This window comes from Streptomyces mutabilis (assembly GCF_046628145.1).
Taxonomy (GTDB): domain Bacteria; phylum Actinomycetota; class Actinomycetes; order Streptomycetales; family Streptomycetaceae; genus Streptomyces; species Streptomyces mutabilis.
The window spans coordinates 3,528,051-3,584,363 of sequence record NZ_CP176874.1 but is presented as its reverse complement, the minus strand read 5'-3'; the positions used below and the strand labels follow the sequence as shown (position 1 = coordinate 3,584,363).

Below are 56,313 nucleotides of genomic sequence, written 5' to 3'. Positions count from 1 at the left end.
CAGCGGCTCGTCCATGAGGAACACCTGCGGCTCGCGCACGATCGCGCGGCCCATCGCCACACGCTGGCGCTGACCGCCGGAGAGCGCCTTCGGCTTGCGGTCCAGGTACTCGGTGAGGTCGAGGATCTTCGCGGCCTCCTCGACCTTCTGCCGGATCTCCGCCTTGTTGACGCCGGCGATCTTGAGCGCGAAGCCCATGTTGTCGGCGACCGTCATGTGCGGGTAGAGCGCGTAGTTCTGGAACACCATGGCGATGTCCCGGTCCTTGGGCGGCAGGTGCGTGACGTCGCGGTCACCGATGCGGATGGCGCCGCCGTTCACGTCCTCGAGCCCCGCGAGCATGCGGAGCGAGGTGGACTTCCCACAACCGGACGGGCCGACCAGGACGAGGAACTCGCCGTCCTCGATCGCGATGTCGAGACCGTCGACGGCGGGCTTGGTGGAACCCGGGTAGATACGGGTCGCCTTGTCGAACGTAACAGTGGCCATGGTGATGGGCCCCCTTCTACCGGCAGGAACGTGCCGGACGATCCGTTGTAGGAAGGTGGTGTGGTGTAGTCCACACGGGTGAACTGGCACAGGACGGTACCTGGCGTTCACCTGATCTGTCAGTACCTGTGAGGCTGTGAACTTCGCCGAAATTTTCGAATCACATCGTTCACCGGCTCTGTGTACAGTGGACCAGCCTCCGCGCGCGCCGCCGCGCGAGTGCCTCCTTAGCTCAGATGGCCAGAGCAACGCACTTGTAATGCGTAGGTCGTCGGTTCGAATCCGACAGGGGGCTCCGCACCGGGTGAGGGCCCTGCCGTCGATGGGACGGCAGGGCCCTCACCTGCTTGGGGACCTACTTGCCCTCCGGCAGTGGTTCCGGATCGCAGACCGTGCCGGGCTTCGGGAGCTTGCCGTCGAGCAGGTACGTGTGGACGGCGTCGCGTACGCACGGGTTGCCGCTGTCGAAGGCGCCGTGGCCCTCGCCGCGGTAGGTGAGCTCGTGGCCGACGTCCTCGCCGAGCTGCTCGGCCATGCGGGCGGCGCCCTCGTAGGGGGTGGCGGGGTCGCCGGTGTTGCCGACCAGCAGGATCGGCGGTGCGCCCAGTGCGCTCACCTCGGGGTGCTTCGCCTCGCCTGGCACCGGCCAGCCGGCGCAGGAGAGGGCGCTCCACGCGAGGCCCGGGCCGAACAGGGGTGAGGCCTTGGTGAACTCGGGCATCCTTCGCTCCACGTCGGCCACGGTGTAGCGGTCGCTGGAGTCGTCGCAGGTGATGGCCCGGAAGGCGTCGTTCTCGTTGCTTTCGTCCGTGGGGTCGTCGTCGGTCGTGTCGTCGTCGGGGCCGCCGCCGGAGCCGTGCTGCCCGATGGCCTCCGCCAGGTCCGCCAGGACGTCGCCGTCGCCGCCGGTCACCGCCTCCAGGCCGACCAGGAGCGCGGGCCAGAACGACTCGCTGTAGAGCGAACCGGTGAGGGCGGCGAGCACCTCGTCGCCGTCGAGTTCGCCGCCGTCCGAGGTGGGCAGCGGGGTCTCGTCGAGGTCCGCCTCGAGGTCCACGGCGGCGTCCACGATCGCTTCGACGTCCTCGCCGAGCGTGCAGCGCTGCTCGACGCACCACTGGGCGAAGTGTTCGAAGGCGAGCTGGAATCCGGCGGCCTGGCCGAGGGCCCCCTCCATCATGTCCTGGGTGGGGTCGACGACGCCGTCCAGGACGGCCCGGCCGACGTTCTCGGGGAACAGGTGGGCGTACACGCCGCCGAGTTGGGTTCCGTACGAGATCCCGAAGTAGTGGAGCTTCTCGTCGCCGAGGACCTGTCGCATCAGGTCCAGGTCGCGGGCGGCTTCGGTGGTGCCGACGTACGGGAGGACGTCGCCGGAGTTCTTCTCGCACGCCGCGGCCGTCAGTTCGGTGAGTTCGACCAGCGCGTCGGTCTCGTCGGTGCCGTCGTCGGGGGCCTGGTCCACCTCCTCCTCGGCCTCTTCCGCCTCGTCGGGGTCCAGGCAGCGCACGCCCCGGCTGTTGCCGACGCCGCGCGGGTCGAAGCTCACGAGGTCGTAGCGGGAGCGGAGCTTCTCGTAGTCGGTGGCGAGGGCGGGCAGGGTGGTGACTCCGGAGCCGCCGGGGCCGCCGAAGTTGAAGAGCAGGGAGCCGATCCGGTCGTCGGCGTCGGCGGTGGAGCGGGCCCGGATCAGTTCGATGCCCAGCGTCTTGCCGTTCGGCTTGTCCCAGTCCAGGGGTGCCCGCATGGTGGCGCACTGCCAGCGGGTGCCGTCCGGGAGCGCGTCGGGGGCCTCGCCGCCGCCCTGGACGGGGCTCGGGGCGGGGCAGTCCCGCCAGTTCAGGGTCTGCTGCCGGAAGCGGTTCTCGGGCTGCCGGGCGCTTGTCGCCGTGCCGCCGTCGGCTCCCCGGCCGGCGTCCCGTGCCGTCGGCGCGCAGGCCGCCAGGGAGCAGGAGAGCAGGGTCGCGGTGGACAGCAGGGCAGCGGTGGATATCACGCGTGCTGTGGGGGTGGGCATGGGCTCAGGCTCCGGTCGGCCGGTCGCGGGCGCACGGTACGGCGTCCATTCGGCGCAAGAGGCCCCCGCCCGGTGCCGGGCGGGGGCCTCTCGCTGTGGTGCCGGGCGGGCCGGTCAGGTGCGGTTCGCGCTGGAGGGGCCGAAGAACTCGATCTCCGCGATGGCGACCTGCTTGTTCTCGGAGGCCGCGTGCGCCGACTCGATGGTGAAGCGGACCTTGGTGACCTCGCCGACGCGGAAGGGGCGGCGCTGGCCGCCGGCGCCCTGGTCGAGGGTGAGGTCGCGGGTCGTGGTGCTGCCGTCCTTCTTGGTGATGGTCGCTTCGACGCGGTGCGGGAGGGCCGACTGGTTGAGCTGGTCGGGCTTGGTGGAGGTGCCCGGGGTGATGATCAGGTCCAGCAGCCGGGTCGGCTCGGTGAAGCTGACCTCGACCCACTGGCCCTGGCCGGACTGCGAGATGCCCGGGCCCCACCACGTGTTGCTGCGCTTGTCGATGAGGAGTTCCGGCTTGTGGCCGGTGAAGGAGCGCGAGGCCGTGATGCGGTCGGGGGAGACCGGGGCGCGCTTGGCGAAGTGGTCGCGGGTGGCCTGGACGCCGTCGGGGATGTACACGAAGCCGAGGACCACCAGGGTGATGACGACGGCCAGGGTGATCCAGGTGCCGATGCGGTCGAACACGCGGCGCAGGCGCGGCCGGTCGCCCGCCCAGGGGGTCTCGTTGCGCCGGCCGCCGAAGAGGCGGCGCCACCACGGGGCGGGGCGGGGTTCGCCCTCGCCGGTGCGCTCCAGGGGCATGGCGCAGCGTGCGCAGTAGTGGCGGTCGGGGCGGTTGGGCGTGGAACACCAGGGGCACGGAGGCCCGTTGGCGATGTCCGGCTGGTGGCCGGGGGCGCGCACCTGGGGCCGGTCGGCGTCAGGGCGGCCGGGCAGCACCGGGGCGACCGCGGGGGGCGGGGCGGGGGCGGGCGTCTCCGGGTCCGCGACGGGGACGAGGAGGGAGCGCGCGCGGTGGTTCATGGTGTCGCTGAGCGCGTTCGGGGCGGGAGCGGGCTCGGGGGCGGTGGGCGGGATGGGGGCGGTGGGGGTGGTGTCCTCCGTGTCGCCGGTGGTTGGGGCGGTGGGGGCCGTGGGGGGTTGGCCTTCTGCTCGGGGAGGTGCGGGGGTGGGATGCGTTTCGGCGGGGGCGGGGGGCGGCGTGGCTCCCGGGGTCACCGGGGGCGTGGCGGCGGCGCCGGCCGACCAGGAGGGTGCGGAGGGGGTGGAGGCGGTGGAGGGGGAGCGGGGGCCCGTGGCGTCGGTGTGGGCGGTCCCGGAGGGGTGAGGGGCGGTCGTGGTGCCGGGCTGGGTGGGCCCGGAGGGAGCGGACGCTTCGGCGGAGGCGGTCGGGGTGCTCGGTGCGGTCGGTGCAGGCGGTGCAGGCGGTGCAGTCGTTTCGGCTGGTCCGGTGGGCCAGGTGGTTCCTGAGGCTCCGGTGGGGCCGGTGGGTGCGGCGGTGGTGGCCGTTCCCGTGGTTCCCGCGGCGCCTGCGGCCACTCGCGCGGTCCTGGCGGCCCGTGCGGCCCTCGCCGCGCGTGCGGCGCTGACGGTGTCCGCGCCGGTGGGTGCCGTGGCGCCCGCTGCCGGTGCGGCGGTGCTCGCGGGTGCGCCGGTGGCGAGGGGCTCCGCGCTGTGGTGCGGGGCAGCGCTGTGGTGGGGCTCCGTGGTGCCGGCGGTTCCCGTGCTCGGTGCCGGGGGCGTCTGCGGCACCGTGCCCGGGGTCGTCCCCGCTGTCGGGGTCGTGTCCGGACCGGACACCGTACCCGTGCCGGTGTGCGCGCTCGGGGCGGGTGAGGGGCCGTCGGCGTGCGGCTGTCCGGGGCCGGCGGGTGCGGTCGGCCGTCCGTCCGGGGCGTCGGTGTCCGGGCCGGTGCCGGTGGGGGTCCGGTCCGCGAGGGCGGGTCGGGCCGGGGGCACGCCCGTGCCGCCGGGGCCCGGGCGGTCGAACGCGTCCCAGCCGGGGTTCTGCCCGGACGAGGAGGATGCGGCGGGGCGGCCGGCGCGGGCGGCGCCGGACTGTTCCCAGCGGAGTACGGCGCCGCACGCGTCGCAGAAGGACTGGCCCGGTGCCGCGCGCGTTCCGCACTCGGCGCAGTTCTGCGTGGTCATCTCTCCGGGGTCCTTTCGGAGGCGGTCACTTCGACGGTGTAGGGCATGTGGGCCGGGCGGGCCGCCGCGACGAGGGCGTCCAGGCGGTGCCGGTCGGCCGGGGTCGGGTCGGGCAGCCGGAGGGCGACGTGGAGGTGCGGGCGCGGGGTGCCGGGGAACGGGCCGAGCGGACGGGCGTTCCACGCGGCGCCGCCGCTCTCGGTGATGTCCGGCTCGGCGCCGAACGCGAGCCGTACGGCCTCCGCCAGGCCCTGCCGGGTGCCCCGTACGCGGTGCAGGCGGGCGGCGGCGGCGACGGCGGCGCGCAGCCGGGGCTCGGGTTCGGTGCCCTCGGTCTCGGCGCCGACCCAGGTGCCGAGCCACTGGGCGAAGTCGGCCGGGGTGAGGGCCGGGTCGAAATAGGTGTCCAAGCAGTCGAGGACGTTGAGGATGGGCGCGAGGACGTCGTCGAGGCCGCCGACGAACCGCTGGGCGAGGTCGTCGTCGGCGAAGACGGCGGGCAGCATCGTGCCCAGGGGCAGGGAGGAGCCGAGGCCGTCGACGGAGCCCCGGTAGGGCGTCGTCGTCACGTGCCGTCCCCGATCACGCGGACGCGGTGGTCGAAGGAGAAGACCAGCGAGGGCGGTTGGAGGTCGATGCGGTCGGTGGGGTCGCCGCGCTTGCCGGTGAGGGGGTCGGCGGGGTGCAGGACGACCTCGTCGACGAGTTCGACGCCGGGGACGCGTTGCAGCACCGCGAAGACCTCGCCGGTCTGCACGGGGCGGCCGAAGGGCCAGCCCTTGCCGTCGGCGCCGCCGGTGAGCGGGTCGAGGTGGCGGTAGAGGGCGTCGTGGGCCTGGCGGCGCACCCGGTCGGTGTCGACGCCGCGGAAGGCGTGGACGGTCGCGACGACGGTGACGCCCTGGTAGTAGGGCGGACCGACGGCGAGGCGGGTGCCGATGAGGCGGCGTTCGTCGAGGTGGCGGGTGATGCGGGCCAGGAGGGCGTCGCCGGGGACGAGTTGCTCGAAGCGGAGCCGGCCGCCCGGGTCGGGGACGGCCTGGGGGACGACCAGGACGCGGACCGCGTAGGCGCCGTGCTCGCCCTCCTCGCCCTCCAGGCAGGTGATGCGGGCGGTCTCGGGGGCGGCGCGGCGGGCCAGTTCCTCGTAGTCCCGCAAGGTGACGGCGCGTTCCTGGGCGCGCAGGGTGATCGGCGCCCGGAGCTTGGCCTCCTCGACGGTCTCGCCGTCGACTCCGCCGCGCGCGGCCTCGCGGTTGACGACCTCGGAGACGTACGGGATGGAGGTGCGCAGCACCTGTACGGCGCCGCGCGCCACGTTGCCCGCCCTGCCGCCGCCGGTGCGGTAGCGGCGGGCGCGGATCACGGCGCCCTTGGGGGCGACCGTCCCGTACTGGCGCAGGGTGCCGTCGGGTTCGCGGACGGACGGGCCGAAGGCGATCTCGCCGGTGGCGGCGTCGAGGGTGACGTGGTGGTCGTCGGGGCCGGAGGCCGCGAAGTGCGGGACGACCTGCCAGTCCTGCCAGCCGTCCCCGGCGGCGGTCTGGAGGAGCAGCGGCGGGTCGTCGGCGACGACGGGCGCGTGGGCGAGGCGCAGGCGCTGGCCGGGCAGGCCGGTGGACTCGCCGAGGGCCTCGTCGTGGACGGTCTCGGCGTGCACGGCGCGGGTGGTGCCGCCGATGGTGTACGCCTCGGCTGAGCGGATGGTGGGGGAGGTGGTGTAGAAGGGCTGGCCGGGCAGCGGGTCGGTGACCCGGCAGCGTATCCAGCCCGCCTCGTGGCCGCCGTTGCGGGACAGGACGTGCCCGCCGGGGACGTGGAGGACGATGTCGCCGGGGCGGTTGAGGCCGCCGGTGCCGTCCTGGTCCACCTCGCAGGGCTGCCAGCCGTCCTCCGTCCACGCCTCCCAGACCAGCGGCGGCTGGCGGGGGTCGACGCCGACGCCGTCGACGCGGCTGTCGAGTTCCAGGGCGAGGGCGCAGTCGGGGGTGGCGGCGGTGAGGCCGATGAGCATGCAGTCGCCGGGCTGCGGGGCCTCGGCGAAGCACATGAGGTCCTTGCCCTCGGCGAGGTCCGTGGTGCGGTCGGTGACGGGTTCGCCGCGGTGCTGCACCACCAGGTGGCCGAGCGCGCACGGTACGACGACCAGGTCGCGTTCGGTGGCGAAGACGACGGCGTCGTCCCGCTCGGTGCGCAGGGTGGCGACCTCCGCCCCGGACGGGACCAGGATCGCGTCCTCCTGGGGCGCGGACAGCCAGAACGTGACGTCCGTGCGGGCGGCGGAGGGCGGGAAGAGGGTGATGCCGACCAGGTCGAGGAAGGCCAGGTGGTTCTTCTCGGGGACCCGGTTGAGGCGGTAGACGATCTGGTCGGCCATGTGGGCGACCGTCTCGACGAGGGTGACGCCGGGGTCGGAGACGTTGTGGTCGGTCCACTCCGGGGCGCGCTGCTGGATGTAGCGCTTGGCGTCGTCGACGAACTGCTGGAAGCGGCGGTCGTCGAGGTTAGGGGAGGGCAGGGACATCAGCGGTCGCTTTCGGGAGAGCCCGGGAGGCCGGCGGGGCCGCCGGGACCGGATGTACCGGCCGGTCCGGCGGAGCCGCCGGGGAGGTCCGGCTCGTCGTGGGAGGGGATGACGTAGAACGGGAAGACGAGGCTGCGCGGGTTGTTGGTGCCGCGGATCGAGTAGCGGACGTCGATGTAGAGGACGCTCTGGTCGGTGCCGGTGCTGACGTCGACCTCGTGGACCTCGATGCGCGGCTCCCAGCGGTCGAGGCTGGCGTACACCTCGTGCTGGATGCGGCCCGCGGTCTGCTCGTTGACCGGGGCGAAGACCAGGTCGTGGATGGCGCAGCCGAACTCGGGGCGCATCGGCCGCTCGCCGGGCGCGGTGGCGAGGACGAGCCGGATCGCCTCCTCGACCTCGCGCTCGCCGCTGACCAGGGCGATGCCGCCGGTGGGCCCGATGCGCATGGGGAACGCCCAGCCGGAGCCGACGAACTGTTCGGCCATCAGTGGGCCACCTGCCTTCGTTTTCCTGTACGCGCCGTGGGCCCGGCGGGCCGGTACGGCGGTCGTCGTCCGGTCATGCGGGGAGCGGGTACTTCACGGTGTTGACGAACACGGCACCGAAGAGATCGACCTTGATGCCCTTGATGTTCACGTTGGCCACGGCGTTGACCGACACCATCCCGGTGGCGTTGATCGAGGTCATGCCGCTCGACGACAGGTTCATGGCGCCGCCCATCGCGTTGACGTTGACGGCCCCGCCCAGCGAGGTGAGGCTGACCAGCGCCTTGCCCTTGAGGGTGAGCGGGCCGCCGCTGTCGATCATCACGGAGCTGCGCCCGCGCAGGGTGAGGCTGGTGCCCGCCTCCACCGACACCGAGCGGCTGCCGGTGATGCTGACCGAGCCCTTGCTGTCGACGGTGATCTCGGTCTGGGTACGGTCCAGGTTGATGATCAGCTTGTCGTTGCCGCTGGCGATCCGCACGCCCTGCTTGCGGCCGCCGGTGCGCTGGCTGAGCAGGTCGACGCGGTTGCCCTGGCGGTCGGACAGGGTGTGCCGGGCGGCCTGCTTCTTGAGCCCGTCGTGCAGCGGCACGTCGGAGACCTTGGTCGGCAGGTCCCGCCCGTTGTAGAGGCCGCCGATGACGAACGGGTGGTCCAGCGCGCCCCGGTCGAAGCCGACCAGCACCTCGTCGCCGACGTCCATGGGGAAGACCCCGCCGCCGCCCTTGCCGCCCAGCTGCACGGTGCGCGCCCAGTCGCTGACATAGGTGTCGTCCAGCCACGGGAACTGGAGCTTGACCCTGCCCTGCTTCAGCGGGTCCTGTACGTCGGTGACGATGGCGTTGGCGACGCTGGGCAGCCGGGCCGCGCTCGCGGCGTCCACGCCCCCGCCGCCGCCCGAGGCCAGCCCGTACAGGGAACGCCACTGGCGTCCGCTGACGGTGATCCAGGACTCGTAGTGCTTGCCGTCGCCGAAGACGTGGCGCACCGAGGTGACGGTGTACTTGCCCTCGAAGGGCTTGCCGACGTCGGAGAGGGCCACGGGGACGCCGGGCCTGAGGTCGGGGTTGCCGTAGACGGCGACCTCCAGCTCGGCGAAGGAGGAGGTGACGTCGGCGGCGAGGGCCTGGGCGGCGTGCCGGACCTCGTCCTGCTTGTCGTAGGGGCTGGCGGTCTCGACGAGCTTGGCGGGCTTGAACTTCCCGGCGGCCTGGCCGGGTGTCGAGCCGATGCTGATGCCGGGGTCGGTGGTGGCGGGCGCGACCTCGGTGATCTTCTTCTTCGTCGTGACGTTCCAGCCGCGCGACTCGACCTTGCCGACCTGGTCGGCGGCGGTGACGGCGGCCCGCAGCCGCAGGATGTCGTGGCCGGCCTGGAGGACGAAGGTGCTCTTGTCGCCGTCCGTCTGCGGCGAGGGCGCCCCCGCCGACGGCTTGGGCGTCACGAAGCGGAACTTCCCCTTGGCGTCCAGGGACATGACCATGTTGTTCTCGTCGGCGAGCCGGGACAGGAAGTCCCAGTCGGTGACGTTGGACTGGCTGATGAACCCGTACATGCCCTTCGTCGGCTGGATGCGGCCGATGGACACGCCGTCCATCGCGGCGAGCTTGCGGGCGATGTCGGACGCCTTCTGGTTGCGGTACGCGGCCACCCGGCGCTGGCGCATCATGCGGTGCCCGTAGTCGTACCCGCGGATGACGGTGAAGCTGCCGGTGCCGTCGTAGTCGGCCTCCAGGCCGGTGACCTCGCCGGTCAGCAACGGGTTGCCGATGCCCTGCCCGTCGGCGATCGGCGTGATGACGATCTTGGTGCCGAACTGCACGTTCAGCTTGCCCAGGACCAGACGGTAGGGGTCGCGGAAGGTGAGGCGGAACGCCGCGGGCACGCCGACGCCCTGGTCGACCCAGCCCTCCACGAGCATGGGCGCGATGTCGGACGGCAGTTTCGCGCCGCCGATCTTGACCTCGACGATGCTGGAGAACGCGGGGCGCACCATCAGTGAGGCACCTCCTCGGTGGCGGGCAGCATGAGTTCGGTGCCGGTCGGCAAGCGGGACGGGTCGTCGATGCCGTTGGCCTCGGCGATCGCCCGCCACGCGCTCGCGCTGCCGTACTCGCTCCACGCCAGCGACTGCAGGGAGTCCCCGGCGACGACGCGGTGCACGCGCTGGGCGGTGAGCGCGCCGGACGTCGGGTTCTGGCCCTGGGTCGGGCCGGGGATCTCCACGAGGGACACCTGGCAGGTGGCGCGGATCGGGACACCGGTGGTGCCGAAGAGGCTGTACTGCGCCTCCACGGAGGAGACGTACGCGGTGAACCGGGCCGTGGAGAACGAGCCCCACTCGAAGACCACCCAGGGCGGCGAGGGCTGCTTGGCGGCGATGCTCTTGGCGGTCACCTCGCAGCACAGCAGCAGCGACTCGACCTTCTTCATCACGGTGTTGCCGTTGGGCTTCATCGAGGAGTCCAGGAAGATCTCCAGCGTCATCTCCCGCGGGTCGGCGCCCATGAACTCCGGCTTGGAGCCGTCCCGCACGGCCATGGTCGGCGTCGCCTTCCACTGGGCGCGCTGGGTGAGGGACAGCTGCGCCGGGTTGAACTCGAAGCCGAACCTGCGCATCAGCGCGCCGGGCGTGGTGGTCGTGCCGGTGGGCGGTTCGTGGATGGCGAGGTTGGCGCGTACGAGGCTCTTGCCGGCGCCCTTGCCGCTCTTTGCCATGGTCTCTTCCCTTTCTGTCCCTCTGCTGCGGGGCGCCGTCAGTCCGTGAACCCGTGGTGGGCGATCTCCAGGACCTCCGTGGCCACGGCCGGGCTCGCGGGGTCGAGGCTGGGGCCCTGCCAGCTGACGGGCAGCACCTCGATCAGGCCCCAGCGGGCGACCAGCGAGCCGTCCGCGCGCAGCGCCGATATCTGTGCGGTGGGACGCTTGATGCCGGTCTGCACGGACGAGATCCACTTGGCGACCTTGGCCGTGTCCGGGGTGAGGGGCCGGGTCAGCCGGATGTTGGAGTACGAGACGCGGGTGGGCAGTTGCCACACGAACCCGTTGTTGCCGCCCTCCTGGCGCTGCTCGATCTCCACCTGGGACGACAGCCCTTCGCACCCGTTGAAGTAGCCGAGGCTCTCGCCGTCGATGGTGAGGGTGAACCAGATCGTGGAGCCCGGGTCCTGGCGGGGCATCGGGGGTGGCCTTTCTGTCGGTTGGGCGAGCCGTGGGGCGCGAGGGTCGACCGGTGTCCGGTCAGGCGCGGGGGTCGCGGAGTCTGCCGACGCGTTCGCGGTCCATGCGCAGTTCGGTGCGGACCAGGCGGGTCACGCGGCCGATGATGCGGTGCACCAGCTCGTCGAGCTGGAAGTCGGTGAGCTCGCGCGGGTCGAACCCGCCCGCGGGGACCGCCGTGTACGCGGGCGGCGGGTCCGTCTCCCGGGCGGCCGGGGTGTGGGGCGGGTGGCCGCCGGGCGGGGTCGTGGCCGCGCTGTAGGAGGGGGGCGGTTCGTAGGGCGGCGGTGGGGTGTTCGACGGCGGGTGCGGGGGCGCCTGCGCGGGTGACTGCTGGGACGAGGGCGACCGGAAGTGTCCCAGGGTGGAGGCCACGGTCGCCGACGCGGCGGCGGCGAGGGCGCCGATGGTGCGGCCGGGGGCGCGGACGGGGATGCGCTGGACCGGGTGCGCGGGGGTGGTGGCCGCGGGGGGCGTCACGGAGGCGCCGGTGGGGTGGAGCGGCGGGTGCGGGGCCGCCGGGGGCGGGGTGAGGGGCGCCACGGGCAGCGGGGCGCGGACGGCGGTCGCGTCCGGGGGGCCGGACCGGCGCAGGGGCACGGGCTTGACGGGGGTGCGCTGGACGGGGGTGCGGTGAGTGGGGGGAGTGGGAGCGCTGGGTGTCGGCGCGGGTGCCGGTGCGGGTGCCGGTGTGGTGGGTGCCGGTGCGGGTGTGGGGACGCGTGAGGTGGTGGGGGGTGCCGGCGTCGGTGCGGTGGTCCGCTGGACGGGCGCGGTGTGGGGCGTGGCGGGGCCGGGGGCCGCGGGTGCGGGCCAGGCGGGGGTGGTGGCTCGCTGGACCGGCGGGTGTGTGGGGGCGCTGGGTGCGTGGGGGGCCGGGGCCGGGGCCGGTGGCGTGGGTGCGGGTGCTGCTGTGGTCGGCAGGGGGGTGCGTCCGCCCGGCGGGAGGGTGGGGGCGCCGGGGAGGGACGCCGAGGGCGGGGGCACGGGTGTGGGTGGGGTCGGGGCGGTGGCTCGCTGGACCGGCGTGGTGGTGGTCGGGGCCGGGGTGGCGAGGGGCTTGCTGTCGGCCGGGGCCGTGGTCAGGGGGGCGCCGAGGGGGGAGCGGCGTCGGCCGGTGGGGAGGGAGGCGGGGGCGGGGGCAGAGGCTGGGGCCGGGTGTGTGGGGGTCGCGGGCTCGGGCGACGTGGCCGGGGCCGGGGGCGCGGGTGAGGCCGGGGTCGGACGGGCGTCGGCGGGTTTGGAGGTGGGTGCGCCGAGGCCCGCGCGTGGTGCGGCGGTGCTGCGCTGGATCGGGGGTACGGCGCTGGGGGTGCCGATGCCGGTGCCGATGCCGGGGCGGGGCGTGGCGCTGGGGTGGGGCGGGCGTACGGCGTCGGTGCTGGTGCTGGTGCCGGTGCCGGTGCCGACGGGGTGTCGGGTGGTGGCCGTTTCGGTTCCCGGTCGGGTGAGGGGACGGGAGGTCCCCTCGGTGGCGCTCGGGAACGACGGCCGCGCGGGAGTCGGCGTGGTGCCGGGGGTGGCGGTGCGGTCGGTGGAGCGCTGCACCGGGGGCGCGGCGGACGGGCCGGCGGACGGGTGAGGTGCCGTGGTGCGGGGCGTCGCCGTGTGCCGGGTGTGAGTGGCCTGGCCGGGAGTCGAGGGTCGCGACGCGTCCGGGGGGCGGGTCGCCGACGTGCGTCGCTGGACGGGGGGCGTGGTGTCGGCCGCGTCGAGGGAGCGGTTCGCCGGAGGAGGGGTTGAGGACGGCTGCGGCCCGGTCATGCCGTGGACGGTCTGCGGCGAGGTGGGTGCGGTGGTGCCGGGGCGCCCCTTGGCGGCGGGGGCCGCCGGGGGCAGGCCGGTGGTGGCGGGCGCGGACGGGTCCGGTGCCGGGGTGCCGCGGGACACGGCTCGCTGGACCGGAGGCAGGGGGCGGCCGGGTGCCGCGCCGGTCGCCGCGCCGCCGGTCCCGCGAGGGGGCGCACCGGCGCCGTGATCGTCGTCGCGCGTGCCGGGGGCCGCGGTCGGACGGTCGTTCCCGGGTGTGGACCGCTGTACGGGGGTGCTCGTCGCCGGTGGGCGGGCGGGGGCGGGCGTTGCTCGGCCGGCGGCACCGGAGGGGCGGGTGTGCGGGGACGCCGCTCGTGCGCCCGCGTTTCCGGTGGACGTACCGTCGGCGGCCTGCGTGGGGCCGGAGGCGGGCACCGCCCGCTGGACCGGCGTGGTGGGTGACGCACCGCCAGGGGGGGACGAGGGTGCGCGGGTGACGGGCGTGGGCTGCTGGGCCGGGACGCCGGTCGTGGTGCCGCCGTGGCCGGAGGCGGGTACGGCCCGCTGGACCGGCGTGGCGGGTGTCGGCGTACCGGTGGCCGATGCGGCCGTGCTCCGGACGTCGGGCGCACCTGTGCGAGGGCCGGGCGTCGTTCGCCGTACGGGCGTACCGGCGCTCGGTGCGGTCGGGTTGGGGTCGCCGGTGGCGCTCGTGCGGGAGTCGGGTGTCGCGTGCCGTGTCGGTGTACCGCCGCTCGGTGTGGCCGTGCTCCGGGCGCCGGACGTGCCCGTACGCGAGCCGGGCGTAGCCCGTTGCACCGGGGCGTCGGCGACGGGAGTGCTCGTCGCCCGGTCACCGGCCGCGTCGGTGACCGGTGCCGGGGTGCCGCCGGACACGGGTGTCACGCCCCGCCGGCTCACGACTCGCTGGACCGGCGCGCCGGGCGCCGGGGCACTGTGCCCGGACCCGGACCCGGAGCCGGAGCCGGAGCCGGAGGCGGAGGCGGACTCGGAGCCGGAAGCGGACTCGGATCCGGAACCGGAGGCGGAGCCGCGCCGTGACGCGACGCCAGGCACCGGAGCGCCGCCCGCCGGTCCGCCCGGGGACGCGGCTGCCCCCCGGGGTCCGGCGGTGTCCGTCGGCCGTGCGGGCGAAGGATCGGATGAGCCCGCCGCACGCTGGACGGGCGCCCCGGCCGGCGCGACCGGACGGCCACCGGACGCTCCCGTCCCGGGCACGGAACGGCCGGCAGATGTGACCGGGGCTGAAGAGGTCGCAGGGGCCGGCGGCGTCGGAGAGGACGAAGGGGCATCCGCGGCCGAAGGAGACGCAAGGGCGACCGGGGCTGAAGAGGACGCAGAGGCCGAAGCGGCGCCGGGATCTCCTCGGTCGCCGTCCGGTGACGACGCCCCAGTCCCCGCCCCCGGAGAGCCGGACACGGCACCGGTCGCCCGGCGGCTCGCGGGCAGGGCCCGGCGCTGCACGGCCGCCGGAACGGACGGTGCCTTGGTGAGGGATTCCCGCGCCCGGGACGCGGCGGGCGGCACGGGCGTCGCACGGACGCCGTGGGCACCCCGCGCCACCGCACCCACCGGAGCCGAGGGCGCCGAGGGCACTGCGGGCGCCGACGGCCCCGCGGAGCGCGACCGCTGGACCGGCGGAAGCGGAACCGGGGACGGCACGGGCGTCGCGGCGGCCGACGGGGACTGCCCGCGCCCCACGGGCGCAGTGGTCGCACCCGGTACCGGCGCCGACGACGCGGACGTGGCCGTCCCCGAACCCTCCCCCGGTGGTATCGCCCGCAGCGGCGCGACCGGCATCCGCCGCACCGCCGGTTCACCGCCCGGGGACGCCGACGGCAGGCCCCGCGAGGGGCGTTCGGGGCCCGTGGCGGGCCGTGCAGGTTCGGCGAACGCGCCCGAGAGCAGGCCGTGGCCGGCCGCCGGGTCCAGGACCGCGGGGGACGGTGCCGCGCTGAACGACGGGTTCTGCCACGTCGGCAGCCGCCCGCCGAACCCGGAGTCCGCGACGCCGGTCCGGCCGGCACCCGTCGCCCGCTGGATCGGCGGCAGGGACGTCCACGCGGCGGCGGCCACCGCACCCGACGGACCCGTCCCGCCGGGCACGTCCACCCCGGCCGACGCGCCCGCGCCCCCGGGCCCGGTCGTGCTCGCACCCGCGGCGGGGCCCGCGGAACCCGCCCCGCCGTCACCCTTGCCGGTGCCGCCGTCGCGTCCCCGCAGCCGGTCCAGGAATCCCACCGATCAGCCCTCCGCCGCGCCGCGCGTCACGAGGGACGCGATCTGCTCCGTGTACCGGCGCCGGTCCTGGTGCTCCAGGTCCAGGATCGCGTCCAGGCCCCAGTGGAAGTGGTAGGCGACGTACGCGATCTCCTCGTGCAGCCGGTCGGTCGCGTACGTCACGATTCCCCCAGGCGGCTCCCGCCGAGTTCCACCTCGAAGGGTTCCGAGCAGTGCGGGCACTGCACGGCCGCGCGGGTGTGCCCCTCCGCGTTGATCTGGCGGTAGAAGTCCTGGAGGAACGCCAGGTCGGAGGCGAACATGTTCTCCACGATCCCGTCGTGCACCATCGTCAGCGTGCCCAGCCGGGTGATGACCCGGCCGAGCAGCACCACCGACAGGTACGCGGGGTTCTCCTGCACGCGCACGTCGCGCAGCGGGACCAGTTCGTCCCGTGCCGTCGACAGGCGCATCACACCGTCCCGGTGGACGGTGCCCGACTCGTCGACGTAGCCGCGCGGCAGCTCGAAGGGGAACTCGGTGACCAGTTCCCGGCGGGGCGCCGGGTCGGCCGGCGCCTGAGTCGGCGCGGCGGCGGGAGCCGAACGGGGGAAGTCCGCTCCCGCCGCCGCAGTCTGGGGTGGTGCCGCGGCGGGTGCCTTGGCAGCCGTACGCCGCATTACTCGATGACCAGTTCTTCGAACACGATGGTGACGGTCTCGGTCAGGGCCGCCGCCTCGCCCGCCTTCACCGTGCTCGTGTCGATCTTGCTGCACCAGGCGTTGCGCAGGTTGTACCGCTTCACCGGGTTGTCCTGGAAGTCCATCATGATGATCGACGCGTTCTTCCGGGCCGTGCTCATCTGGCCGCGGATCGAGTCGTTGATCCACTGGGTGAACGACGCCGACTGGGTCATGCCGCGCACGACGGTGCACTGGCCGTTCTTCTGGACGCCCGGCAGCAGCGCCACCTCGGCCCGGCCCTGCGCGCTGTTCTGCTGGTAGGTGATGACGTCCTGTTCGAGGGTGAGGCCGCTGACCTCGGCGAGGTACTCGACCATCACACCGTCGATCTGGAGGCCGAAGTTGTGTGAAGTGAGGGCGTCACCCGGCTGGAGACTCATGTGTTCGCTGTCCTTCTAGGGAGGAGGGGAGGGGACGTACGGGGAGGAGGCGGGCGCGGCGCCTACTCCTCCAGCTCCCCGCTGCCGCTGGAGAACTGGGCCAGCCGGAAGATCACGAACTCGGCGGGCTTGACCGGCGCGATGCCGATCTCGCAGATGACCCGGCCGAGGTCGACGGACTCCGGCGGGTTGGTCTCCTCGTCGCACTTGACGTAGTACGCCTGCTCGGGGCTCTGGCCGAACAGGGCGCCGTTGCGCCACTCGTTGACCAGGAACGCCGAGACGTTGCGGCGGATGCGGGCCCAGAGGTTGTGGTCGTTCGGCTCGAAGACCACCCACTGGGTGCCGATCAGGATCGACTCCTCCAGGTAGTTGAAGTACCGGCGGATGTTCAGGTAGCGCCACGCCGGGTCGGAGGAGAGGGTGCGGGCGCCCCAGACGCGGATGCCGCGGCCCGGGAAGGCGCGGATGCAGTTGACGCCGATCGGGTTGAGCAGGTCCTGCTCGCCGCGGGTGATCTGGAGTTCGAGGTCGACGGCGCCGCGGACGACCTCGTTGGCGGGGGCCTTGTGCACGCCGCGCTCGGAGTCGTTGCGGGCCCAGATGCCGGCGACGTGGCCGCTCGGCGGGATCATCCGGGACTGGCCGGACGCCGGGTCGAAGGTCTTGATCCAGGGGTAGTACAGGGCCGCGTACTTGGAGTCGTAGCCGGCCGTCTCCTGGCGCCAGACGCGTATCTGGCGGGCGTTCAGGCCGGGCGGCGGGTCGATGACGGCGACGCGGTCGCCCATCAGCTCGCAGTGGGCGATCAGACCGAGCTGGACGGCCTTGACGGCCTCCAGGTCGATCGCGCCGCGCTGGTAGGCGGCCATCAGGTCGGGCACCGCGACCATGGACACCTCGTCCACGGCCTCCAGGCCGCCGAAGCCGGTGCGGTCGGCGGAGTCGCCGAGGTACTGCGCGGGGCCGGGGTGCGAGACCTCGGCCGGCGCGGCGGCCGGGGCGGCCTTGTCCACCGGGGCGGCGGGCGGCGCGGGAAGGGCGATGGTCTGGTTCTCCGGGCGGGCCAGCTGCGCGGACGGCGCGGCCTCCGTCACGGTGATGAGCTTGGAGCGCTCCTTGACCTGGGTGACGACGTAGGCGCGGTTGCCCTTCTTGGCGCTCACGTCGAAGGTCTCGACGGGCTTGTCGCCGTCCTTGACGATCAGCTTGAAGCGCTCGGCGGGGCCCTCGCCCTCGGGGTCGGCGACCTCGACGGAGAGCGGGCCGTGCTGGCCGGCGGCGGTGGCCGTCACGGCGAAGGTCCCGAGCTGCGGCTGGGCTCGAGGACGGCGGAAGTGGGGAGGGCGGCGGGGGCGGCCGAGCCCGTGACCGCGGCGGGCGCGGCGGCCGAGCCCTCACCGGCGGCGTCCTCGGCGGAGCCGCCGACCCGGACGACGTACGCGGCACTGCCGCCGTTGTTGAAGAACCCGTAGACGGAGTGCGCGAGGTAGTACCCGTCGGTGAAGTCACCGAACGCCGCGACGTACTGCGTCCAGTTGGTGACCAGCGTGGGCTCGTTCAGCGGGCCGGTCGGCGCGAGCCCGACGAAGGCCGCGACCGAGGTGCCCACCCCCTCGATCGGGCGCGAGCCGCTGGCCACCTCCTCGACGTAGACGCCGGGCGACAGGTAGGACGGCATGCTCTGCTCTCCTCGGGGTACGAGACACGACGCCCCTCACCCTCGCGCGCGCGTTGCGCCCGCCGAAACGGCCCCGGGGGTCGGAGTGGGGGCACCGACTCTGCCCCCGGCTGTGCCTGTTGGGGCAGGCGACCCCACGGAACGCGACACCGTCGATCCACGCTCCCGTCCCCCCGCGTCCCGTGCACGTCCTTCTGCACCGGGAGTTGCCCTCGTGGACCTGTCGGCGGTGGGGTGCTCGGGTGAAGCTGGGTGGTCAACCGTCCGGTGTCGAAGGGAGCATCGTGCGCGCGCACGGAACGCGGAGCCGAAGGTCCGACGAACGGGAACCAACCCGCCCCGTGGTCCCGCCGAGCGCGCCGGTCCAGCGGATGCTCGACCTCCAGCACGCGGCGGGGAACGCGGCCGTGGCACGGACCGTCGAGGCCGGACGGCACCAGCACGGACCCGGGTGCGGACACCCGGCTCCGGTGCAGCGGGAAGCCGCCCGGCACGAACACGGTCCGGGGTGCGAACACGGAGCGGCCATGGACACGGCCCCGGAGAACCAGCGCGGCCTCCTCGAAGCCGCCAAGGCCACGCCGAGCAGTCCGCTCCCGGGGGCCTTCCTCAGCCAGGCCAAGTCGTTCTACCGCAACGACCGGCTCTCCGAGGGCCGCGTGCACGACAACCCCACGGCCCAGCGTGCGACCGCGGCCCTGGGCGCCCAGGCCATGACCGTCGGGAAGGACATCTTCCTCGGCCCGTCGGCGGTCGGGAACACCAGGATCCTGGCGCACGAGGCCAGCCACCTCGACAAGAACCTCCGCGGCGTCCGCGAGACCGGCAACGACAACGGCGCGGGCGTCACCGTCACCGACCCGGGCCAGGACTCCGAACGCGCCGCGGAGACCGACGGCGCCGCCTTCGAGGCGGGCGCGAGCACCGCACCGTCCGTGGTGGCACAGCGGGCCGTCGCGGCTCACGGGGGCGAGCGGGACGGCGCCGTGCAGCGCAGTACGGGGGCGACGAAGGCCGTGGTGCAGCGGGCTCTGGACACCGCGCTGATCGCGTCGGCGACGGAGACGCTGGGAATCACCCGCGCCGTCAAGATCGTCGAGGTGCCGCCCGGTGTCCGGGCCGACGTGCCCTTCGGGAAGTACCCGGACGGCTGCGTCGTCGGCCTGAGCGCGGCCGACAAGGAGCTGACCGTCCAGCAGGTCAACGACTGGCACGACGGCAGTACGCCGGCCAGCGAGGTGGTGGCGCAGGCCGGTGGCGGCGGCTACCTGGCGCAGTACGGGATCATCCTGACGAACAGCGTCGCCGAGGGCGGCTACACGGTCGCGCAGACCATCCAGCACGAGATGGGGCACCTGAAGCAGCACCAGGAAGGCTTCGACGTCAACATGGCCGGCGGCCGCCGCGCCCTGGTCGAGTACCACAACATCCTGGTGAACGAGAACGCGCTGACGGGTCAGCTGCGTACCGAGTACACGAGCGCCGACAACACCATCCCCAGTGCCGTACGCGCGCGGGCCGCCCAGGAGGGCGTGAACCTGGCCAACCCCTGGACCGCGCTGGTGAACCACGTGCGGACCAGCGGTGATGCCGGGCAGCAGCAACTGCTGGAGGCCATCACGGCCGAACTGGGCAACAGCAAGTACGACGAGGAGGAGGGGCGCGGTTTCGCGAAGAAGCAACGGCGGGTGAAGATCCAGGAGCGCGTCGGACGGATGTACTTCAACGCCCTCTTCGCGGCGCCCACGTCGTGACCCCCTGGCCGCTCCACCGGTCCGCCGGGGCACCGGGGTCTGCCCCGGCGGCTCCTGACGGGAGGCCGACGGCGCCCTAGCGTCGAGGTGTGAGCCTTTGGACTTCCCTGGAGCCCGCGTCCGTCACCGTCGATCCCGGCAGCAGTACGCGGGTGCGGCTGCGAGTGCGCAACACCGGCGATGTGGTGGACGAGTACCGGTTCGAGCCGGTGGGGGATGTGGCGCCCTGGACGACGGTCGAGCCGCAGACGCTCAGGCTCTATCCCGGTACGACGGGGACGGTGGAGCTGACCTTCGCGCCGCCGCGTACGTCCGACGCGGTGGCGGGGCCGAATCCGTACGCGGTGCGGATCACGCCGACGGAGCACCCGGAGGCGGTGACGGTCCCGGAGGGGAATCTGACGATCACGCCGTTCACCGAGGTGCGGGCCGAGTTGGTGCCGCCGACGGTGAAGGGGCGGTTCCGGGGACGGCCGCGGCTGGCGGTGGACAACCTGGGCAATACGAAGGTGACGGCGTCGGTATCGGGGAGTGATACCGGGGACCACCTGTCGTACGAGATCCGTCCGGGGAACGTGCAGATCGAGCCGGGCCGTGCGGCGTTCGTGGAGACGACGTTGAAGCCGCGGCAGGTGATCTGGTTCGGGTCGAAGGAGGAGCGGCCGTTCACCTTGGCGGTGCGGCGTTCGGGGGTCGATCCGACGGAGGTGGAGGGGACGTACGTCCAGCGGGGGTTCCTGCCGCGTTGGCTGGCGACGTTCTTCGGGTTCGCGCTCGCGCTGTCCATCGCCTTCGTGATGATCTGGATCGCGTACAAGCCGCAGGTCCGCAGCAGTGCCACCGAGCAGGTCGAGCAGGCCGGTGCCGCCCTCGCGCCCAGTCCCAGCGCGTCGGCCGAGACCCTGCCCAGCGCGCCCGGGGCGACTGCCGAGCAACCGGTCGCACCCGAGCAGCCGGCCTCCGAGGAGCCGAAGAACGACGGCGGCGGTGGCGGAGGCGGCGGCGGTGGCGGCGGCGAGTCCGAGAAGCCCGCGCCGCCGAAGCCGGTGGTGCCCGCCCGGAACGTCCTGCTGCGCAACGCCACCACCGGCATGTGCGCCGAACTCCCCGGTCGGGAGCAGGGGGAGATCAACGGCCCGGTCCAGCAGGCCGTCTGCGACGACACCGACGGGGACAACCAGATCTGGGACCTCGAGGTGAAGGACGAGAAGGGCGGCCCCGGCGGCGCGGCCCTCTTCCAGATCCGGAACGTCAAGGACAAGCTCTGCATGGACCTGGGCGAGTTCGGCGCCCGCCCCATCACGACGCCCGTTGCCGAGTTCCACTGCGACGGCACGCTCGCCGACAACCAGCTCTGGTGGATCGACAAGCAGCCCAGCGGCGCCTACTGGATCCGCAACGTCGTCAGCGAGAACAGGTGCCTGGACGTGAGCAACGCCGACGGCGGCGGCCTCTTCGCCCGGCTGACGATCTACACCTGCACCAACACCGACGACCAGGAGTGGGAGATCGTCCCGGTGAAGAAGGACTGACGGCGACGGTCGCCGCGGCTGCGCCCGGGGTCTGACGGTCACCAGCCGCCTTCGCCGGGCACCAGCCGCCCGGCCTTGCGGTACTCACGGCGGGCGCCCTCCAGGAGGTCGTCCGCCGTCACCGTCCCGCCGCGTCCGGCGGCCAGGTAGGCGGCGGTGACCACCGCGCTGCGGATCGAACCGCCGGCCAGCTCGAAGTCCCGGGCCAGCGGCTCCGGGTCGATGCCGTCGGCGGACGGTACGTGGGTCAGGCCGTGCCGCCACAGCGCCAGCCGCTGCCCCGGGTCCGGGAACGGGAAGTCGACCACCAGGTCCAGGCGCCGGGTGAACGCCTCGTCGATGTTGGCGCGCAGGTTGGTGGTCAGCAGCGCGATGCCGTCGAAGGACTCCAGCCGCTGGAGCAGGTAGGCGCTCTCCATGTTGGCGTACCGGTCGTGCGAGTCCTTGACCTCGGAGCGCTTGCCGAAGACCGCGTCGGCCTCGTCGAAGAGGAGGACGGCGTCGGTGCGGTCGGCCTCGGTGAAGATCCGTTCCAGGTTCTTCTCGGTCTCGCCGACGTACTTGTCGACGATCGACGACAACTGGACGACGTAGAGGTCCAGGCCCAGGTCGGCCGCGACCACCTCGGCCGACAGGGTCTTGCCGGTGCCGGACTCGCCCGCGAACAGGCCGAGCACACCCCGGCCGCGCCCGCCGCCCGCGCTGAGCCGCCAGTCGCCGAGCACGCGGTCGCGGTGGCGGGCGCGCAGGGCGAGTTCGCGCAGCTGGGTGAGGGGCTTGTCGGGCAGGACCAGATCGTTCCAGTCCACGGCGGGTCGGATGCGCCGGGCGTGGCTCTCCAGGCCCGACGCCGACTGGCGGCGGGCGGCGAGCCGGACGTGGTCGGCGGTGACCGGGCCGCCGTCGAAGGCGGCGAGGGCGCGGGCGGCCTCGGCGGCCCGCCGGACGCGGTCGCCGCCGAGGCGGTACGGGGCGACGGTGGCGGCCAGGTCGAAGGCGTCGGCGTCCGTGCCCAGGGCGGCCCGCCAGGCGGCCGTTCCGCCGGCCCGGCGGGACGGCGCCTCCAGGATGAGGGGGTCGTCCGGCGACCAGTGCGGGTCGTAGGGGCGGGGGTCGGTCAGCAGCACGGTCACGTCGCTCGCCGCGGTCAGCGCCCGCACCAGCGGGCCGGGCTGTTCGGGCAGGCGCGGCACGACGATCACCCGGCCGCCGAGGCGGGCCTCCCGCAGCAGCTCGGGGACGTGGTCCCCGGGCTCCGGGCAGTGCAGCGCGTCGAGCCCCGCCAGGCGCAGGGCGGAGGCGATGGCGGCCAGGCCGTCGCCCTCGCGCTGTTCCCGCAGGTGGACGGTGTGCGGGCCGGCCAGGAGGCGGGTGGCGAGCCGGTGCGCGAAATCCTCGGCGGCGGCGTCGGCGGGCAGCGGCTCCGGCATCGGGTGCAGGCGGCCGAGCAGGGCGGCGTCCGGGGTGTCGTCGCCGAGGAGGTGGCCGATCAGCCGGTCGGGGACGCTCAGCGAACGGGTCAGGAACGGGCGTTCCGGCTCCTCGACCTCCAGCAGGCCGAGGGCACGCAGCGGTGCCGAGGCGTGCAGCCGGGCGCGGGCCGCCGCATCGTGCGCGGGTACGGCGCACAGGTCGAGGGCGAGGCCGACGGTGGGCCGGCGGCGGCTCACGTCGTCGTTGAGGTAGCCGTAGAGCGGCTCGAAGGTGCGGTCGACGTCGGGGGCGAGGGCGGCGAGCAGCACGGCGACGTCCAGCTCGGTCAGACCCGCCCGGGCTGCCAGGGAAGCCAGCCGGTCGGCGGTGCGGCCGTCGCTCGTCCGGTCGTCGGTCGTCTGCCTGCCCTGGTCGGTGGCCGGGCCGGCGCCGAGGCCGGAGCCGAGGCCGGGGTCCTCCCCGGGGACGTCGTCGCCGGTGGCCGTGGGCGGCCAGGTCCGCAGCAGGTGCCGTACCGCCTCCTCGGACAGGTAGAGGCCCCGCAGCGGGTCGTCGGCGGTGGGATCGCCCGCGGCACGCCGTTCGACCAGCGCGGTCACCCGCTCCCGCAGCACGGCCAGCCGGGCGAGGAGGGCGTGGGCGGGGGCGCCGGAGGTGGTGTGGGGGGCGGTCACCGGGGGTCCGCGGGGCGGGCGGCCGGGTTCTTGCGGGCGGCGGCGCGGGCGGCGCGGGCGGCCTCGACCTGATGGGGGCGGTGGGAGCGCCCGGTGGGCTCCGTCGTGTCGTCGGCCAGGTCGCGCACCCGGACGGTCGCGCCCTCGGTGACCGGAGGCCCGGCGTCGTACTCCGGGAAGGCGGGGAAGGGCGCGGTCACCACCAGGTCCAGGGACGGCTTGAGCTCGCCGCCCAGGGCGGACCAGATCTCGGCGAGGGAGCGGGACTCCGTCTGGATGCCGGCCACCGTCAGCGGCACCGACAGGCCCAGCGCCCGCAGGGAGCCGGGGAGTTCGGAGGGCGACAGGATCTCGCGGGGCAGCAGGGTCGCGAGTACGGCGGACAGCAGCCGGTGTTCGTCCTGCGGGGTCTTCGTCCACGCCGTCACCAGGTACGACAGCCGGAACCAGCGCGGTGGCTGGCGGCGCCGCACCACGATGTCGTTCTCGTCGCGCACCGCCGTCTGACCGCGCTGCCGACGGGCCACGTCCTCGCGGATGTCGTACAAGTAGGCGTTGACGGACGGTGCGTTGCGCCGGGCCGCCCAGTCACGGGTGGGTGCCTCGAAGGACACGTCGATGCCCGATCCCGTCAACGCCCCGCCGGCGAGGAGGCTCTTGAGGACCTCGTCCACCTCGTGGATCACTCTTGCGCTCCCGCCCTGCCCGCACTGCCGTTCCGCCCGCCCCGCCGTCCGCTCCCGATCGTGCCCCGGGCGGCACGCAGCACGCAGGCGCGCCGGGGACGGCGCCCGGGCAGGCCGACTTGCCCCGTCGGCCCCGGCGGGCCGCTTTCGATTGCCCGTTCGGTCAGATGTAGCCTTCCCGCAGGGCATAGGCCACGGCGTGCGCGCGGTTGCGCAGGTGAAGTCGCGTGGTGAGTCCGTGCATGACGTTCTTGACGGTCCGTTCGGAGTAGGACAGCTTGCCGGCGATCTCACCGGTGTCGAGACCCTCGGCCACCAGTCGCAGGACGTCCACTTCGCGGGGCGCGAGGCCCAGTGAGGGGGCGCCGGGACGGCCCGCCGCACCCCGGTGCAGGGTGCCCACCTGGCTGATGAGCCGCCCGATCAGGTCGGCGGGCAGGTCGCCGTCGCCGCGGGCGGCGGCCAGTACCGCCTGCACCAGCCGGTGGGCGGTGGCCTCGTGGCGCCACACGATGGCGCCGACGCCGCACTCGACGACGTCCAGCAGTTCGTTCTCGCGGATCGTGCCGACCACGAGCACGGCACGCGCGCCCTCGCTACGCACGATGCGCCGCAGCCGGGTGAGCGCCGTCTCGTCCAGCGCGTCCTCGATGAGCAGGGCCACCGTGCCGGGGCCGGACTCCTCGCGCAGGTCGATCTCAGGGTGTCGCCGCAACTGGCTGACCGCGCCCTCGCGGCTGATCGGGTCCGGAGCGGACACCGCCACCGGGACGCGCCGGTCGGTGGCACCGGTGGTCCGGCCGGTGCCGAGGGTGGATGTGGCGGTGGTCCGGGGTGAGTTGAGCAACCGTTTCCCCCATGTTCACGAGCCCGCCGTCCGGCACTGGCCGGCAGCGGATGAGCGTGTTCCACACTTCTGTGACTGCTGGGGCCGCGCAATCGTGGACCACCACGAGGCACACCACGAGACCACGACGACAACCGTCGCCAACGCGTCTCGGGCAGACGTTTCAGCAGGTCAGAGGGGCCTGCGCAAGGGAGCGCGGACCCGTGGCCGGGGGCGGGCGGCACCACCGCCCGCACGGCCGCGAAGAACGCCGAGGACGCCGGGCTCACGCACAACATCGAGGTGTTCAACCTGCCGGGGGCGGGCGGCACCGTGAGCCTCGCCACAGCCACCGCCCGGCCCACGGAACACCGTTGCCGCGCGTGGGCCACTTCACACCACGCCCGGCCGCATTCGTACGTCTCACAGACCGGGGGAGCACCATCCACCACAGGAGGCACCCGATGACCGGACCGCTCCGTGAACGCGACGACGCCCGGGCGCTGGTGGCGGCGGAGACCGAGCGCACCCTGGCCGGGACCGGGGGCCTCGTCCTGTTGCGCGGCGCCACCGGGACCGGCAGGACCGCCGTGCTGGAACACGCCGCACGGCACGCCGCGGACCGCGGCCTGCGGGTGCTGCGTGCGCGCTGCTCGCCCGAGGACACGGCGGTGCCCTTCGGCACGGTCCTGCAACTCCTCGGTCCGGTTCCGGAGTTCACGGACCGCGCACCCGGCGGCGACGACCGCGGCAGCGCGGCCCGGCTGTGGCGGCTGCTGCGGTCGTACGCGGACGAGGGCCCGCTGATGGTGGCCGTCGACGACGTCCACCTGGCCGACGACCCCTCGCGCCGCTGGCTGTTGGAGGCGGCCCGGCGTCTGGACCGATTACCGGTACTGCTGGTGGTCACCGAGCGCAGCCAGTACGACATCGACCCGCGGCCGGCCGGTCTCACCCAGACCCTGTCACCCTCCCTCGTGCGTACCCACACCCTCGCGCCGCTCGGCGACGGGGCGGCGGCCGGTCTGGTCCGGGACGCCTTCCCGGGGGCCGGGCCGCGCTGGACGGCTCAGTGCGTACGCGCCGGCGCCGGCAGCCCGCTGCTGCTGCACGCCCTGCTGGACGACCTGGGCGGCGCCCCGCGCCCGGAGGGCTCCGCGCCCGACGGCGTCCCGGTGCTGCCCGAAACCTGCGCCGAGCTCTACCCCGGGAGCTACCCGGCGGCCGTCTCCTGGTGGCTGAACAGCGCCGGCACCGCGACGGCCGACGTGGCCCGCTGCCTGGCGGCACTGGAGCAGGCGTGGCCCCAGGGCCCGGACGGCGACCGGGCGGGGACGCCGGCGGCGGGGGACGCCGACGGTCGGAGCGGGGCGCTCGCCGGGGCGGACGCCGGTGTCGCCGGTGCCGGGGGTGGGCCGCGTGCCGTGACCGACGGGGCGGACGAGGTACACCTGCTCGCCGGGGCGGACGCCGGTGGTCGGGGTGGGCTGCTCGGTGGTGCGGACGCCGGTGGTCGAGGTGGGCTGTCCGGTGGTGCGGACGCCGGCGGCTGGGGTGGCCCGCGTGCCGGCGCGGACAGGGACGGCTGGGGTAGTCCGCGTGCCGGCGCGGACAGGGACGGCTGGGGCGGCCCGCGTGCCGACGCGGACCCCGGTGATCCGGTCGATCTGCTGGCCGAGGCGGCCGGGGCCGACCCCGCCCGCGTGGCCGGATGGCTCGCCGCCATGACGCGGCTCGGGCTGCTGCGGCGGGACGCCTCCGGCCGCCCCCGCTACGCCCACCCACTGCTGCGCGACGCCGTGCTCACCGGCTGGCCCCGCCCCCGCCGGGAGGCGGCGCACCGGGCGGCGGCCGAGGCGTCGTTGCGCCAGGGCGGCCGGGTCGAGGCGGTCGCCCGGCACCTGCTGCGGACGCCGGCCGTCGCGGAGCCCTGGGCGCTGCGCGTGCTGCGGGACGCGGTGACGGTCGCCGTGCACGACGCCCGGCCCGAGGACGCCGTCGCCTACCTGCGCCGGGCGCTGGACGAGCCGGTCGCCGACGACCTGCGGCAGCGGCTGCTGACCGAACTGGGCTCCCTGGAGTACGCGTCGGCCGACGCCCCCGCCGCCATCGCCCGCCTCGCCGAGGCCCAGCACCTGCCGGCCGACCCCCGCAACCGGGTCCGTACGGCCGTCGCCCTCGGCACCGCCCTCGCGGCCCGCGGTGAGATCCGTACGGCCATGGAGGTGCTGCGCCGGACGGAGGGCCGGCTCTCCGGCCACCCGGGCCTCACCCGCACCGTGCAGGCCGCCGGCGCGCTGCTGTCCGACCAGGACCTGGCGACCCGCCAGGAGGTGTACCGGTGGCTGTGCGAGACCGGCGAGCACGCGCCGGAGCTGCTCGGCACCACCGGACAGGCGCTGCTGGTGCGGTACGGGGCGACCGCCGGGCTGATCTCGGCGCAGGAGGCGATGACGCGCGTACGGGCCCTGCTCGCCCAGCCCGGCGATCCGCTGGCGGAGCCGTTCCTGCTGGGTACGGCCGCCGCGGTCGCCCAGTGGGCCGACGAACTCGACGAGGCGGAACGGCTCGTGGAGCGCGGACTGGCCGGGCAGCACCCCGCCCTGCTGCACCCGATGCAGCACGCGCTCCTCAACACCCGCGCCGACATCGCCGCGGCCCGCGGCGACCACGCCCGCCTGCTCGCCGACGAATCCCGCGCCGACGCGGGGGCTCCCCGTACCGCGCCCACCAACCGGGACGCCCACGCCCTGATGGCACTCGTCCACACCGGCCGCACCGAAGCGGCCGGACGGCTCGCCCGCGCCTTCGACCTGCGCCGGGCGCCGGAGTCCTGGGAGCTGAACCGCTTCCTGTACGCGCGGGGCGTGCAGCGGGCCGCCGCCGGTGACGTCATGGGAGCGCTCCACGACTTCCTGGAGTGCGGACGGCGGCAGGCGGCCCGCGACGTGGTCAGCCCCGTCGTCACCCCGTGGCGGACGGCGGTCGCGGAGTGCCGGCTGGCGCTGGGCGGCGGCCAGGACGCGCTGGCCCTGGCAACGGAGGAACTGCGGCTGGCCCGGGTGTGGAACACCCCGCGCACCGTGGGCCGCGCCCTGCGCGTACTGGGCTCCGCGACCGGGGGCCGGCGCGGTCTGGAGCTCGCCGAGGAGGCCGTACGGACCCTGCGGGACGGGCCCGTCGACACCGGCACGGAACTGATCGAGGCGCTGCTCGCCCAGGGCCGCCAGCTCCTCGCCGCCGGTGAACGCGGCGGCGCCCGGAACCGCCTGCGCGAGGCGGCGGACCTGGCCGAACGCAAGGGCGCCGTACGGCTGCTCGGCCTGGCCGGGCAGGCCCTGCGCGACAGCGGCGCCAGGAGCCCGGCGACCGCCGGGACCGGCTCCGGGGCGCTGACCGGCAGCGAGCGCCGGATCGCCGAACTGGCCGCCGCCGGACGCACCAACACCGAGATCGCCGACCTGCTGCACCTGGCCCGGCGCACCGTGGAGACCCACCTGACCAGCACCTACCGAAAGCTGCGCATACGCCGCCGTACCGAACTGCCGGCCGCCCTGACCCCCGACCGCCCCCGCGGCACCTGCCCCGTCCCGCAGGACTGAGCCCACCGGGCTCGGCCCGGCGGCCTCCGGGGCCGCCGAGGGCTCACGGCGTGCGAAGCGTCCGCCCGATCTCCAGCTGTGCGGTCTCCAGCGGGTCGCCGTCCTCGACGTTCCACAGGCAGTTCTGCAGGACGCGGCCGAGGGTCCAGGCGCGGGCCCGTTCCCGGTCCAGTCCGAGGACGTCGGTCATGGCGTCGAACCGCCACCGGGTCTCGTCCGGGTCGTAGCGGTTGTCGAGGGCCGGCATCAGGTCGAAGGCGGGGTCGCCGGCCAGCGGCTTGGGGTCGATGGCCAGCCACGGGGCGCGATCGGAGCCGAGGACGTTCTCGTAGTGCAGGTCCCAGTGCAGCAGCCGGTCGCCGGGCTCGTCCATGACCTCCCGCACGGCGGCCGCGCAGTCGGCGACCAGGCGCCGGTCCGCCGGGTCGGGGACGCGTTCCAGGACCCGGGGTGTCCGCTCCAGCATGCCGCGCGCGATGTCTCCGAGGCGGCGCACGCCGGGTGGTGCAGGGGTCGCGGTGAGGTGGGCGAGCAGCCGGGCGAGGACCAGGACGGCCTCGCGGGAGTCCGCGACCCCGTCGAGCGTGCGGGCCGGGTCCAGCCGCTCCAGCAGCATGGTGCCGGTGGCCGCGTCGTGGTCCAGCAGCCGCACCGCCCCGTCGCCGTCCCACAGGCGCAGCGCGACGGGCTCGCCCTCGGTCTCCGCGTCGAGGATCTGGAGCTTGAGCACGGCCGGGGTGCCGTCGCGGCGGACGACGGGCAGGACGAGGGCCGCCCAGCCGTGCATGGAGGGTCCGTCGAGGCGCAGCTCCCAGCGGTCCAGGAAGCCGGCGGCCAGTGCGGGCAGCCCGTCGACGAAGGCGCGGCCCGCCTCTCCGTTGTACTTCGCCTGTGCGGCGGCGAGCGCTTCCGGTACGTCGATCACGTCGGCCGACGCTACCGGTGTCCGGCCCGGCGGGCACGGCATTTATCGTCCGACGTCACAGGGGCCCCGCGGAGCGCTGCGGGGCCCCGCCCCCTAGGCCACCGGTTCCGGCACCGGCCGGTCGGCCGGGGTGCCGTGTTTCGGGGCCTTCGCCGTCACCATCAGGCCCGCGACCAGGCCCGCCAGCAGCATGATGCCGGCGGCCAGCCAGATGGCGACCGTGTAGCCGTGGACGATGCCCTCCCGGACGACCTGCTCCCGCCGGGTCGGGTCGGTGAGGTGGGAGGTGATCCAGGAGGCGCTGGTGCTGGTGGCGATCGTGTTGAGCAGCGCCGTGCCGATCGAGCCGCCCACCTGCTGCGAGGTGTTGACCGTCGCCGAGGTCACGCCGGAGTCCTGCGGGGCCACTCCGGCGGTGGCGGTGGAGAAGACCGGCATGAAGGTCAGGCCCATGCCGAGGCCCATCAGGATCAGCGCCGGAAGGATCTCGGAGGCGTAGGCCGAGTCCACGGTCAGCTGGGTGAGGATCACCATGCCGCCGGAGGCGAGGAGCATGCCGGGGACCATCAGCATGCGCGGGCCCACGCGGCGCAGCAGCCGGGCCGAGATCTGGGTGGAGCCGATGACGATCGAGGCGGTCATCGGCAGGAACGCCAGGCCGGTCTTCACGGGCGAGTACCCGAGGATCTCCTGGAGGTAGTAGGTCATGAACAGGAACAGCCCGAACATGCCGATGACGGCCAGCATCATCGTCAGGAAGCACCCGGCGCGGTTGCGGTCGCGGATGACGTGCAGCGGCAGCAGCGGCACCCGCGCCCGGGTCTGCCACCACACGAAGGCCGCGAGGAGGACGACGCCCGCGGCGAACAGCGCCAGCACCAGCGGATCGGTCCAGCCGCGCGGCTGCGCCTCGCTGAAGCCGTAGACGAGGGCGACGAGCCCGCCGCAGCCCAGCAGTACGCCGGGCACGTCGAGGCGGGCGCCGGGGCGGCCGGGGCGGTCGTGCAGCAGCACGAAGGCGCCGATCACGGCGGCGACGGCGACCGGGACGTTGACGTACAGGCACCAGCGCCAGTTCAGGTACTCGGTGAGCACGCCGCCGACGATGAAGCCGACCGCGGCGCCGCTGCCGGCCAGCGCGCCGTAGATGCCGAAGGCCTTCCCGCGCTCCTTCGGGTCCGTGAAGGTCGTCGTCAGCAGGGACAGCGCGGACGGCGCCAGGACCGCGGCGAAGACGCCCTGGAGGGCGCGGGCGCCGAAGAGCATCGCCGGGGTGGTGGCGGCGCCGCCGATCGCGGAGGCGGCGGCGAAGCCGATCAGTCCGATGACGAAGGTGCGCCTGCGGCCCACCAGGTCCGCGATCCGCCCGCCGAGCAGCAGCAGACCGCCGAAGGCGAGGGTGTAGGCGGTGATCACCCACTGCCGGTTGCCGTCGGACATGCCCAGGTCGCGCTGGGCCGACGGCAGCGCGATGTTCACGATGGTCGCGTCCAGGACGACCATCAGCTGAGCCAGGGCGATCACCACCAGCCCCCACCAGCGGCGGGGGTCGGCATCCGCGGGTGCGGCCGGCTCACCTGTCCGGTCACTCATCTGGCCAGAAGACCATGAATCGGGGCGTATCGCATCCCGTTGCGAGTGCCGCCACGAGCCGAACGGACCTACGCCCCCCCACTCGACGATCTCAAGCCCGCTTGAGGTCGAGTTCCCGCCTGCCGAGGGCCAGGGACACCGCCGTCAGCGCGCTGTTGAACGACACCTCCGACAGCAGCCCGGGCGCGGCGACCTGGTCACCCGCGAGATAGACGCCGTCGCCGCGGTCGACCGCGGGCCGGTCGCGCCAGGTGCTGCCCGGCAGGTCCACGGCGCCGGTACGGCCGTTGGCGACCGCCTCCCGCCGCCAGGTCAGCCGGTCGCGCCAGCCCGGGAAACCGAGGTCGAGCAGTTCCTCGGCGCGGGCGGCGCCGTCGGCCTTCGACTCGTCGGGCGCGATCGGGATCTGCCCCTGGATCAGCTGCTCGCCCGCCGGTGCCAGGGTGCGGTCCTGTGCCGTGAACCGTTCGATCCAGCCCGGCGCGTCCAGGTCCGAGACAGCGAAGGCGTCACCGCGCCGGGTCCGTACGGCGAGGTCGACCAGGGTGGTGCGCCCGCTCGGCCAGGTCAGCGAGGCGTCCCCCAGCAGGCGGCGGGCGGCGTCCAGGGAGGTGGCCACGACGACCGGGGCGTCGGTCGGGACCGCGTCGACCCGGGAGAGGGTCTCCACCCGTACCCCGAGGTTCCACGCCAGGGCGGCCATCCGGTCGATCACCCCGCCCCAGCCCCCGCGCGGGTAGTGGGCCTCCGGCGGCAGCTTGGCGGCCCGGCGCAGACGCTCCTGCACGAAGGCGGCGGACAGCGAACCGGGGTCGTGGTGGAAGAGGGCGACGGCGCAGTAGTGAGCGGCGGCCCGCGCACCCTCCTCGCCCGCCACCCCGGTCGCCCAGGTGAGGAAGTCGGTGTCCACCGGGGCCCGCCCCGCGCCGCGGCGCAGCAGTTTGAGCATGGCGAAGGGCGGTGTGCGGCGCAGTACGCCCTTGTGGCGCAGCCGCAGCCGGGCCCCCTCCAGCGGCGGGATCGGCGCGAGCGGACCGATCAGGTCACGCTGCCTGAGCCACGACCAGTGCGGGCCGCCGTTGTAGAGGGCGTGCGGGCCGTCGTTGGTGCGGTAGGGGCCGTCGGCCGTCCGGGCCCGTCCGCCGAGCGTGTGGTGGGCCTCGTGCACGGTGACCTTGGCGCCCGCCTCGGCGGCGGTGATGGCCGCGGTGAGTCCGGCGAAGCCGCCGCCGATGACGGTGATGCGATGCATGGCTGGGGGTCTCCCTCGGGTCGGGGTCGCCTTGCGTGGTGCCTTTCTGCGAGTACGACGCCGCCGGGGCCGCTGGATGTGACACGCGGCCGGGAGGAAGGCCGTTCGCGCAGGTCGGCGCGGGTTGTCAGTGGTGGCGTGCAGCATGGGGGCATGGCGAGGAGAGTGGCGGGCGGCGGCGGTGCGGGCGCGGCGCCGGGTACGGCATCGGTGCGGGCGGCGCGCCGCCCCGAGCTGCGGCTGCCGCCGCTGGAGCCGTACGACGGCGGCGGCCTGGAGCCGGACGGGGACTACGACGGGCTGGAGTTCCGGGAGACGGACCTCGCGGGCCAGGACGGTGTGGGCGCCCGCTTCATGGACTGCGCGCTGACGGGGTGCGCGCTGGACGAGGCGTCCCTGACCCGGGCCCGGCTGCTCGACACCGTCCTCAGCGGTGTCCGGGGCGTCGGGGTGAATCTCGCCGAGGCGACCCTGCGCGACGTCGAGCTGCACGACGCCCGCCTGGGCGGTACCCAGCTGCACGGCGCCGTGCTGGAACGGGTCCTGATCCGCGGCGGCAAGATCGACTACTTGAACCTGCGCCGGTCCCGGCTCAAGGACGTGGTCTTCGAGGGCTGCGTCCTCGTCGAGCCGGACTTCGGGGGCGCCCGCCTGGAGCGGGTCGCGTTCGTGGACTGCGCCCTGAAGGAGGCGGACTTCAGCGCGGCGACCCTCACGGACGTCGACCTGCGCGGCGCCGCCCCGCTGGAGCTGGCCCGGGGCGTGGACCGGCTGTCCGGCGCGGTGATCAGCCCGGCCCAGCTGCTCGACCTGGCCCCCGTCCTGGCGGCGGAGCTGGGGATGCGGGTGCTGGCACCGGAGTAGCGAGGACCCGCGTCCGGGGGCGCGCGGTGTTCACGAAACGCGCGGGAAGCGGGCCTGGAGGGTCCAGATCGCCGGGTTGTCCGCCAGGTCCTCGTGCATGTCGGCGAGGTCGGCGATCAGGTCGTGCAGGAAGTCCCGGGCCTCCCGGCGCAGTTCGGCGTGCGAGAAGGACAGCGGGGGCTCGTCCGCCGGCACCCACTCCGCCTCGATGTCGACCCAGCCGAAGCGGCGTTCGAAGAGCAGGCGGTCGCTGGACTCGGTGAAGTCCAGCTCCGCCCGCTGCGGCCGGGCGGCGCGGGAGCCCGCCGGGTCCCGGTCGACGCGCTCCACGATGTCGCACAGCGCCCAGGCGAAGTCGAGCACCGGCACCCATCCCCAGGCTGTGGACAGTTCCCGGTCCGCCTCGGTGTCGGCGAGGTACACGTCCCCGCAGAACAGATCGTGCCGCAGGGCACGGACGTCCGCGCGGCGGTAGTCGGTCTGCGGAGGGTCCGGGAAGCGGGTGGAGAGGGCGTAGCCGATGTCGAGCACGCAGGTGATGGTGTCACGGACGCGGCCCCGGCCGGTCGCCGCTACCCGGTTCCGGCGCCGGTGGCGACTCCGGTTGCGGTGGTCACGGCGCGGCGAACGGGCCGCGGCTCTCACGGCCCGCGGTTCTCAGGCGGCGGGGACGGGCCGTCTCAGGCGGCGGGGGCGGGCCGTCTCAGGCGGCGGGGGCGGGCCGTCTCACGGCCGGTCCGGCCTGCCGTCCCCGTACAGCCAGTCCTCCCAGATCTCCGAGAAGTCCTCGTCCGGCGCCGACTTCTCCACGTACGCCGTGAAGTCCCCGGTGTCCGCGTTGCCGTGCCGGTGCGCGGCGGCCCAGCCGCGCAGGAGGTCCAGGAAGGCGTCGTCGCCGACCGCCTGGCGGATCTTGTGCAGGACCATCGCGCCGCGCTGGTAGACGGGGCCGGCCGAGATGTGCTTCGCGTCCGGCGGGTCCGCGGGCGGGAACGCCCAGATCGAGGCGTTCGCGTCCTCGTCGTCGTAGTAGGTGCCGTCGTAGAGCGCGTCGAAGGTCTCCTGGGCGGTGTCGCCGCCCTCGTCCTCCTCCCACAGCCACTCGGCGTAGGTGGCGAAGCCCTCGTTGAGCCACATGTCGCGCCAGGTCTTCGGACTGACGGAGTTCCCGTACCACTGGTGGGCGAGCTCGTGGACGAGCAGGACGGTGTCGGGGGCGCCGGGGAAGTAGGGCCGGTCCTGCGTCTCCAGGGCATAACCGGCGTCCTCCACCCGGTCGACGATCGCCCCGGTGGAGGAGAAGGGGTACGGGCCGAAGTTCTTCCGGGCCCATTCCATGACCTCGGGGATCCGCCCCAGCACCTCGCGGCTCGCGGCGGCCTGCCGCGGGTCGACGGCCGTGTACACGGGCACTCCGTCGCCGGTGGTGGAGCGTTCGGTCTCCCACTCCCCGACGGCGACCGTCACGACATGACTCGCCATCGGCTCGGCGACGTGCCAGGTGGACGTCGTACGGCCGCCGCGGGTCGACTCGCCCGTCAACTCGCCGTTGGAGACGGCACCGAGCCCTTCCGGCACGGTCACCTCCAGGTCGTACGTCGCCTTGTCGGAGGGGTGGTGGCTGCCGGGGAACCAGGCCATCGAGCCGGTGGGCTGGCCGAGCCCGACCGCGCCGTCGGCGGTGGGCAGCCAGCCCTCCTTCGAGTCGTCGGGGTCGGTGATCGTCACCGGTTCGCCGGAATAGCGGACGGTCACGCGGAAGGTCTCCCCGTCGTCCAGCTCGTCGGCCGGGCGGACGGTCAGCTCCTGACCGGCCCGGTTGAAGCGGGCGCCTCGGCCCTCGACGGTGACCTCCTCGACCTCCAGGCCCTCGAGGTCGAGGTTGAAGGCGGACAGGTCCTGGGTCGCGCGGGCGGTGATCGTCGCCGTCCCGGTGAGGTGCTCGTCGTCGGGGTCGTAGGTCAGGGACAGGTCGTAGTGACCGATGTCGTAGCCGCCGTTGCCCGCCTTGGGGAAGTACGGGTCGCGCACGCCCGAGCCGCCGGGGGACCCGTCGACCGAGCCGCCGCCGCTGCACGCCGCGAGTGCGGTGACGGTGGCGGCGGCTACGAGCAGGCGGGTGGTGCGCACGTCGTGATCCTATGGGGCGTTTCACGTGAAACGCCCGTTGGGACCGGCTGTTGGACCTGCCGGACGGGCTCGCGCCTCCCGGGAGGGTGTCAGTTCAGCGCCGCCGCGCCCGCCTGCGCGTACTTCTCGTCCAGGGCGCCGGACGGGGCGCCCGCCACACCGATGCCGGCGATCGGCGCCTTGCCGGACGTGACCGGGACGCCACCGCCCAGGAACAGGGTGCCGGGGATGTCCTTCAGGTTCGGGGCGTTCTCCAGGCGGCCTTCCAGCTCGGAGGTCGGGGCGTTCCAGGAGACCGCGGTGAACGCCTTCTTCTCGGCCGACTCGTAGGACTGCGGGCCGGCTCCGTCGCCGCGCATGATGAGGATCGTGTTGCCGTTGCGGTCGACGACCGCGACCGTGATCCGCTGCCCCTCCTTCTTGGCGGCCTTCAGCGCCGCCCGCGCGGCCTCGGTCGCGGCGTCGACGGTCAGGTGCGTGGAGGTGGTCGTGTCGCGCCTGCCGGCCTCGACGGCGGACGCGGCGGCCACGGCGGAGCCCTGGGCGGCGTCCGGGGCGGAGGCGTTCGCCGCCACCGTGCCGAAGGTACCGGCGGCGACCGCGGCGAGAACGGCGCTGCCGATGGCGATGCGGGCGCGACGGGAGAGGGTCTTCTTCATGGGTGTCTGCTCCTCGGGCTGGGAACGGGCTTCCGTCCGCTCTCCACCCTCCGTCCGGCACCCGGTGTGCGAGGTCGCCGTTCCGGCTGCTCGTCGGCGACGGATCGGGCGACGGCGGTGTCGTCCGATCGGTTGACCCGCAGGCCGTCCCGAAGGGCCATGATGGGAGTGTTCGCGCAGCTCAGCATCCCTCTGCGGCACGTTGGGGGCGGACGCGACCGTAGACACGGCGGAAGGACGGAAGGAGGCAGACGCCGGATGCCGAAACCGTACGACCCGGACAGCCGGTGGCTCGGCGCCGTGATGCACGCGGCGTTCTTCCTCCTGCTCGGCGGCGCCCTCGCCCGTTTCCTGCTTCGTCACCCCGGGGAGCCCCGCACGCCCTGGATCTTCGCCCTGTCTCTCACCCTGGCGGTGCTCCACCTGCTCGGGCCCGCTCTGAGCGGCCCCGCGCCGTCCCGCCCCGCCACCGGACCCACCCGGCGGCGCCTGGCCTGGCTGGGCCTGGTGGTCGTGGTGTGGACGGTGCTGGTCGTGCTCGCGCCCAGCTTCGCCTGGTGCGCGGTGCCCCTCTTCTACACCGGCCTGCGCACCCTGCCGGCGCGGGCGGCGCTCGTGCTGGTCACCCTCCTCACGGTGCTCGTCGTCGCCGCGCAGTTCCGGCTCGCGGGCGGCTTCGACCCGAACCTGCTGCTGGCGCCGCCCGCCGTCGCCGCGATCGCCGCCGGCGTCTTCCTGCACACCGAACGCCAGGCGGCCAGGCAGCGTGCCCTGATCGACGACCTGATCCGCACCCGCCGGGAACTCGCCGCCTCCGAGCGCCGCGAGGGAACGCTCGCCGAACGGCAACGGCTGTCCATGGAGATCCACGACACCCTCGCCCAGGGCCTGTCCAGCCAGCGGATGCTGCTCCAGGCCGCCGAGCGGGTCTGGGAGTCCGACCCGGGCAAGGCCCGCACCCACGTCCGGGGCGCCGCCTCCGTCGCCGAGCACAATCTCGCCGAGGCCCGCCGCTTCGTCCACGACCTCGCCCCCGCCGACCTGGCCCGGGGTGGCGGTCTGGAGGCGGCCCTGCGGGCCCTGGCCGCGCGGGAGTCCGGCGACCACCTCACCGTGCGCGTCCACGTCGACGACGGCGGCAGGGCCCCGCTGCTGCCCGACCGCGTCCAGTCGGCGCTGCTGCGCATCGCCCAGGGCGCCCTGGCCAACGTCCGGGAACACGCGGGCGCCGCCACCGCGGCCCTGACCCTCACCCTCCTCGACGACCAGGCCGTCCTGGACGTCACCGACGACGGACACGGCTTCGAACCGGCGGCGCTGCCCGACGCCCCCGCCGGGGCGCGCGGACACGGGCTGCCCGCGATGCGCGCCCGGCTGCGTCAGCTGGGCGGCACCCTGACCGTCGAGTCGGCACCGGGCGAGGGCACCGCCCTGTCCGCCGCCGTACCTCTGGAAGCGCCCCGCACCGACCCGTCGGATCCCGGGGGAGGGTCCTCGGTGGCCGATGCGTCCGATCCGCACCAGGCCCCTCGATGACCGCTCCGGCCGACCCCCAGGAGGCCCCACGATGAACCCCCCGGCGGACAGCGTGCCCGCCCCCGTCCGCATCCTGGTCTGCGACGACCACGCCGTCGTACGGGCCGGACTGCTCGCCCTGCTCGACAGCGCCCCCGGCATCGAGGTGGTCGGCGAGGCGGGCACCGGCGAGGAGGCGCTGGCCCTGGCGGCGCGGCTGGCGCCGGACGTGGTGCTGATGGACCTTCAGCTCGGCGCCGGCATCGACGGCGTGGAGGCCACCCGCCGCCTCACCACCACCCCCGCGACCGGCTCCGGCCGCGTCCCGCACGTCCTGGTGCTGACCACGTACGACACCGACGCCGACATCACCCGCGCCATCGAGGCCGGCGCGACCGGATACCTGCTGAAGGCCGAGCGCCCCGAGGAATTCTTCGCCGCCATCCACGCCGCCGCCCGGGGCCGCACGACGCTGTCCGGGCCGGTCGCCGGCCGGGTCATGGCCAACCTGCGGAGCCCGCGCCCTTCCCTCACCGACCGTGAACGCGACATCCTGGCCCAGCTCGCCACCGGCCTCGGCAACCGGGAGATCGCCCGTGCCCTGTTCATCAGCGAGGCGACGGTGAAGACGCATCTGCGCCGCATCTACGACAAGCTGGGCGTCGACACCCGCGCGGGCGCGGTCGCGGTGGCGAAGGAACAGCGCCTGCTGCCTTGACGCCGCCGCCGGAACGCCGAACCCGCCGCCGGAACGCCGAGGCCGCCGCCGGAACCCCGAATTCGCCCTCGGGACCTCGAACCTCTCCCCGGAATCCCGACCCCGACCCCGACCCCGCCCCCGCCCCCCGGAACGCCGAAGGCCCCCCGGCCGGACGTCCGGGGAGCCTTCGGTCGAAACGCGTGAGCGAACGTCAGACGTTCACGCCGAAGTCCTGGGCGATGCCCACGAGACCCGAGGCGTAGCCCTGGCCGACGGCGCGGAACTTCCACTCGGCGCCGTTGCGGTAGAGCTCGCCGAAGACCATGGCGGTCTCGGTGGCCGCGTCCTCCGACAGGTCGTAGCGGGCGATCTCGGCGCCGCCGGCCTGGTTGACGATGCGGATGTAGGCGTTGCGCACCTGGCCGAAGTTCTGCGAGCGGTTCTCCGCGTCGTAGATCGAGACCGGGAAGACGATCTTCTCGATGTCGGCCGGGAGGGCGGCGAGGTTGACGTTGATCGCCTCGTCGTCGCCGGCGCCCTCGCCGGTGCGGTTGTCACCGGTGTGGACGATGGTGTTGTCCGGCGTCTGCTTGTTGTTGAAGAAGACGAAGTGGGCGTCGGAGTAGACCTTGCCCTGCGTGTTGACCGCGATCGCGGAGGCGTCGAGGTCGAAGTCGGTGCCGGTGGTGGTACGGACGTCCCAGCCGAGGCCCACGGTGACTTCGGTCAGGCCCGGAGCCTCCTTGGTGAGCGAGACGTTGCCACCCTTGGACAGGCTTACAGCCATTGTTGGGAGTCCCTTCCCTCGTTTACGTACGGCAAGAAAGCTACAGCTACCCCCATGAACGACGAGAGGGGTCCACAAGGTTCCAGCTCTCTTTACTTTCTTTACCGAGGCCGGGGCCGAGGATAATGGGGTGACGTGGACCGGACGGGGACGGGAACATGGACGGCATGTCCGGTCCCCATGTCATCCGCGGCTCCGTCTCCCTGCCCGAGGCCGAGCTCGTCTGGCGTTTCTCGCGCTCCTCGGGGCCGGGCGGGCAGCACGTCAACACCACGGACACGGCCGTGGAGCTGCGCTTCGACCTGGCGCGCACCGAGGCACTGCCCGAGGTGTGGAAGCGGCGCGCGCTGGAGTGGCTGGCCGGGCGCCTGACCGACGGCGTCGTCACCGTCCGCGCCTCCGAGCGCCGCTCCCAGTGGCGCAACCGCGAGGCCGCCACCGTACGCCTCACGGCGCTGCTCGCCGAGGCCACCGCGCCCCCGCCCAAGCCCCGCAGGCCCACCCGCATACCGCGCGGCATCAACGAACGCCGGCTGCGGCAGAAGAAGCAGCGCTCGGAGACCAAGCGGGGGCGCTCCCCGAAGAACTGGGACTAGCCAGTACGGGGGACCGGCTGGTCCGCGGTGGTCACCGCCGCCCCCAGCCTCAGCACGCCCACGACCTCCCCCTCGCTGGTCTCCCCGTCGGGCCGGAAGCCCAGCCCCAGGTAGAAGCCCTCGGGGCCGGACGGCCCCCGGTGCCACGTCACGTAGCACTCCTCGCCGCCGCGCCGACGGACCTCCTGGGCCACCGACTCCACGGCGAAGCGTCCGTAGCCCCGGCCCTGCTCCCCGGCCGCGATGTTCAGTCGCCACAGCCCGGAGCGCCGCACGCTGCCGTCCTCGTACCAGTCGATGTCGAAGAAGGCCATGAGGAAGCCGACGGGGCGGTCGCCGTCGAGGATCAGGCGGGGCCAGGCGACGCCGGGATGGAGAGATGCCTCGGCGAGGGACTTCACCACCGGTTCCACGGCGAATTCCTGGTCGGGGCGGACCCGGATGCCGAGGGCGGCCTCGAAGTTCGCGGGAGTGATCTCTTCGAGGCGCAGCCCGGTGTCGGTCGTCATGCGCGCACCCTAGGCGGGCGCAGCCGGGACCGGCGAGCGATTAACCGCTCACTCCGACTGAGCGATCAACGCTCACCCCAACTGCCGGTACCGCCCCCGGAAGTACGCCAACGGCCCCCCGTCCGCGCTCGGCAGCGAGGCGGTCAGCACGCGGCCGATCACCAGGGTGTGGTCCCCGGCGGACACCCGCTGCTCGGTGCGGCACTCCAGGGTGGCCAGCGCCCCGCCCACCAGGGGCGCGTCGGTCGCCTCGCCCCGCAGGTAGGGGATGTCCGCGAAGAGGAGCCGGTCGCTGACGCGGCCCTTCATCGCGAAGCGGCCGGCGATGTGCCGCTGGCTCTCGGACAGCACGGAGACCGCCCACAGGGGCTGCTCCTCCAGCAGGTCGTCCATGCGGGAGCCCTCGCGCAGGCTGACCAGGACCAGCGGCGGGTCCAGGGACACCGACATGAAGGCGGTGGCCGTCATCCCGACGTCCTCGCCGCTCGGCGACTGCGGGTCGTCGGGATCCAGCGGCTCCTCCCGCGCGGTCACCAGGACCACGCCCGAGGCCAGCCGGGACATGGCGGCACGGAACTCCTCGTTGCTCACCCCCTCAGCATGCCCGGCGGCGGGCGACGGCAACGGGAGCGTGGGGGACGCGGGGGACGTGAGGGAGGGAGTGTTCGGCACGTCATCACGCTAATCGCCGGGCCGACGGCCCCGCATCGGGCCCCGGGCCGAACCGGGACCTAGGACCACAGAACGAGCCGGCAGGAGACGTGCGCATACCTACAAACTTTGCGTTCAGTAAACGCACAGGGAAAACGCAGAAACACCACTCAATTGTTCATCTTTCGCTGTGACTTGAGTCACAAGGGGCGGCAATTGTTGACCCTGTGTACCGAGTGGGCAGCGCGCTGTGATTCAGTGGCGGGGAACTGGAAGGGCACCATCAGCAAAGGCGCCAAGGCAACCCTTGATTCGCTGCGAGGTCTCGGGGGGAGGGCGAGCATGGAGACCGAGTCGGAGCCCTACGTCCGTCTTGCGTCCCTGCGGCAGCTGCACCAGGTCATGGCCGACATGAACAAGGCCCGTAGCCTGGCCGACACCCTGCAGGCCGTCGCCGACGGCGTCGTCCAGGCCCTCGGGTACGAGCTGGCGTGCGTCAACCTGGTCCGCCCCGACGGCGACCTCGTCGTCGCCGCCTTCTCCGGCAACCAGGCCGCCGAGGCCCTCATCACCGGCCGGGCGGGCTCCCGCGAGTCCTGGGACCGCCGGCTGAACATGGGCGAGCAGTGGGGCGACCTGATCTTCATACCCCACACCGAGGGCTGGGTCCTCGACGACGACGACGTCCCGCAGTGGTACACCGACGGGCCCGCGCCCCGCTTCGAGGACGAGTGGCACCCCTCGGACCGCCTCTTCGCCCCGATGTACGCCCCCGGCCCGCAGGGCAGTGGCAACAGCGGCGAGCTGATCGGCGTCCTGTCCGTGGACCGCCCGCGCAACGGCCGCCGTCCCGGCGCCTGGGGCCGCGAGGCTTTGCAGATGTACGCGTTCCAGGCCGCCATCGCGATCAGCAACGCCCGGCTGCGCTCCAACATGCAGCGCGCACTGGTCCGCCTGGAGCGCGACCAGCAGGCGCTGAGGGCCAGCGAGGAAAGCTTCCGCCAGGCCTTCGAGTACGCCCCCTCCGGCATGGCCATCGCCGAGATGGGTGGCGACCAGCACGGCCGCATCCTGCGCACCAACGACGCCCTGTGCCGCCTGCTGGGCCGACCCGCCTCCGCGATGCGCCGCTACGCCTTCTCCGACCTCGTGCACCCCGAGGACATCGGCACCCTGCTGCGCACCTCCGCCGAGGGCGGCCGGGCCGAGCTGCGCCTGGGCCGCCGCGACGGGACGTACGTCTGGGTCTCCCTGCGCAACAGCGTCGTCGCCGACGCCGCCGACGGGCCGCGCTTCCTGCTCACCCACGTCGAGGACATAGAGGAGCGCAAGCGCCGCGAACTCCAGCTCGCCCACCGCGCCTCGCACGACTCCCTCACCGGACTGCCCAACAGCGCCGAACTGCGCTCCCGCCTCGCCGCCCGGCTGTGCCGGCGCCCGCAGTCGCCCCACGCGGGCGTGGTGGACGCGATGGACGCCGCCTACGGGGACTCCGCCGTCTTCGACTCCGGCGGCCACACCTTCGACTTCGGGGCGGCGGCCGCCGAGCCGTACGGCGCCTACGACCACCATGTGCACGCCGTGGCCCCCGAGGACGGCCGCGACGACGGCACGAAGGGGCTCGCGGTCCTCTTCTGCGACCTGGACGGCTTCAAGTCGATCAACGACCGGTTCGGACACAACGCGGGCGACGCCGTGCTCATCGAGGTCGCCCGCCGGCTCAGCGGCGGCGTGCGCGACGGCGACACGGTCGCCCGGCTCGGCGGCGACGAGTTCGTGATCCTCGCCAACGGACTCGGCCGGGCCGACGCCCAGGACCTCGCCGTGCGCCTGCGCAACGAGATCATCCAGCCGATCCGTGCCGAGGGGCGGGCCGTCCGCGTGGGTGCCAGCTTCGGCATCGGATGGGCCCACTGCGGCATGACGGCGGACGAGGTGCTGAAGTCAGCTGACGAACGGATGTACGTCGAGAAACGATCTCGTCCCAAACAGCACCGCCGAGCCGGATGATCACCAGGTCAGAGCGCTGATGCGGTCTGAGTCACCCTTTCGGGTCAGTGGGAGCGGGTAGGCTCGCCCTCTCACACCCATACCGCACACGCACCGCATCTGGTTAGGAGACCAAGGGATGACGCCCGGCAACAACGGCGCGAGCACGCCCGAGGACGACGACCCCTTCGGCTACCTCTACGCCGACGGGCAGGCCAACGGGGCCCAGCCGCCGTCCGGTGGCTACGGCTACCCCAACTCCGTCAACCGGGTGCGTCCCGTCGGCACACGGCAGTACGGCGGCGCGGCGCAGGGCCAGGCGGCCCCGACCGCCCCCTACGGCCAGGCCGCCCCGCAGCAGGGCGCCTACGGGCAGCCCAACGCGCACTACGCGGCGCCGGAGACGCTCCCCGGCGGCGGCGCCCCGAACGGCCCGCAGCAGCCGGGCCGCGGTGCGGGCGGCGGCGGGCGCCGCGGGCCCAACACCAAGGGCCTGCTGATCGGCGCGGTCGCGGTCGTCGCCGCGGTGGTCGTCGGCATCGCCGTCGCCATGACGAGCAGCAGCTCGGAGGACGACAAGGGCGGCAACGAGGCCGGTGGCAGCACCGCTCCCACCCAGTCGCAGTCCACCGATCCCAGCCCCTCGGCCAGCGACGGCGCCGAGGAGGAGGTCGAGCTCCCGGCGGCCGACGCGAAGTCGCTCAAGCTGTCGCCCGGAGTGGCCACGGCCTCGGAGATCGAGGGCGCCCGGTCGGACGGCGGCGTCTACGTGGCCAATCTCAACCAGCCCGGCGCCTCGGTCACCTGGACTGTGGACGGCATCCCCGAGGACGGCCTCTACACCCTCTTCGCCGGCTACAGCGCGGCCGGCGAGGACCAGTCGATGACCCTGACGGTCAACGGCAAGGAGTTCGGCAGCAAGCTGAACATGGGCAACTTCACCGGTGCCAAGGACGGCGACTTCGCCAAGGGCTGGACCACCACCTACGCCTGGCCCACCCTGAACAAGGGCACCAACACGATCACGCTGTCCTGCGCGGACGGCGACAAGTGCAACGTCCTGCTGGACCAGTTCTCCCTGAAGAAGGGCCAGGTCAAGGACTAGGCGCCGGGCCGGGGAACCAGGGCCGGTCCGGATCAGGGCCGGCTCGTCCGGTCCGGTGAGCCGGGACCACGGCGCGCCCGGCGGGCGGCAGGGTCCCCGGCGTCTCAGGCCGCGCCCGGCGGGCGCCACGGCCCCCCGGCGTCTCAGGCCGCGCCCGCCTCCGCCGTCACCGCGACCCCGCGGCCGAGCAGCTCCTCGTACGCCCCCCGGTCGAACTCGCCCGCCACCGGCGCCAGCACCGTCGCCGCCGACAGGGCGACCGCGCGGGCCAGCCGGTCCGGCCAGGGCAGGTGCTCCACCAGACCGGAGAGCAGCCCCGCGACCGCCGAGTCGCCGGCGCCGGTCGGATTGCCGTGGACACGGGCGGACGGGGCCGCGCGCCAGCGGCCCTCCGGGGTCTCCGCGAGCAGCCCCGCGGCCCCCAGGGAGGCGACCACCGAGCGGGCGCCGCGGCGCCGGGCCGCGTGGGTGGCCCGCAGCGGCTCGTGCGAGCCGGTCAGCTCGGCCAGCTCGTCGGTGTTCGGCTTGATCAGATCGGGCCGGGCGGCGACCCCCCGGCGCAGCGGCTCGCCGCTGGTGTCCAGCAGCACCGGCACGCCCGCCGTCCGGGCGGCGCGCACCAGCCCGGCGTACGCGCCCACCGGGACGCCCGGGGGCAGGCTTCCGCACAGGGCGACGGCCGAGGCGCCGTCGAGGAGATCCTCGTACGCCTCCTGGAAGGCGTTCCACTCGGCGGGTGCCACCACCGGGCCCGGTTCGTTCAGCTGGGTGGTGTCGCCGGTGCGCTCGTCCACGACGGCGACGGTGCGCCGCGTCGCCCCCGCGACCGGCACCAGCGCGTCCGCCACCCTGGGCACGCCGGTGAGTCCCGCGCGCACGACGTCCCCGGTGCTGCCGCCCGCGAAGCCGGTGACGGTCACCTCGTGCCCGAGGGCCGCCAGCACCCGGGCCACGTTCAGGCCCTTGCCGCCGGGGCGCTCGGTCACCTCGGACACCCGGTGGGAGGCGTGGGGCCGCAGGCCCTGGACGCGGTAGGTGATGTCGAGCGCGGTGTTGAGTGTGACGGTGAGGATCACCGTGCCGACCTCCCCCGATCGTCTGCGGCTGGCGTGTGCCCGCGGAGCTGTGCTCCACGACACGATCATGCCAAAAGCGCGCCGGTCGGCCCAGTCCCCGGATCGGCCGTCGCGGGCCGGCCCCGCCAGGGCTCGGGGACGGATCAGCCCAGTTGCGGATCGACCACCCATTCGCCCCGGCGCATGACGCCCACCAGGTCGAACGCGTCGTCCAGCACCACCAGGTCGGCGTCCTTGCCGGGCTCCAGGGAGCCGATCCGGTCCGCCAGGCCCAGCAGCCGCGCCGGGTTGGCGGAGATCGCCGCGACGACGTCCCCGACGGGCAGCCCGTCCACCGTCACCGCCCGCTTGAAGGCGCGGTCCAGGGTGAGCGTCGAGCCCGCGATCGAGCCGCCCTCCACCAGCCGGGCCACGCCGTCCGCGACCTCGACCTCCATCGGACCGAGCAGGTAGCGGCCGTCGCCGAAGCCGGCCGCGTCCATCGCGTCGGTGATGAAGGCGACCCGGGCGGCGCCCGCGTGGTGGAAGGCCAGCTGGAGCGCGGCCGGGTGCAGGTGGGTGCCGTCGTTGATCAGCTCGACGGTGATCCGCTCGTCCTCCAGCAGCGCCGTGATCGGGCCGGGGGCGCGGTGGCCGAGCGGCGGCATCGCGTTGAACAGGTGCGTGGCGACGGTCGCGCCCGCGTCGATGGCCTGGAGGGTCTGCTCGTACGTCGCGTCCGTGTGCCCGACGGCCGCGATCACGCCGTGCTCCGTGAGCAGCCGTACGGAGTCCAGGCCGCCCGGCAGCTCGGTCGCCAGCGTCATCATCCTGGCGTGCCCGTGCGCGGCGTCGACCAGCTTGCGGACCTCGGCCGGGTCGGGGTCGCGCAGCAGCTGCTCGTCGTGCGCGCCCTTGCGGCACGGCGAGATGAAGGGCCCCTCGAAGTGGATGCCGGCGATGTCGCCCTGCTGGGCCAGCTCGGCGAGCATCCCGGCGTGCCGGGCGAGGAAATCCAGGTCGCCGGTGACGGCGGAGGCGACCACCGTGGTGGTGCCGTGCAGGCGGTGGGTCTCGACGCCCTTGAGGACGTCCTCGGCGGTGCCGCCGGCGAAGGAGGCGCCGCCGCCGCCGTGGTTGTGGATGTCGACGAAGCCGGGGACCACCCAGTGGCCCGACACGTCGACGACGTCCGCCCCGGGGGGCGCCGTGTCCGCGATCCGCGTGCCGTCGACGATCACGCGGCCGTCGTCCACGGTCCCGGTGGGCAGTACCACCCGGGCACCGGCGAGAACCTTGCTTGGGGCCATCAGGTGGTTACCTCCGGGGGAGTCGCGGTCGTAGGAGTGTTTCCGGTGGTGCCGGGGTTTTCGGTGGTGCCGGTGGGGTCGGAGGAGCCGTGCGGGCCGGTGCCGAGCAGGTCCCAGGCCATGAGCCCGGCACCCAGGCAGCCGGCGGTGTCCCCCAGCGCCGCGGGAACGATCTCCGGCAGCTTCTGGAAGGTGACGCGCCGCCGGACGGCGTCCCGCAGCGGTGAGAACAAGGTTTCCCCGGCCTCGGCCAGGCCGCCACCGATGATCAGGACGCGCGGGTCCAGCAGAGTGAGCGCGGTGACCAGCCCGTCGGCGAGCGCGTCCACGGCGTCCTGCCACACGGCGAGCGCCCGCGCGTCCCCCGACTCGACGGCCTTGGCGCAATCGGCGGCGTCCGCGGCCGGGTCGCCGCACGCCTCGGCCCACGCCTGGCTGACCGCCGACGCCGACGCGAACCGCTCCAGGCAGCCGCGCTGCCCGCACGGGCACGGGATGCCGCCGGGGCGCACGACGACGTGGCCGATCTCGCCCGCGAACCCGTGGGCGCCCGACTCGACCCGGCCCTCGACGCCGATGGCGCCCGCGATGCCGGTGCCCAGCGGCACGAACAGGAACCGGTCGGCGCCCCGCCCGGCCCCGATCCGGCCCTCGGCGAGCCCGCCGGTGCGCACGTCGTGCCCGAGGGCGACCGGGATGCCGCCGAGCCGGTCGCCGAGCAGCGCCCGCAGCGGTACGTCGCGCCAGCCGAGGTTGGCCGCGTAGACGGCGGTGCCGTGCTCCGCGTCGATGATGCCGGGGACGGCCACCCCCGCCGCGGCGGCGGGCTCGCCGAACCGGTCGGCGCCCAGGGCGCGAAGCTCGGCCGCGAAGTCCAGGATGCCCGCGACGACCGCCTCGGGCCCGCGGTCGCGGCCGGTGGCCCGGCGTGCCTGGTGCAGCAGCTCGCCGCCCGGCCCCGCCAGGGCGGCCTTCATCCCGGTGCCGCCCACGTCGAGGGCGATGACATGTCTCACGGGGACAGTGTGGCCCGTTGACCCAGGAGAGGTCTAGTCCACTGCCGTGGTGTAGACCTTGATCCGGTAAACGGACAAGCGCACAAGCGCGAACGAGCGAACGACAGCGGCAAGCAGTGCACGACGCGTCTCGTCGGCAGGGTTGGGGAATCAGGGTGCAGCGGCACAGGACAGGAACGATCGCGGTGGTGTCCGCACTGGGCATGACGGTGGTCCTCGGCGGCTGCGGTCTGACCGGCGACTCCGGCGAGGTCACGCTGAAGCTGGTCGCCGCCGACTACGGCGACAGCAAGGCCAACGGCTCCCAGGTCTACTGGGACGAACTGGCCAGGGCCTACGAGGCCAAGAACCCCGACGTGAACGTCGACGTCACCGTTCACTCCTGGAACGACGTGGACCGGAAGGTCCGCGAGATGGTCGAGGACGGCAAGGCGCCCGACCTGGCGCAGATCGGTGCCTACTCGGACTACGCGGACCAGGGCCTGCTCTACCGGGCCGACGACGTGCTCTCCATCCCGGTCCAGGCGAACTTCGTCTCCCAGCTCTCCGCCGCCGGCCAGGTCGACGGCGTCCAGTACGGCCTGCCCTTCGCGGCCTCCACGCGGGTGCTCTTCTACAACAAGACCCTCTTCGCCAAGGCCGGCGTCACCCCGCCCAAGAGCTGGGACGACCTCGCCGACGCCGCCGAGGCGCTGGAGGCGGAAGGCGTGAAGTACCCGTACGCGCTGCCGCTGGGCCCCGAGGAGGCGCCGGCCGAGACGATGCAGTGGATGCTCAGCGGCGGGGGCGGCTACACCGACGACGTCGGCACCTACGCCATCGACTCGCCGCAGAACGTCACCACCTTCACCTGGCTCAAGGACGAACTGGTCGACAAGGGCCTCACCGGCCCGGTCGCCCCCGGCAAGCTCAACCGGGCCGACGCCTTCGCCGCCTTCGCGGCCGGTGACGTCGGCATGCTCAACGGCCACCCCACGCTGATGAAGACGGCGTCCGACAAGGGCGTGAAGTACGGCATGGTGCAGACCCCCGGCATCGACGGTGCCTCCAAGAACACGCTCGGTGTCACCGACTGGATGACCGCCTTCAAGAAGAACGGCCACCAGGAGGAGATCGGCGACTTCCTGGACTTCGTCTACAGCGACGAGAACGTCCTCACCTTCTCCCGCCTGTACGACCTGCTGCCGGTGACCACCTCCGCCTCCCAGGTGATGAGCACCGCCAAGGAGGACGAGAACCTCAAGCCCTTCCTGGACGAGCTGCTGCTCTCCCAGCTCTACCCGGTCGGCAAGACCTCCTGGGCCTCGGTCAGCGCGGACGTCAAGAAGCGCATCGGCCAGGCCGTCGCCCCCGGCGGCAACCCCAAGGAGGTGCTCGGCCAGATCCAGGCCACGGCGATGCGGGCGGGCAGCGCCGAGTAGCGGGCGAGCGGGACAGGGGCCGCTGTCGGTGGCGGGCGTTACGGTGCCGTACATGGACCTGGGACAGAGGGAGCTGGCAATCCTCGCGCTGGAGCGCCGGAGCTTCTCCGGCCCCGGCGCGAAGGAGCGGGCCGTCCGCGAGGAGCTGGGCCTGGCCCCCGTCCGCTACTACCAGCTCCTCAACGCCCTCCTGGACGACCCGCGCGCTCTCGCCGCCGACCCGGTGACGGTCAACCGCCTGCGCCGGGTGCGGGAGTCGCGTCGTTCGGAGCGGTGAGGCGGCGGTGAGGCGGCGGTGAGGCGGCGGTGAGGTTGCCTTCCGCCCCGGCGGGATAGGTTCGCGGTATGGGCAGCCACCAGGACTCCACCCGTGACCACTCCCCGGACCACCTGCCGGCCCCCGCGACCGGGGCCGGCCGCGAAGGGCTCGACGCCCTCCTCGCCGATCCCGGCCGCGCGGTGGTCGCGCTCGACTTCGACGGCACGCTGGCCCCGATCGTCGCCGACCCCGACCGGGCCCGCGCTCACCCGGAGGCCGTACCGGCGCTCGCGGCCCTCGCCCCGAAGGTCGCCGCGATCGCGGTGATCACCGGCCGTCCGGCCGAGGTCGCCGTCCACCACGGCGGCTTCGCGGACGTCCCCGGCCTCGACCACCTCGTCGTCCTCGGCCACTACGGCGCCGAACGCTGGGACGCCGCCACCGGCACCCTCACCACCCCCGACCCGCACCCCGGCGTCGCCGCCGTCCGCGCCGAGCTGCCGGGCCTGCTGGAGCGGTCCGGCGCGGGGGAGGGCGCCTGGATCGAGGAGAAGGGCCACGCGGTCGCCGTCCACACCCGCCGCGCCCCCGACCCGCAGGCCGCCTTCGACGCCCTGCGGGCCCCGCTGACCGACCTGGCCTCCCGCAACGGCCTGATCGTGGAACCGGGCCGCATGGTCCTGGAACTGCGCCCACCCGGCATGGACAAGGGCGCCGCGCTGAGGCAGTACGTCCGCGAACTGGACGCCGCGTCCGTCCTCTACGCCGGCGACGACCTCGGCGACATCCCCGCCTTCACCGCCGTCGACACCCTCCGCACCGAGGGCATCCCCGGCCTCCTGGTCTGCAGCGGCAGCGACGAGGTGACGGAACTGCGCAAGCGCGCGGACGTCGAGGTGGCCGGCCCGGCCGGAGTGGTGGCCCTGCTGGCGGCCCTCGCGCACCGGCTGGCCTGAGACAACGTCACGGACGGTTCCCCCGCGTGTCACAGGCGTGTCCGGACGCCGCGGGCGGGGGAACCCGGCCTCCGCCCGCACGGTCTTGGACGGCGCAACGCCTGCTCAGTGAGGCCCGAAACCGTGGAGGAACACGTCATGTCAGCTCGGAAGACCCCGATGCTCGCCCTCGCCGCCCTGACCCTCGGCCTGGCCCTGACCGCCTGCGGCAACGGCGACAGCGGCGGCACCGGCGACGCCGCCGCCTCCACCACCCCCGCCGCCACCGCGCCGAGCACCGCACAGTCCTCCACCCCCACCGCCGCACCCACCGGCGACACGTCCTCGGACACCCCGAAGGGCGCGCAGCCGGACCAGGGGACGGGCGAGAAGTGCACGGACCGGGTGAACTACGCCGGTGACCCGCGCTCGAACGCCGAGATCAACTCGATCGGCGAGCAGACCGGCACCTGCCCGCCGGTCCAGTCGGGCGGCACCCCGTCCGGTACCCCGAAGGAGGACGGGAAGAAGTGCACGGACCAGGTGAACTACGCCGGTGACCCGCGCTCGAACGCCGAGATCAACTCGATCGGCGAGGAGACCGGCACCTGCCCGCCGGTCCAGGACAAGTAGCCCCCGGGTCCCTCAGCTCCGCAGCGCGTCCAGCTGCTCCAGGAACCACCGCGCCGGGGGCAGCGCGGTGCCGGCGGCCGCGAGCCGCTTCGACCGCTCGGCCCGTTCCCCGGCCGGCAGGCCGAGCGCCTCGTGCAACGCCTCCGCCGTCCCGGACACGTCGTACGGATTCACCACCACCGAGTCCTCGCCCAGCTCCTCGTACGCCCCCGCCTCCCGCGACAGCACCAGCACGCACCCCTCGTCGGAGACGACCGGCACCTCCTTCGCGACGAGGTTCATCCCGTCCCGGACGGGGTTGACCAGCGCCACGTCCGCCAGCCGGTACGCCGCCAGCGACCGCGCGAAGTCGTCCTTCACGTGCAGCACGACCGGGGTCCACCCCGCCGTGCCGAACTCCTCGTTGATCGACTCCGCCACCCGCCGCACCTCGGCGGTGTAGTCCCGGTACACCGCGAGATCCTGCCGCGAGGGGTAGGCGAACGCGACGTGCACGACCCGCTCCCGCCACTCCGGCCGTCCCGCCAGCAGCTCCCGGTAGGCCAGCAGCCCCCGCACGATGTTCTTGGACAGCTCGGTCCGGTCCACCCGCACGATGGTGCGGCGCGCCCCGCCGTCGGGCGCCGTGCCGATCTCCTCCCGCAGCGCGGCCATCCGCTCGTCCACGTCGGCCCGGTGCGACCGCTCCCGCAGGAACTCCGCGTCGGCGCCCAGCCCGTGCACCCCGATCCGGGTGTCACCGAGGCCGCCCATCAGCGCCTCGCAGCACGCGGTGAACGCGTCCGCCCAGCGCCGGGTGAGGAACCCGAGCCGGTCCGCGCCCAGCATCCCCCGCAGCACCTGCTCGGCGATGTCATCGGGCAGCAGCCGGAAGTAGTCGACCGGCGCCCACGGCGTGTGCGAGAAGTGGCCGATGCGCAGGTCGGGCCGCAGTTCGCGCAGCATGCCCGGCACCAGCGTCAGGTGGTAGTCCTGCACGATCGCGACCGCGCCCTCGGCGGCCTCCTCGGCCAGCGCCTCGGCGAAGGCCCGGTTGTACTTCTCGTAGGAGGCCCACTTCAGCCGGAACTCCGCGTCGAAGACCGGCTCCAGCGGCGTCTGGTACAGCATGTGGTGCACGAACCACAGCACCGAGTTCGCGATCCCGTTGTACGCGTCCGCGTGCACGTCGGCCGGCACGTCCAGCATCCGCACGCCGTCCTCGCCGACCCCGCGCCGCACCGCCTCGCGGTCGCCGTCGCTCAGTGCGGAGCACACCCACAGCGCCCCCGCGTCCGGCCCGATGGCCGACAGTCCGGAGACCAGCCCGCCACCGCCGCGCTTTGCGTCGAGCGAACCGTCCTCCCGCACCTCGTAAGAGACGGGCCCCCGATTGGAGGCGACCAGCACCTGAGCAGCACCGAAGCTTGAAGCCATACGCCTCAACCTAGCCCGGCCCCGAAAACCTCAAACGTGCCCGGGGATCACTTCGGCGGCGATTCGGTCACACCGCTTGTGTGGGAGATGTGAACGGGCCGAGGATATGCGGTGCACATTTCAACTTTCTGGGGGGTGGGCCCCGTGCCCGAACGTATACGCATGCGCAGACTCGCGGCCTCCGTCGCACTGGCCGCCGCCTCCGCGCTGGCGCTGGCCGGCTGCGGCGGCGGAAGCACCGGTACGGAGGCGGACGAACGGCCCGCGACGGCCGCCGCCGCACAGAGCCCCAGCCCCACCCCCGAGGCGTCCGCCACCACCGAGCCCTCCACGCCGGCCGCGGCCGAGACCCCGTCGCCGGCCGCCGTCACGCTGCCGGACCACACCGGCCGGGACGTCGGAGGGGCAGTGCTCGCGGCCAAGGCGGCCCACGTCGACTTCACCGTCCGGCTCCAGGGCACCGGACGGCAGGCCTCCACGTGGGACCTGGACGAGGAGGTCTGCGAGCAGACCGACGGCCCCGACGGCGTGACGTTCACCGTCCCCCGCGACGGCCGGGACTGCGCCGGACGCCTGCTGGACCCGCCGGAGCCGGCGCCTGCCCCCGAATCGGCCAAGCCGCAGGACTCCGGAACCGGCGGCAGCGGAGGAGGCACCGGCGTCTGCGAGCTGACCAGCCCCGCCGGCAACTGCTACGCCGACGGCCAGTTCTGCGCCAAGAAGCACCGCGGCCTGAGCACCCACGGCCGCGGTGGCGAGTACCTGACCTGCGAGCCGGACTCCGGCGGCACCTGGCGCTGGTCGGACGGCGTGACCGGCTGAGGCCCCTCGCTCACGCCACCCTGCGGGCCGCGTACTCGGCGATCTCCGTCATCGGGGGCCGCTCCTCCGTGTCCACGGAGTACGTACGCGGCTCGAAGCCGTCGGCGCCCCGCTCGAACTGGGTGAGGGCGGGCCGGACCAGATGGCCGCGGGCCAGCCGGAGCTGGGCGGTGCGGTAGATCGCGGCGGACATCCGGCCCAGCGCCTGGCCGTCCTGGTGCCGGTGCCTGCGGACGCCGACGTCGACCTGCGCGAGGGCGTCCAGGCCCACCAGGTGCAGGGCGTCGACCAGCATCCCCAGCTCGACGCCGTAGCCGACGGGGAAGGGCAGCTGTTCGAGCAGCGAGCGGCGGGCCGCGTACTCGCCGCCGAGCGGCTGGACGAAGCCGGCCAGCCGCGGCCAGTGCATGTTGAGCAGGGGGCGGGCCATCAGCTCGGTGACCCGGCCGCCCTGACCGGGCGCCGCGCCGAGCGGGCGGTCGTACATGGCCTTGACGAGGTGCACGTCCGGGTCGGTGAGCAGCGGGCCCACGATGCCGGAGACGAAGTCGGCGCGGAACTCGCGCAGGTCGGCGTCGACGAAGCAGACGATGTCGCCGCCGGTGACCAGCAGCGAGCGCCACAGCACCTCGCCCTTGCCGGGCACCGCCGGGATGCGCGGCAGGATCGCGTCCCGGTGCACGACCCGCGCGCCGGCCGCCGCTGCCACCGCCGACGTACGGTCCCGCGAGCCGGAGTCCACCACCACCAGCTCGTCGACGAGCGGAGCCCGCTCCATCAGCTCCCGGCGGATCACCGAGACGATGTCGCCGACGGTCTCCTCCTCGTCGAGGGCGGGCAGCACCACGCTGACCGTCTGGCCGCCGGCGTGCTTGGCGGCCAGGAGCTGCTGGAGGGGCCGGTCCGTCACGGACCAGGAGCGTGCGTCCAGCCAGCGCTCGACTTCTTCCAGCACGGTCGGTGGCTCCCTCTGTGATCCATCTCGCGGTTCGGACGACTATCTCAACGGTCATGGCCGTCGGTTACAGTCTTGAACAACGCGGGCGACCATCGCATGCCGGGGTCGCCGCGTGACCAACAACTGAACACCGCTCATCCAGAGGGGCAGAGGGATACGGCCCGATGAAGCCCCGGCAACCCTCCAGTCGGTTCTTGTCACACGGACGTGGCGAGGCTCCCGGCTAGGGAAGGTGCCAAATCCGTCTCACGGCGAGATGCGTCGTGAGGAAGATGAGGAGAAAGGGCCTCGCCTCACATGGCTGTGCAGACTGTCGACAGCACCACCGACACCGCCGCTTCCACCCCCTCCGCCGCCTCCCCGGTCGACCTCGGTCCCGCCGCGGCCCTCTCCTGCCGCGAGTGCGGTCACCGCGTGCCGCTCGGCCCGGTCTTCGCCTGCGAGGAGTGTTTCGGCCCGCTGGAGATCGCCTACGACTTCTCGGCGTACGACACCGAGGAGCTGCGGAAGCGGATCGAAGCGGGCCCCGCGAACATCTGGCGCTACGCGCCGCTGCTGCCCGTCCCCGCCGACGTGGCGACCAAGCCGAACATCAACCCGGGCTGGACCAAGCTGGTCAAGGCCGACAACCTGGCCCGCGAGCTGGGCGTCGAGGCCGGGAAGCTCTTCGTCAAGGACGACTCCGGCAACCCGACGCACTCCTTCAAGGACCGCGTCGTCGCCCAGGCCCTGGAGGCCGCCCGCGCCTTCGGCTTCACCACCCTCTCCTGCTCCTCCACCGGCAACCTGGCCGGCGCCGTCGGCGCCGCCGCCGCCCGCGCCGGATTCCGCTCCTGCGTGTTCATCCCGCACGACCTGGAGCAGGGCAAGGTCGTCATGGCCGCCGTCTACGGCGGTGAGCTGGTCGGCATCGAGGGCAACTACGACGACGTCAACCGCTTCTGCTCCGAACTGATCGGCGACCCGGCCGGCGAGGGCTGGGGCTTCGTCAACGTCAACCTGCGCCCGTACTACGCGGAGGGTTCCAAGACCCTCGCGTACGAGATCTGCGAGCAGCTCGGCTGGGAGCTGCCCGACCAGATCGTCGTCCCGATCGCCTCCGGCTCGCAGCTCACGAAGATCGACAAGGGGTTGCAGGAGCTGATCAAGCTCGGGCTCGTCGAGGACAAGCCGTACAAGATCTTCGGCGCCCAGGCCGAGGGCTGCTCGCCGGTGTCCACCGCCTACAAGGCCGGGCACGACGTCGTGCGCCCGCAGAAGCCGGACACCATCGCCAAGTCGCTGGCCATCGGCAACCCGGCGGACGGGCCGTACGTCCTCGACATCGCCCGCCGCACCGGCGGCGCGGTGGAGGACGTGACCGACGAGCAGGTCGTCGACGCCATCAAGCTGCTCGCCCGCACGGAGGGCATCTTCGCGGAGACCGCCGGCGGCGTGACGGTGGGCGTGACGAAGAAGCTGGTCGACAGCGGCCTGCTCGACCCGTCGAAGACGACCGTCGTCCTCAACACCGGCGACGGCCTCAAGACCCTCGACGCGGTGGCCGGCACCGGCCTCACCGCCACCATCCGACCGAACCTGGACTCCTTCCGAGAGGCTGGCCTCGCATGAGCGTGACCGTTCGTATCCCGACCATCCTGCGCACCTACACCGGCGGGCAGGCCGAGGTCAGCGCCGACGGCGCCAACCTCGGCGAGGTCATCGCGGACCTGGAGAAGAACCACACCGGCATCGCCGCCCGCGTCCTGGACGACCAGGGCAAGCTGCGCCGCTTCGTCAACGTCTACGTCAACGACGACGACGTCCGCTTCGAGCAGGGGCTGGAGACCGCGACGCCGGACGGCGCGGGCGTCTCCATCATCCCGGCGGTCGCCGGCGGCTGATACGCCTCGTAGTGCCCATTGCCCCCTCCGTGAGAGAAGCGGAGGGGGCAATTCTATGTGATTGAGCGCGGTAGAGTTGGGGAACGCGCTCCCGATCGAAAGATGCGGAGCCCTCAATTCCTGCTTTGCGTCCGACAAGATGCAGCCAAAGTGTCGGCGTATTTCGCGGCTTTTGTTCCCTTTATGTCACCCGACTTGACCCGTATTCAGGTGAAAGTTCGCCATATTCCGGGCCGGGTGCGTCCAGATTTCTCGTCCGATTGACCTGTTGCAGACGGCAGTTGGACAGATACATTCAGCCGCGGTCGACGCGTTCCGGCGCACGCCCCCAGTCGTGGGGGGTGAGGTCTGACCCGGATCCGCGAAGTGTGGATCTGTGCAAGGGCCAGTAATAGGGGAGTTAGGCATGGCTCAGGGCACCGTCAAGTGGTTCAACGCGGAGAAGGGGTACGGCTTCATCGCGGTCGACGGTGGTGCGGATGTTTTCGTCCACTACAGCGCGATTCAGATGGACGGCTACCGCACCCTCGAAGAAGGCCAGCGGGTCGAGTTCGAGATCTCGCAGGGTCAGAAGGGCCCGCAGGCCGACATGGTTCGCCTCAGCGCCTGAGACGTTCGGCCACCGCAAGCGAACGGTTCTTCTCCGAAGGGCCCGCACCTCATCCGGGGTGCGGGCCCTTCGGCCTGCCCGGACGGACGGCCCGGTTCCCTGTTCGCGGGTGGCTGAGCGCGGGGCCGGATCCCCCGGAGGCGCTTGCACTCGATGGGGGCGAGTGCTAATCATTGCGTTAGCACTCTGAAGGTGAGAGTGACAACGAAGGACCGGGTCGGTGAGGCCCGCTGGCCGGGTGGGGAAGGAACCACGAGGTCGGCGAGCCGTCCGTCGCGGGCGCGGGCGCGGTCCGAAGGAATCACCCCCAGTCCTGGAGGGACCACTTCACATGGCCAAGATCATCGCGTTCGACGAGGAGGCGCGGCGCGGCCTCGAGCGCGGCATGAACCAGCTCGCGGACGCCGTCAAGGTGACGCTCGGCCCCAAGGGCCGCAACGTCGTCCTCGAGAAGAAGTGGGGCGCGCCCACGATCACCAACGATGGTGTCTCCATCGCCAAGGAGATCGAGCTCGAGGACCCGTACGAGAAGA

At 73.6% G+C, this 56,313-nt stretch carries 47 protein-coding genes, 1 tRNA gene, 3 pseudogenes and 1 riboswitch (2 of these 52 running past the window's edge); of the genes and pseudogenes, 20 read left to right on the top strand and 31 right to left on the bottom strand.

Annotation, left to right across the window (positions count from 1 at the left end):
* Window positions 1-489, bottom strand: partial view of a diacetylchitobiose ABC transporter ATP-binding protein MsiK gene (msiK, locus tag ACLIN4_RS15920; RefSeq protein ID WP_100049706.1) — the 5' end (the start) only. 648 nt of this gene lie to the left of the window's left edge; the window shows 489 of its 1,137 coding nt (coding positions 1-489); the start codon lies at window positions 487-489; its stop codon lies off the left edge, out of view.
* Window positions 490-710: 221 nt separating this feature from the next.
* On the opposite strand from msiK, the gene ACLIN4_RS15915 reads away from it, so the two are divergent.
* Window positions 711-784, top strand: a tRNA-Thr gene (locus ACLIN4_RS15915).
* A 60-nt stretch (window positions 785-844) separates the two neighbouring features.
* Here the strand turns inward: ACLIN4_RS15915 and ACLIN4_RS15910 are convergent.
* The 13 genes and pseudogenes from ACLIN4_RS15910 to ACLIN4_RS15850 all read right to left on the bottom strand — a co-directional run bounded on the left by ACLIN4_RS15910 (window position 845) and on the right by ACLIN4_RS15850 (window position 17,679).
* Window positions 845-2,506: an alpha/beta hydrolase gene (locus ACLIN4_RS15910; protein WP_411575921.1), complete on the bottom strand. Its 1,662-nt coding sequence runs from the start codon at window positions 2,504-2,506 to the stop codon at window positions 845-847.
* Window positions 2,507-2,620: 114 nt separating this feature from the next.
* A pseudogene (locus ACLIN4_RS15905) lies at window positions 2,621-3,739 on the bottom strand (NADase-type glycan-binding domain-containing protein); the annotation flags it as partial.
* Between the two features lie 908 nt (window positions 3,740-4,647).
* The gene (locus tag ACLIN4_RS15900; protein ID WP_289908164.1) at window positions 4,648-5,157 is read right to left on the bottom strand and encodes a phage tail protein; all 510 of its coding nucleotides are present in this window, start codon (window positions 5,155-5,157) and stop codon (window positions 4,648-4,650) included.
* Window positions 5,158-5,216: 59 nt separating this feature from the next.
* Window positions 5,217-7,175: a putative baseplate assembly protein gene (locus ACLIN4_RS15895; protein WP_289908086.1), complete on the bottom strand. Its 1,959-nt coding sequence runs from the start codon at window positions 7,173-7,175 to the stop codon at window positions 5,217-5,219.
* On the bottom strand, window positions 7,175-7,663 hold the full coding sequence (locus ACLIN4_RS15890; RefSeq protein WP_100049524.1) for a GPW/gp25 family protein: 489 nt from the start codon (window positions 7,661-7,663) through the stop codon (window positions 7,175-7,177). Before ACLIN4_RS15890 ends, ACLIN4_RS15895 begins: the two co-directional genes overlap by 1 nt.
* Window positions 7,664-7,736: 73 nt before the next feature.
* Complete coding sequence (locus ACLIN4_RS15885; protein WP_107480194.1) at window positions 7,737-9,659, bottom strand: VgrG-related protein; 1,923 nt, start codon at window positions 9,657-9,659, stop codon at window positions 7,737-7,739.
* The gene (locus ACLIN4_RS15880) at window positions 9,659-10,381 is read right to left on the bottom strand and encodes a LysM peptidoglycan-binding domain-containing protein (protein WP_100049522.1); all 723 of its coding nucleotides are present in this window, start codon (window positions 10,379-10,381) and stop codon (window positions 9,659-9,661) included. Before ACLIN4_RS15880 ends, ACLIN4_RS15885 begins: the two co-directional genes overlap by 1 nt.
* Before the next feature lie 38 nt (window positions 10,382-10,419).
* Entirely contained in the window at window positions 10,420-10,842 is a 423-nt protein-coding gene (locus ACLIN4_RS15875) for a phage tail protein (RefSeq protein ID WP_100049521.1), read from the bottom strand.
* Window positions 10,843-10,903: 61 nt separating this feature from the next.
* Window positions 10,904-12,772, bottom strand: a complete 1,869-nt coding sequence (locus tag ACLIN4_RS15870) for a hypothetical protein (protein ID WP_411575920.1) — start codon at window positions 12,770-12,772, stop codon at window positions 10,904-10,906.
* A gap of 2,127 nt (window positions 12,773-14,899) precedes the next feature.
* Window positions 14,900-15,058, bottom strand: coding sequence for a DUF6760 family protein (locus ACLIN4_RS15865; RefSeq protein WP_019326686.1), 159 nt, complete (start codon window positions 15,056-15,058; stop codon window positions 14,900-14,902).
* Window positions 15,055-15,555, bottom strand: a complete 501-nt coding sequence (locus ACLIN4_RS15860; RefSeq protein ID WP_289908089.1) for a hypothetical protein — start codon at window positions 15,553-15,555, stop codon at window positions 15,055-15,057. Before ACLIN4_RS15860 ends, ACLIN4_RS15865 begins: the two co-directional genes overlap by 4 nt.
* Complete coding sequence (locus ACLIN4_RS15855; protein WP_019326684.1) at window positions 15,555-15,998, bottom strand: phage tail protein; 444 nt, start codon at window positions 15,996-15,998, stop codon at window positions 15,555-15,557. Before ACLIN4_RS15855 ends, ACLIN4_RS15860 begins: the two co-directional genes overlap by 1 nt.
* A gap of 62 nt (window positions 15,999-16,060) precedes the next feature.
* Window positions 16,061-17,679 (bottom strand): annotated as a pseudogene (locus ACLIN4_RS15850) (phage tail sheath subtilisin-like domain-containing protein).
* A 527-nt stretch (window positions 17,680-18,206) separates the two neighbouring features.
* Between ACLIN4_RS15850 and ACLIN4_RS15845 the strand changes: the two are divergent.
* Window positions 18,207-19,433: a DUF4157 domain-containing protein gene (locus ACLIN4_RS15845; protein ID WP_411575919.1), complete on the top strand. Its 1,227-nt coding sequence runs from the start codon at window positions 18,207-18,209 to the stop codon at window positions 19,431-19,433.
* A gap of 89 nt (window positions 19,434-19,522) precedes the next feature.
* A complete protein-coding gene (locus tag ACLIN4_RS15840) occupies window positions 19,523-20,965 on the top strand; it encodes an RICIN domain-containing protein (protein WP_107480148.1) in 1,443 nt (480 codons plus the stop codon).
* Between the two features lie 38 nt (window positions 20,966-21,003).
* On the opposite strand, the gene ACLIN4_RS15835 is transcribed toward ACLIN4_RS15840, so the two are convergent.
* The 3 genes from ACLIN4_RS15835 to ACLIN4_RS15825 form a co-directional block, all read right to left on the bottom strand.
* Window positions 21,004-23,073, bottom strand: coding sequence for an ATP-binding protein (locus ACLIN4_RS15835; RefSeq protein WP_307652600.1), 2,070 nt, complete (start codon window positions 23,071-23,073; stop codon window positions 21,004-21,006).
* On the bottom strand, window positions 23,070-23,759 hold the full coding sequence (locus ACLIN4_RS15830) for a DUF4255 domain-containing protein (RefSeq protein WP_289908094.1): 690 nt from the start codon (window positions 23,757-23,759) through the stop codon (window positions 23,070-23,072). The genes ACLIN4_RS15835 and ACLIN4_RS15830 overlap by 4 nt, the downstream gene beginning before the upstream one ends.
* Window positions 23,760-23,922: 163 nt before the next feature.
* On the bottom strand, window positions 23,923-24,606 hold the full coding sequence (locus ACLIN4_RS15825) for a helix-turn-helix transcriptional regulator (RefSeq protein WP_373420373.1): 684 nt from the start codon (window positions 24,604-24,606) through the stop codon (window positions 23,923-23,925).
* Window positions 24,607-24,681: 75 nt separating this feature from the next.
* Here ACLIN4_RS15825 and ACLIN4_RS15820 point away from each other — a divergent pair.
* Both ACLIN4_RS15820 and ACLIN4_RS15815 read left to right on the top strand, forming a co-directional pair.
* Window positions 24,682-24,930, top strand: a pseudogene (locus ACLIN4_RS15820) (hypothetical protein); the annotation flags it as partial.
* 119 nt (window positions 24,931-25,049) lie between these two features.
* Entirely contained in the window at window positions 25,050-28,187 is a 3,138-nt protein-coding gene (locus tag ACLIN4_RS15815; RefSeq protein ID WP_411575918.1) for an AAA family ATPase, read from the top strand.
* A 43-nt stretch (window positions 28,188-28,230) separates the two neighbouring features.
* On the opposite strand, the gene ACLIN4_RS15810 is transcribed toward ACLIN4_RS15815, so the two are convergent.
* The 3 genes from ACLIN4_RS15810 to ACLIN4_RS15800 all read right to left on the bottom strand — a co-directional run bounded on the left by ACLIN4_RS15810 (window position 28,231) and on the right by ACLIN4_RS15800 (window position 31,957).
* Window positions 28,231-29,154 (bottom strand): aminoglycoside phosphotransferase family protein, encoded by a 924-nt coding sequence (locus ACLIN4_RS15810; RefSeq protein WP_381942160.1) that lies wholly within the window; start codon window positions 29,152-29,154, stop codon window positions 28,231-28,233.
* A 51-nt stretch (window positions 29,155-29,205) separates the two neighbouring features.
* Window positions 29,206-30,705: an MFS transporter gene (locus ACLIN4_RS15805; protein ID WP_100048413.1), complete on the bottom strand. Its 1,500-nt coding sequence runs from the start codon at window positions 30,703-30,705 to the stop codon at window positions 29,206-29,208.
* A gap of 91 nt (window positions 30,706-30,796) precedes the next feature.
* Window positions 30,797-31,957 (bottom strand): NAD(P)-binding protein, encoded by a 1,161-nt coding sequence (locus ACLIN4_RS15800; RefSeq protein ID WP_107479266.1) that lies wholly within the window; start codon window positions 31,955-31,957, stop codon window positions 30,797-30,799.
* 153 nt (window positions 31,958-32,110) lie between these two features.
* Between ACLIN4_RS15800 and ACLIN4_RS15795 the strand changes: the two genes are divergently transcribed.
* Window positions 32,111-32,821, top strand: coding sequence for a pentapeptide repeat-containing protein (locus ACLIN4_RS15795; RefSeq protein WP_179342626.1), 711 nt, complete (start codon window positions 32,111-32,113; stop codon window positions 32,819-32,821).
* A 30-nt stretch (window positions 32,822-32,851) separates the two neighbouring features.
* Here the strand turns inward: ACLIN4_RS15795 and ACLIN4_RS15790 are convergent, their stop codons facing one another.
* From ACLIN4_RS15790 to ACLIN4_RS15780, 3 genes are all read right to left on the bottom strand, one after another.
* Window positions 32,852-33,352 carry a hypothetical protein gene (locus ACLIN4_RS15790; protein WP_107479277.1) on the bottom strand — a complete coding sequence of 167 codons (501 nt, stop codon included), beginning with the start codon at window positions 33,350-33,352 and terminating at the stop codon, window positions 32,852-32,854.
* Window positions 33,353-33,547: 195 nt separating this feature from the next.
* Window positions 33,548-34,951, bottom strand: coding sequence for a M1 family metallopeptidase (locus ACLIN4_RS15785; RefSeq protein ID WP_107479267.1), 1,404 nt, complete (start codon window positions 34,949-34,951; stop codon window positions 33,548-33,550).
* 89 nt (window positions 34,952-35,040) lie between these two features.
* Window positions 35,041-35,610 carry a GlcG/HbpS family heme-binding protein gene (locus ACLIN4_RS15780; protein ID WP_107479268.1) on the bottom strand — a complete coding sequence of 190 codons (570 nt, stop codon included), beginning with the start codon at window positions 35,608-35,610 and terminating at the stop codon, window positions 35,041-35,043.
* Between the two features lie 258 nt (window positions 35,611-35,868).
* Here ACLIN4_RS15780 and ACLIN4_RS15775 point away from each other — a divergent pair, with 258 nt between their 5' ends.
* Entirely contained in the window at window positions 35,869-37,146 is a 1,278-nt protein-coding gene (locus tag ACLIN4_RS15775) for a sensor histidine kinase (RefSeq protein ID WP_107479269.1), read from the top strand.
* 31 nt (window positions 37,147-37,177) lie between these two features.
* Entirely contained in the window at window positions 37,178-37,843 is a 666-nt protein-coding gene (locus ACLIN4_RS15770; protein ID WP_411575917.1) for a response regulator, read from the top strand.
* Window positions 37,844-38,036: 193 nt separating this feature from the next.
* On the opposite strand, the gene ACLIN4_RS15765 is transcribed toward ACLIN4_RS15770, so the two are convergent.
* Window positions 38,037-38,612, bottom strand: a complete 576-nt coding sequence (locus ACLIN4_RS15765) for a TerD family protein (protein ID WP_043381815.1) — start codon at window positions 38,610-38,612, stop codon at window positions 38,037-38,039.
* A 158-nt stretch (window positions 38,613-38,770) separates the two neighbouring features.
* Between ACLIN4_RS15765 and arfB the strand changes: the two genes are divergently transcribed.
* A complete protein-coding gene (arfB, locus tag ACLIN4_RS15760; protein ID WP_411575916.1) occupies window positions 38,771-39,208 on the top strand; it encodes an alternative ribosome rescue aminoacyl-tRNA hydrolase ArfB in 438 nt (145 codons plus the stop codon).
* Here arfB and ACLIN4_RS15755 read toward each other — a convergent pair.
* Entirely contained in the window at window positions 39,205-39,717 is a 513-nt protein-coding gene (locus ACLIN4_RS15755; RefSeq protein ID WP_107479272.1) for a GNAT family N-acetyltransferase, read from the bottom strand. The two genes, arfB and ACLIN4_RS15755, sit on opposite strands and share 4 nt — an antisense overlap.
* A gap of 72 nt (window positions 39,718-39,789) precedes the next feature.
* Window positions 39,790-40,389 (bottom strand): flavin reductase family protein, encoded by a 600-nt coding sequence (locus tag ACLIN4_RS15750; protein WP_107479273.1) that lies wholly within the window; start codon window positions 40,387-40,389, stop codon window positions 39,790-39,792.
* 321 nt (window positions 40,390-40,710) lie between these two features.
* Between ACLIN4_RS15750 and cdgB the strand changes: the two genes are divergently transcribed.
* Together cdgB and ACLIN4_RS15740 are read left to right on the top strand one after the other, a co-directional pair.
* Window positions 40,711-42,378 carry a diguanylate cyclase CdgB gene (cdgB, locus tag ACLIN4_RS15745; protein ID WP_107479274.1) on the top strand — a complete coding sequence of 556 codons (1,668 nt, stop codon included), beginning with the start codon at window positions 40,711-40,713 and terminating at the stop codon, window positions 42,376-42,378.
* A 118-nt stretch (window positions 42,379-42,496) separates the two neighbouring features.
* Window positions 42,497-43,462, top strand: coding sequence for a carbohydrate-binding protein (locus ACLIN4_RS15740; RefSeq protein ID WP_107479275.1), 966 nt, complete (start codon window positions 42,497-42,499; stop codon window positions 43,460-43,462).
* 143 nt (window positions 43,463-43,605) lie between these two features.
* Here ACLIN4_RS15740 and ACLIN4_RS15735 read toward each other — a convergent pair whose 3' ends face one another.
* From ACLIN4_RS15735 to ACLIN4_RS15725, 3 genes are all read right to left on the bottom strand, one after another.
* Complete coding sequence (locus ACLIN4_RS15735; protein WP_307652602.1) at window positions 43,606-44,538, bottom strand: 1-phosphofructokinase family hexose kinase; 933 nt, start codon at window positions 44,536-44,538, stop codon at window positions 43,606-43,608.
* A gap of 143 nt (window positions 44,539-44,681) precedes the next feature.
* A complete protein-coding gene (nagA, locus tag ACLIN4_RS15730; protein ID WP_100047269.1) occupies window positions 44,682-45,827 on the bottom strand; it encodes an N-acetylglucosamine-6-phosphate deacetylase in 1,146 nt (381 codons plus the stop codon).
* Entirely contained in the window at window positions 45,827-46,843 is a 1,017-nt protein-coding gene (locus tag ACLIN4_RS15725) for an ROK family protein (RefSeq protein ID WP_411575915.1), read from the bottom strand. Before ACLIN4_RS15725 ends, nagA begins: the two co-directional genes overlap by 1 nt.
* 203 nt (window positions 46,844-47,046) lie before the next feature.
* Here ACLIN4_RS15725 and ACLIN4_RS15720 point away from each other — a divergent pair, with 203 nt between their 5' ends.
* From ACLIN4_RS15720 to ACLIN4_RS15705, 4 genes are all read left to right on the top strand, one after another.
* On the top strand, window positions 47,047-48,264 hold the full coding sequence (locus tag ACLIN4_RS15720) for an ABC transporter substrate-binding protein (protein WP_179342697.1): 1,218 nt from the start codon (window positions 47,047-47,049) through the stop codon (window positions 48,262-48,264).
* Between the two features lie 52 nt (window positions 48,265-48,316).
* Complete coding sequence (locus ACLIN4_RS15715) at window positions 48,317-48,541, top strand: DUF3263 domain-containing protein (RefSeq protein WP_100047271.1); 225 nt, start codon at window positions 48,317-48,319, stop codon at window positions 48,539-48,541.
* Window positions 48,542-48,609: 68 nt separating this feature from the next.
* Window positions 48,610-49,479, top strand: a complete 870-nt coding sequence (gene otsB / locus ACLIN4_RS15710) for a trehalose-phosphatase (protein ID WP_289908102.1) — start codon at window positions 48,610-48,612, stop codon at window positions 49,477-49,479.
* Window positions 49,480-49,617: 138 nt separating this feature from the next.
* On the top strand, window positions 49,618-50,091 hold the full coding sequence (locus tag ACLIN4_RS15705; protein WP_179342696.1) for a hypothetical protein: 474 nt from the start codon (window positions 49,618-49,620) through the stop codon (window positions 50,089-50,091).
* Window positions 50,092-50,103: 12 nt separating this feature from the next.
* On the opposite strand, the gene ACLIN4_RS15700 is transcribed toward ACLIN4_RS15705, so the two are convergent.
* The gene (locus tag ACLIN4_RS15700; RefSeq protein WP_411575914.1) at window positions 50,104-51,507 is read right to left on the bottom strand and encodes an alpha,alpha-trehalose-phosphate synthase (UDP-forming); all 1,404 of its coding nucleotides are present in this window, start codon (window positions 51,505-51,507) and stop codon (window positions 50,104-50,106) included.
* A gap of 162 nt (window positions 51,508-51,669) precedes the next feature.
* On the opposite strand from ACLIN4_RS15700, the gene ACLIN4_RS15695 reads away from it, so the two are divergent.
* Window positions 51,670-52,329, top strand: a complete 660-nt coding sequence (locus ACLIN4_RS15695) for a hypothetical protein (RefSeq protein WP_382021346.1) — start codon at window positions 51,670-51,672, stop codon at window positions 52,327-52,329.
* A gap of 10 nt (window positions 52,330-52,339) precedes the next feature.
* Here ACLIN4_RS15695 and ACLIN4_RS15690 read toward each other — a convergent pair whose 3' ends face one another.
* Window positions 52,340-53,284 carry a glucosyl-3-phosphoglycerate synthase gene (locus ACLIN4_RS15690; RefSeq protein WP_107479739.1) on the bottom strand — a complete coding sequence of 315 codons (945 nt, stop codon included), beginning with the start codon at window positions 53,282-53,284 and terminating at the stop codon, window positions 52,340-52,342.
* Window positions 53,285-53,418: 134 nt separating this feature from the next.
* Window positions 53,419-53,566, top strand: a riboswitch (SAM riboswitch).
* A gap of 18 nt (window positions 53,567-53,584) precedes the next feature.
* Between ACLIN4_RS15690 and thrC the strand changes: the two genes are divergently transcribed.
* The 4 genes from thrC to groL form a co-directional block, all read left to right on the top strand.
* Window positions 53,585-54,898, top strand: coding sequence for a threonine synthase (thrC, locus tag ACLIN4_RS15685; RefSeq protein WP_107479740.1), 1,314 nt, complete (start codon window positions 53,585-53,587; stop codon window positions 54,896-54,898).
* Window positions 54,895-55,170 (top strand): MoaD/ThiS family protein, encoded by a 276-nt coding sequence (locus tag ACLIN4_RS15680; RefSeq protein ID WP_019326649.1) that lies wholly within the window; start codon window positions 54,895-54,897, stop codon window positions 55,168-55,170. The genes thrC and ACLIN4_RS15680 overlap by 4 nt, the downstream gene beginning before the upstream one ends.
* 406 nt (window positions 55,171-55,576) lie before the next feature.
* The gene (locus tag ACLIN4_RS15675) at window positions 55,577-55,780 is read left to right on the top strand and encodes a cold-shock protein (RefSeq protein ID WP_004929928.1); all 204 of its coding nucleotides are present in this window, start codon (window positions 55,577-55,579) and stop codon (window positions 55,778-55,780) included.
* 331 nt (window positions 55,781-56,111) lie between these two features.
* Window positions 56,112-56,313, top strand: the start of a protein-coding gene (groL, locus tag ACLIN4_RS15670; protein WP_019326648.1) for a chaperonin GroEL. It continues 1,424 nt past the right edge of the window; the window shows 202 of its 1,626 coding nt (coding positions 1-202); the start codon lies at window positions 56,112-56,114; its stop codon lies off the right edge, out of view.

What these genes read in the sequence shown, in the direction of transcription:
- ACLIN4_RS15910 (WP_411575921.1), bottom strand. Translation starts at nt 2,506, where the DNA reads ATGCCCACCCCCACAGCACGCGTGATATCCACCGCTGCCCTGCTGTCC.
- ACLIN4_RS15900 (WP_289908164.1), bottom strand. Translation starts at nt 5,157, where the DNA reads ATGCTGCCCGCCGTCTTCGCCGACGACGACCTCGCCCAGCGGTTCGTC.
- ACLIN4_RS15895 (WP_289908086.1), bottom strand. Translation starts at nt 7,175, where the DNA reads ATGTCCCTGCCCTCCCCTAACCTCGACGACCGCCGCTTCCAGCAGTTC.
- ACLIN4_RS15890 (WP_100049524.1), bottom strand. Translation starts at nt 7,663, where the DNA reads ATGGCCGAACAGTTCGTCGGCTCCGGCTGGGCGTTCCCCATGCGCATC.
- ACLIN4_RS15885 (WP_107480194.1), bottom strand. Translation starts at nt 9,659, where the DNA reads ATGGTGCGCCCCGCGTTCTCCAGCATCGTCGAGGTCAAGATCGGCGGC.
- ACLIN4_RS15880 (WP_100049522.1), bottom strand. Translation starts at nt 10,381, where the DNA reads ATGGCAAAGAGCGGCAAGGGCGCCGGCAAGAGCCTCGTACGCGCCAAC.
- ACLIN4_RS15875 (WP_100049521.1), bottom strand. Translation starts at nt 10,842, where the DNA reads ATGCCCCGCCAGGACCCGGGCTCCACGATCTGGTTCACCCTCACCATC.
- ACLIN4_RS15860 (WP_289908089.1), bottom strand. Translation starts at nt 15,555, where the DNA reads ATGCGGCGTACGGCTGCCAAGGCACCCGCCGCGGCACCACCCCAGACT.
- ACLIN4_RS15855 (WP_019326684.1), bottom strand. Translation starts at nt 15,998, where the DNA reads ATGAGTCTCCAGCCGGGTGACGCCCTCACTTCACACAACTTCGGCCTC.
- ACLIN4_RS15845 (WP_411575919.1), top strand. Translation starts at nt 18,207, where the DNA reads ATGGACACGGCCCCGGAGAACCAGCGCGGCCTCCTCGAAGCCGCCAAG.
- ACLIN4_RS15815 (WP_411575918.1), top strand. Translation starts at nt 25,050, where the DNA reads ATGACCGGACCGCTCCGTGAACGCGACGACGCCCGGGCGCTGGTGGCG.
- ACLIN4_RS15810 (WP_381942160.1), bottom strand. Translation starts at nt 29,154, where the DNA reads ATGCCGTGCCCGCCGGGCCGGACACCGGTAGCGTCGGCCGACGTGATC.
- ACLIN4_RS15805 (WP_100048413.1), bottom strand. Translation starts at nt 30,705, where the DNA reads ATGAGTGACCGGACAGGTGAGCCGGCCGCACCCGCGGATGCCGACCCC.
- ACLIN4_RS15800 (WP_107479266.1), bottom strand. Translation starts at nt 31,957, where the DNA reads ATGCATCGCATCACCGTCATCGGCGGCGGCTTCGCCGGACTCACCGCG.
- ACLIN4_RS15795 (WP_179342626.1), top strand. Translation starts at nt 32,111, where the DNA reads ATGGCGAGGAGAGTGGCGGGCGGCGGCGGTGCGGGCGCGGCGCCGGGT.
- ACLIN4_RS15780 (WP_107479268.1), bottom strand. Translation starts at nt 35,610, where the DNA reads ATGAAGAAGACCCTCTCCCGTCGCGCCCGCATCGCCATCGGCAGCGCC.
- ACLIN4_RS15775 (WP_107479269.1), top strand. Translation starts at nt 35,869, where the DNA reads ATGCCGAAACCGTACGACCCGGACAGCCGGTGGCTCGGCGCCGTGATG.
- ACLIN4_RS15770 (WP_411575917.1), top strand. Translation starts at nt 37,178, where the DNA reads ATGAACCCCCCGGCGGACAGCGTGCCCGCCCCCGTCCGCATCCTGGTC.
- ACLIN4_RS15765 (WP_043381815.1), bottom strand. Translation starts at nt 38,612, where the DNA reads ATGGCTGTAAGCCTGTCCAAGGGTGGCAACGTCTCGCTCACCAAGGAG.
- arfB (WP_411575916.1), top strand. Translation starts at nt 38,771, where the DNA reads ATGGACGGCATGTCCGGTCCCCATGTCATCCGCGGCTCCGTCTCCCTG.
- ACLIN4_RS15755 (WP_107479272.1), bottom strand. Translation starts at nt 39,717, where the DNA reads ATGACGACCGACACCGGGCTGCGCCTCGAAGAGATCACTCCCGCGAAC.
- cdgB (WP_107479274.1), top strand. Translation starts at nt 40,711, where the DNA reads ATGGAGACCGAGTCGGAGCCCTACGTCCGTCTTGCGTCCCTGCGGCAG.
- ACLIN4_RS15740 (WP_107479275.1), top strand. Translation starts at nt 42,497, where the DNA reads ATGACGCCCGGCAACAACGGCGCGAGCACGCCCGAGGACGACGACCCC.
- nagA (WP_100047269.1), bottom strand. Translation starts at nt 45,827, where the DNA reads ATGGCCCCAAGCAAGGTTCTCGCCGGTGCCCGGGTGGTACTGCCCACC.
- ACLIN4_RS15720 (WP_179342697.1), top strand. Translation starts at nt 47,047, where the DNA reads ATGACGGTGGTCCTCGGCGGCTGCGGTCTGACCGGCGACTCCGGCGAG.
- ACLIN4_RS15715 (WP_100047271.1), top strand. Translation starts at nt 48,317, where the DNA reads ATGGACCTGGGACAGAGGGAGCTGGCAATCCTCGCGCTGGAGCGCCGG.
- otsB (WP_289908102.1), top strand. Translation starts at nt 48,610, where the DNA reads ATGGGCAGCCACCAGGACTCCACCCGTGACCACTCCCCGGACCACCTG.
- ACLIN4_RS15705 (WP_179342696.1), top strand. Translation starts at nt 49,618, where the DNA reads ATGTCAGCTCGGAAGACCCCGATGCTCGCCCTCGCCGCCCTGACCCTC.
- ACLIN4_RS15700 (WP_411575914.1), bottom strand. Translation starts at nt 51,507, where the DNA reads ATGGCTTCAAGCTTCGGTGCTGCTCAGGTGCTGGTCGCCTCCAATCGG.
- ACLIN4_RS15695 (WP_382021346.1), top strand. Translation starts at nt 51,670, where the DNA reads ATGCGCAGACTCGCGGCCTCCGTCGCACTGGCCGCCGCCTCCGCGCTG.
- thrC (WP_107479740.1), top strand. Translation starts at nt 53,585, where the DNA reads ATGGCTGTGCAGACTGTCGACAGCACCACCGACACCGCCGCTTCCACC.
- ACLIN4_RS15680 (WP_019326649.1), top strand. Translation starts at nt 54,895, where the DNA reads ATGAGCGTGACCGTTCGTATCCCGACCATCCTGCGCACCTACACCGGC.
- ACLIN4_RS15675 (WP_004929928.1), top strand. Translation starts at nt 55,577, where the DNA reads ATGGCTCAGGGCACCGTCAAGTGGTTCAACGCGGAGAAGGGGTACGGC.